This window comes from Nonomuraea sp. NPDC050328, assembly GCF_044459405.1.
Lineage (GTDB): Bacteria > Actinomycetota > Actinomycetes > Streptosporangiales > Streptosporangiaceae > Nonomuraea.
Genome location: NZ_JBITIW010000009.1, coordinates 332,796 through 387,380 on the forward strand (window position 1 = coordinate 332,796; position 54,585 = coordinate 387,380).

A 54,585-nucleotide genomic window follows, 5' to 3' on the forward strand; every position below is an offset into this window, starting at 1 on the left:
AGTACACCGGGATGCGGTTCGCCCTGTTCATGCTCGCGGAGTATGTCGGGATCGTGGTGCTGTCGTTCCTGACCACCGTGCTGTTCCTCGGCGGCTGGCAGGGGCCGTTGCTTCCGGGGTGGATCTGGACGTTGCTCAAGATCGGGGCGTTGTCCTTCGTCGTCATCTGGCTGCGGGTCAGTTACCCGCGGCTTCGTGAGGACCAGTTGCAGAAGCTCGCCTGGGCGGGGCTGGTGCCTTTGGCGTTGATGCAGCTCGCGCTCACCGGGGTGGTCAAGGTCCTGCTCTGAGGAACTTCCCGCCTCGTCCGGCCGTCGGACAGAGTGGGGTGAGGGTGATGCGGGCTGTTCGTCCTATCGCCGGCGCGGTCAAGAACGGGGCGCGCCCGAAGACCGTCCTCGAGGCGGACGGGGCTTGGCTCGTGGTGGACGTGCCGGGGGAGCGGTTACGCCTCCGGCCCGCGGCCCTGGCCCTCTACTCCTGCCCGCTCCCGGACGACAAGGCCGCCGCCGCCAGGCCCGGCCCCGTCGCCTCCACAAGCGGCACGACCGCCCCCGGTTCGCCCGGTCACTTCGTTTCCACAGGTGGTCGTCTGGTCATGCCGGGGAGCCATGGTTCCGGCTCCCGTGACCCCGACCGCATCCTGGGTCTCGTCGCCCTCGACCCCGACGGCCTGGTCATGCTCGACCTGCCCGGCGAATGGCTCCCCCGCCAGATCGCCGAACTGGCCACCGCCCTCGGCATCCCGCTGACCGTGCAGATCACCGCCCCCGCCGCTGCGGTACGGCTGGCCGCCCGGGCCCCCGGCTGGCGCCGCCTCCACGGACGCCGCGTCCTGCGCCTGGGCCGCTGGACCAAACCCGTCCTGACCACCGTCGCCTTCACCGGCCTGCTGGTCATGGCCTACCTGGTCACCGCCGGCGGCTGGTTAGCCTGGCGCGGCCTGTCCGGCCTGGGCCGCATGCTCCTCGACCTCCTGGACTCCAAGCTGGCCATCGCCGCCTTCGCCCCGCTCGCGCTCCTGGCCCGCCCCATCCGCGCCCGCTTCCACCGCCGCCGCCTCGCCCGTGGCACCCGCCTGGGCCCCCTCGGCGGGCCGTACCTCCGGATGATCGGCACCACGCTCGAACTCGAGTACCCCAAGACCAGCATCCCCATGGCCGGCGCCGCCACCCTGGTCCACTACCGCTACGAAGAACTGGCCGGCCTGCTCATCCTGAACCGCACCGGCGCCCCCCTCCACCACCTGCCCGGACCCTTGACCCCGGACGCCGTCCACCGCTTCGCCACCCGCAACTCCCTGGACGCCCGCTTCCTGCGCTTCACCCGCGCCGAATACCTGTCCGCCGTCCACACCACCCGCCGAGCCACCCCTTAACCCCGGGCCTGGAAGGGAGTCCCACGCGCGCTCACTGGGCCACCCCTCAGCCCCGGGCTTGGCGATGAGTCCATGCCGCCCGCCGAGCCGCCCCTTAGGCCGGCGGTCAGTCGAGGCCGCTCACCAGGGCCGCCCCTTGGCCCTTAACCTGGCGGCCAGTCCATGCCGCCCCTTTACCCTGAGCCCCCGCGGTCAGTCCACGATGGCCAGCATGACGTCCGAGGCGCTGGGCCGGTTCTCCGGCGTCTTGTCCAGGCAGGCCCCCGCCACCCGCCGCAACGAGGACGGCAACGGCGACAAATCGGGGTGAACCGTAAGCACCCGGTTGAAAACCGCCGGCACACTGTCCTCCCCAAAGGCCGGACGCCCCGTCGCGGCGAACAACATCGTCACCGCCCAGCTGAAGACATCCGAAGGCGGCCCCACCTTCTCCCCGGACAACTGCTCGGGCGACATGTACGGCGGCGTCCCCACCATCCGCCCAGCGGTCATCGTCACCTGATCCAGCGCCCGGGCAATGCCGAAGTCGATCACCCGAGGGCCGTCGGCCCCGATCAGGATGTTGCTCGGCTTGAAGTCCCTGTGGACGATCCCCGCCTTGTGGATAGCGGCCAACGCCCCCGCTGTGGACAACGCCAGCCGCGTAAGGCTGTCCGCATCCCGCGGCCCCTGCCGACGCACGAGCTGCTCAAGCGACGGCCCTTCCACATACTCACTGACGATGTACGCGTGCGGCCCGTTGATGTTCACGTCCAGCACGCGGGCTGTGGAAAACGTCGCCACCCGCCGAGCCGCCTCCACCTCCCGGACGAACCGCTCCCGCGCAGTCTCATTGCCCAACTCGTGCAGCACCTTCACGGCCACCTTGGTCCCGTTCGGCGCGACCGCGAGATACACCGCCCCCTGCCCACCACGCCCGAGCGACTCAAGCACCTTGTAATGCCCCACGAAGTGCGGAAGCCCAGCCTGGCTCTGCGACGACGACGCCTGCCGCCCAGGATGCTCGGCCGCACCGCGACCGGGCTGTCCACCACCCCCCGGCTGTCCTGCCCGAGGCCCCGGAAGCGGCCCCCCGAACGGCGAATTCGGCCCCGAAGCGGGAGATCCAGGCCCTTGAGGCCCCGAGCCGTGCCCTACATGACCCGGGCCGTGCCCAACCGGCCCCGAACCGTGCCCAAGGTGCCCCGCGCCATGCCCCGAACCGGCCGGCCCGTGCCCACCGCCGTGCCCCGAACCGGCCAGACCGTGCCCCGAACCGTGCCTCGTAGTAGGCGACCCCGGCCCCGAGTTCGCCGTCCCGTGCCCCGCCCCCTGATAAGGCCCCCCAGAACTCCCCGGCTCCCCGTGCTGCGGCCCGAAGTGCGCCGAGTACCTCCCAGCCTGCCGCCCCTGTCCACCTTGCTGCTGCCCATACGGCCCTTTGGGCCCTTGGTGATGCCCCTGAACCGGCCCCCGCTGATGAGCAGGATGAGTGGCCATGCCATGAATGTCATCCCGCCGCCGAGCATTGGCCATCAACGGCACCAAGATCCCGGTATGCACCAGCCCGCCGAACCAAGCCCCCACCAACGCGATCGTCACCAATGTGGAAGCCGGCTCAGGCACCATCTCAAAATCGTCATACTGCGCCGTCACCACCACGAACAACCCCACGCAGAACAGGTAGAACGCCGCGGCGACCGCCTGAAAGGCACTCCTCATCCAGAACGCGGCGAAACCGATCGCGAACGGCGTCCCCAGACCGCAGGTGACCAGGGGGATGAGGGCCCACACCACGGTGGCGACCCACGTTCCAGCACTCGGACGGCTGTACGGCATGCGGAGAGACTATCGGGCCGCACTTCGCAAATCGGGCTGTGGAGCCAACCTGTGGATAACTCCGATTCGCCTGTGGACGGTTGTGGAAATCGTGTGGCGCATTCACCTCTGACGCCGAGTGCGTCATGATGTTCAATCATGGCGCGGATACCGGGAGTCGGACTGGCAAAGGGGCTGTCCATCACCCTTCGCCACATGCTGCGCAGGTCGGTCACGCAGCAGTACCCGGAGGTGCACCCCGATCTTCCTCCTCGCAGCCGGGGCGTCATCGCCCTTGTCGAGGAGAACTGCACCTCCTGCATGCTCTGCGCCCGCGAATGCCCCGACTGGTGCATCTACATCGACTCCCACAAGGAGACCCTCCCCGCCCCCGAAGGCGGCCGCCCGCGTCAGCGCAACGTCCTCGACCGCTTCGCCATCGACTTCTCGCTGTGCATGTACTGCGGCATCTGCATCGAGGTCTGTCCCTTCGACGCGCTGTTCTGGTCCCCGGAGTTCGAGTACGCCGAAGGCGACATCCGCAACCTTCTCCACGAGAAGTCCCGCCTGGCCGCCTGGACCCAGTCCGTCCCGCCACCTCCGGCCCACGACCCCGGCGCCGAGCCCCCCAAGGAACTGACCACCACCCCCCGAGCCGCTCGTCCCACCCGAACCACCCCCGCCGCGGGGCCCGCAGCCACCAGAACCGCCCCGGCAACCGAGCGAGGCCCCTCCGCCAGACGTACGTCGGCCGTACGCGCTGAGGGCGAGTCCTCCGTCCCTGCTGAGCCCGGGTCCACCGCCCGTGCTGAGGGTGAGACATCTGCTCCGGGGGAGGGCGGGTCCGCTATGCCTGCTGAGCCCGGGACCGTCGCTGAAGGCGGGCCAGCGGCTCGGGCAAACGAGGGCGCGACCGCTGCTCCCTCGACGGATCAGCCTGCCGTACCGCCCGCGACGGACAGCCCGGCCGCACCCACCCCAGCCACGCCTCCCGCCACTGATCCCACCTCCTCGGCCTCGACTGCGCCGGGCTCGACCACACCGAGCTCTGCGCGCCGCCCAACCGCGAACGTCCGCGCGATCCGCCCGCCCGGCTCCCTTCCTCCGCGTCCCCAGCCCTCCACCCAGCCCCGGACCCCGGCCTCCGAGTCACCGAAGTCCCAGGCCGAGCCGGAGTCCCAGGGCGAGCCGGAGTCCCAGGGCGAGCCGGAGTCCCAGCGCGGCCTGGAGTCCCAGGGTGAGCCGAAGTCCCACACCGCCGGCCCGGAGCGCCCTAGCACGCCCACCCAGCCGGCCCCCGCGGAAGGGCCCGCCCACCCGGCGGCCCAGCCAGAGTCCGCCAACGAGCCCGCTCACCCCACCCAACCCGAGGCAGCGGACACGGACACAACCTCGTCATCCACAGGCGACCCCTCCGACGAGAAGTTGTCCACAGGTTCCCCCACCCCGCCCCCGCAGGCCGAATCCGAGGAGCAGACTTCTCCCGCGGAGCGACGCAGGCGAAAGATGGCCGACCCAAGGTCCATCCGTCCGCCGGGCACGCTCAAGCCTGCCGACCCACGGGAGCCCGAGGAGGAGTAGTCGTGACCGACCCGGTGCCACCCTTCTTTCCGCCAACCGGCCAAGAGGTGGTCCTCTTGCTGCTCGGCGTGGTCGCCGTAGGGTCGGCGCTGCTCGTCGTCACGACCCGCCAGCTCGTCCACGCCGCCCTGTGGCTGGTGGTCTCCTTCGGCGCCCTGGCCGGCTGCTACCTGGTCCTCACCGCCGAGTTCGTGGCCTGGGTCCAGGTCCTCATCTACGTCGGCGCGGTCATCGTCCTGCTGCTGTTCGGGATCATGCTGACCCGCGCCCCCATCGGCCGCTCGGCCGACCTCGACAGCGGCAACAAAAAGCTCGCCTTCGTCGTCGCCCTGGCCACCGCCGGAGTCCTGGTCACGGTCGTCATCGACGGCTTCCGTACGGCCCACACCCCGCTCGCCCCAGGCGCAGGCGCCGCCAAGGAACTCGGCACCAGCGTCTTCCGCACCTGGGTCCTGCCCTTCGAAGCCCTGTCGGTGCTCCTCCTGGCCGCCCTGATCGGCGCCATCGTCCTGTCCCGAACCGACATCCGGGGCACCGACCCCATACCAGTACGGCAAGCCCCCAGCCCGACGCCAGGCCCTCAAAACTCCAGTCCGGCCGCGGGCCTGCAGGTCTCCGACCCAACCCCAGGACGCCAGGCCCTCAGCCCGACCTCAGGCGACCAGGCACCCGCCCCGAGCCCAGGCCACCAACCTCCCGGCAACGGCCAAGCCGTACAGCAAGCTCCGGAGCAAGGCGACCCACCAACCAGTCCGCCCTCCGAAGCAGCACCCCCCACGGGCGAAAGCGGGGACAAGTAGTGCACATCGTCTACCCGGCGGTCATCTCCGCGCTGCTCTTCTCCATAGGCGTGTACGGCGTGCTCGCCCGCCGCAACACCATCCTCGTGCTGATGTCGGTCGAGTTGATGCTCAACGCCGTCAACATCAACCTGGTCGCGTTCGACGTCTGGCTCGGCGACAAGCTGCACGGCGGCCAGGTGCTCACCCTGTTCGTGATCGTCATCGCCGCCGCCGAACTGGGCCTTGGCTTGGCGATCGTCCTCGCGCTGTTCAGGAACCGCGCGACCGTCGACATCGACCGCCTCCGCGATCTGGCCGAACCCCCGCCCGCTGACCCTTCGCCTGCCGACCCCGCGACAACCGCCGCCGCAGCCGCGAGCCTCACCGCCTCAGAACGGTCACCGGGCGCCCAGCCAATTCCGACGGCCGACACCGGCAACGGCGCCACCGCCCAACCCGACCCACACGCCGCCGGACAGCGGGGAGCTGGCCGATGACCCCATCCGTCCTGCTCCCGCTGACGATCGCGCTGCCGTTCCTGGCCTCCGCAGCCGGCCTGCTCCTGACCCGCCTCTCCCTGACCCGACGCCCGACCGTCACTCACACGCCCTCAGCCGCCCACAACCGGGCAGCCGTCACCAGGCCGGGCACCCACCCGACCCCGGCCTCCGGAACCGGCACCAGCCCAGATTCCCCCTCCGGCTCCGGCAGCCACCCAGCCAACCACTCCGGCTCCGGCAGCCGCCCAGCCTTCGCTCGCCGCGCCAACAACCGCACAGCACACCGCCGAGCCGCCGCCATCGCCATCACAGCCACAGCCGCATCCGCAGTGCTGGCCGCCTGGTTGGCCTGGCAACAGGGCCTGACCTTCTTCGCCCAACTCGAAGGCGGAACCGCCCAATCCCCGGTCCTGACCGCCGACTACGGCACGATCGAGACCGGCGGAATCCCCATCTCCCTGACCCTCCAGGCAGACGCCCTCTCCACAGTGCTGGGCATCCTCGTCACCGTGGTCGCGCTGGCCGTCCAGATCTACTCCGTCGGCTACCTGAAGGACGACGCCCGCTACCCCTCCTACAGCGCGTTCGTCAGCCTGTTCACCAGCGCGATGCTCCTGGTCGTCTTCTCCGGCGACCTCCTGGTGCTGTACGTCGGCTGGGAGATCATGGGCATCTGCTCCTACCTCCTGGTCGGCCACTGGTGGGAGGACCGCGGCAACTCCCGCGCCGCGATCAAGGCGTTCCTGGTCACGCGCCTCGGCGACGTCGGCTTCCTGTTCGGCATCTTCGTCCTCGGCACCGCGACCGGCAGCTTCAAGATCGCCGACGTCCTCGCCAAGGTCCCCGAACTGTCCACCGGCACCGCGATCGCCGCCACCCTGCTCCTGCTCGCCGGTGTCGCAGGCAAGAGCGCCCAGGTGCCGCTGCACACCTGGCTGCCCGACGCGATGGCGGGTCCGACTCCGATCAGCGCGCTGATCCACGCGGCCACCATGGTCGCCGCGGGCATCTTCGTCGTCGCCCGCCTCTTCCCGGTCTTCCTCGCCGCCCCGCCGACTCTCGACGTGCTTGCCGTACTGGCCGCCCTCGGCATGCTCGGCGCCGCCCTGGCCGCGCTCGCCCAGGACGACCTCAAACGAGTCCTCGCCTACTCCACGATCAGCCAGCTCGCCTTCATGGCCGCCGCCCTGGCCGCCGGATCGTCCACCACCGCGATCTTCCACCTGATCACCCACGGCGCCTTCAAGGCGTTGCTGTTCCTCTGCGCCGGAGTGGTCATCCACCACGTGGGCTCCAACCTGATGAGCGAGATGGGCGGCCTCCGCAAGGAACTGCCGGTCACCTTCGTCACGATGACCGTGGGCTTCGCCGCCCTGATGGGCCTGCCGCCCACCAGCGGTTTCTTCAGCAAGGACAGCGTCCTGCACACCATCGAGCAGTCCCTGTCCGGCGGTGTGCTGACCGACGCCGCCGCTTGGCTGCTGTACGGCTGCGCGCTGGCGACGCTGATCGTCACCGGCGCCTACGCCACCCGAGCCTGGCTGCGTACCTTCCTCGGCCCGCCCCGGCTGGTCGAACTCGCCGAACCGCCCCCCGGCACCGCACACGTCATCGACGTCCGCGAGGCGCCGCTGTCGATGTTGTTGCCTGTCATGCTGCTCGCCGTCCCGGCGATGTTGCTCGGCCTGCCCGCGATGGGCCACCTCGACCTGGCCATCGCGGCCATCAGCGTGGTTCTGGCCCTGCTGGGCGGTGCCTCGATCTTCGCCGTCTGGCGTATCGACCCGGTCTCCGACCCCGCCCGCGTCCTCGGCCCGTTTCGCGCCCCCTGTGAGCAGGCTTTCTACCTGGACACCCTCTACTCCGTCCTCTTCGTGCGCCCGGTCCTCGCCCTGTCGAGGCTGGTCGTCCGGACCGACGACCACGTGGTCGACGGCGCCGTCCGCGAATCCGGCCGTACCGCCCAGGGCGCCTCTGGCCTGCTCCGCCTCGCCCAGAACGGCAACGTCCAGCTCTATGTCAGCGGCGTCCTTGCCGGGGTGCTGTTGATCGCGGTGGGAGCGGTGATGCTCACATGACCCCGCACCGCGCTTTGGTACGGCAACGCCACCCCTCTGTACGGCGAAGCCTCCGCGCTCCCTTTCCTTTTCCTTCCGATGTGCGCGGACCGGTTGCGGCATGGATGGGCGGCTCAGCCTGGTCTGGCCCCGACCGGGGGCACGGATGCCGCGGTCACTGCGGTCGCCGGGGTGAGGGCGGTCATCACGGGCAGAGCGGGCACCGCGAGAGCAGCAGTCGTGGCGGGAAGCCCGGAAAGAGTGGTCGTGGCGGGAAAAGGGTGGTGAGGCGATGAGCTGGCTGCTGGTGTCGCTCGTGGCGGTGCCGCTCGTCGGCGCGGCCGGACTGCTACTGCCGAACCGCTCCCGCCAACGGGACTGGCTACGTCCCTACGGGTTGGCCGTGTCGGGAGTGGTCCTGGCCCTGGCGGTCGTCCTGGCGGTGCGGTTCGACTACAACCGCTCCGGCACCCCCCAGTTCGAGACCGACTGGGCCTGGGTCCCAAGCCTCGGCCTGCGCTTCCACCTGGGCGTGGACGGCATCTCCCTGCCGCTGATCGTGCTGACCGCCCTGCTGACGTTCCTCTGCTTCGGCTACCTGTCCTGGAGCGGCGGCCGGAGCCCGGGCCAACTACTGCGCCCGGAGTCGGGACGCCCCCGAGCCCTGGTCTTCACCCTCCTGGTTCTCGAAGTCGGCATGATCGGCACCTTCCTGGCGTTCGACCTGCTGCTCTTCTTCCTCTTCTTCGAGATCGTCCTGATCCCGATGTACTTCCTGATCGCCATCTGGGGCGGCCCGGCCCGGCGCGCGGCGGCGATCAAGTTCATTCTGTACACCCTGCTCGGCTCGGTCGTCCTCCTTCTCGGCCTGCTGCTCATCTGGGCACAGACCGGGACGTTCGACATCATCGCCCTGACCGCCGCTCACGGCATGGGCCTGGCCCGAGGCGTCCAGACCGTGGCGTTCATCGCCATCGGGGTGGGATTCGCGGTGAAGACGCCGATGTGGCCGCTGCACACCTGGCTGCCGGACGCCCACACCGAAGCGCCCACTGTCGGCTCGGTGCTGCTCGCCGGAGTCCTGCTCAAGATGGGCACGTACGGCTTCGTCCGCATCGCCATCCCGATCCTTCCCGAGGGCGCGCTGGTGGTCGCGCCCTGGCTGGGGGCGTTCGCGGCGATCGGCATCGTCTACGGAGCCCTCGCGTGTCTGGCCCAGCGCGACCTCAAGCGCCTGATCGCCTACTCGTCCGTCGGTCACATGGGCTTCGTCCTGCTGGGACTGTCCACGCTGACCACGGTCGGCATCAACGCCGCCCTCTTCGCGAACATCGCGCACGGGCTGATCACCGGGCTGCTCTTCTTCCTCGCCGGCGCCATCAAGACGCGGTACGGCACAGCGGACATGCCCTCGCTGGGCGGTGGCCTCCTGAGCACGCTGCCGCATCTCGGAGCCGTGCTCACCTTCGCCTGCATCGCCTCGCTCGGCCTGCCCGGGCTGGCCGGGTTCTGGGGCGAGATGCTGGCGTTGCTGGCTGCCTTTGAACCGGCTACCGGGTTGCCGCGCGGGTTGTTTCTGGTGTTCATGGTGGTGGGTGGGCTCGGGGCGTTGCTGACGGCGGCGTACTTCCTGGTCATGCTCTCGCGCGTCACCCACGGCGTGGCACGTGGCCTCCGGTCGCCCGGGCCTGGATATCCCGACGAGCTACCTGTCGCCGTCGTCCCTGGCGCGGCTTCGCCGTACCGGCAGCCGGCGTTGGCGGAGGGGGAGCGGGCCTGGTCGGGGGGCGAGGCGTCGGCTTCGAGCAAGCGGGCTTGGACGGGCGACGACCCGTGGGTGGCCGAGGAGAAGGCACTGGCCGGGGCGGGAGCTTGGGAGGAGGACCCGGACTGGGCCGAGGAGCAGGAGCGCGCGGAACGCCTCGAACGAGAGGCCGCCGCTCGGGAGTTCCGCACCGGTGAGCGGCCGTGGGGCGGGGCTCAGACAGGCGCAGGGGCGGACACGGGCGTAGATGCGGGAGCGGGGACGAGCTCGGGCGCAGGCCTCGGCCCAGGCGCCGGGCGCGAGGCTGAGGCCGGTACCGCTGCCGGAGCTGGAACCGAAGCCGGGGCCGCTGGTGCCTGGGCTGGGGGTCAGGCGGGGAGCGGGGCTGAGGTCGGGGCGGCTGGCGGGGCTGGGACTGATCCGGTGGGCGGTGCTGTGGGTGAGACGGCGGGTGGCGCTGGGGGTGTGGCAGCCGAAGGTGCTGGGGATGTGGCGGCGAGCGGGGCTGCGGGCAAGGTCGGGGCTGTGGGTGGGGCTGGTCGGGGGAAGGAGTGGGTGGGGGCGCTCAAGGACATCCAGCCGTACGAGCTGGCCGCGTGGAGTCCGCTGATCGTGCTGACCTTGGTGTTCGGTCTGTGGCCAAAGGCGTTGTTGTCGGTGACGACGCCTGCCGTACAAGCTCTCCTTGGAGTGGCCGGGTGAAGCCATGATCCAGTCGATCGACTATTTCGCCATCGCGCCGCCGGTGGTTCTGGCGCTGGTGGCCGGGCTGGTGCTGGTGCTCGACGCCTTCCTTCCGGCGAGCCGGTGGGTGCGGGCGCTGCTGGCCGGGGTCACGCTGGCGGGGATTCTGGGTGCGGCGGGCTTCGTGCTCGCGCAGGCGTTCTCGGGCGGGAAGCCGCTGTCGACGTTCTGCGTACCGAAGGACCTGGCTGCGTCGCAGAAGATCGCGGTGGCGAGTGCCGGTCCGGCTCCGTGCTCGTTCGTGGTCGATCAGTTTACGTTGATCTTCGCTGGGCTGGTGCTGGCGGCAGGTCTTGTGGTCGTCCTGCTGTCGATGACGGAGCTCGCTGAGGGACGGATCCCGGTCGGTGAGTGGTACTTCCTGCTGCTCTGCGCGCTGGTGGGCGCGGTCACGCTTCCGGCGTCCCGCGACCTGATCATGCTCCTGGTCGCCCTCGAGCTCGTCTCCCTGCCGGTCTTCGCCCTCACCGCGCTGCGCCGCTACGACGGGCGCGCCTCCGAAGCCGCGATCAAGCTCTTCCTCGTCTCCATCGTGTCGACTGCGGTGATGTTGTTCGGGATCTCCCTGCTGTACGGCATGAGCGGAACCGTCTACCTCACGCAGCTCGCCGCGGTCTTCGCCACCGGGCGGGATGCGCCGGTGATCACGGTTGGGGTGGTGCTCGTCGTGGCGGGCTTCGCGTTCAAGATCGCGGCAGTGCCGTTCCACGCGTGGGCCGCGGACGTCTATGAAGGGGCGCCGATCCCGGTGGCGGCGTTGCTGTCGGTGGTGTCCAAGGCTTCGGGGTTCGCCGGGTTGATCCTGGTCATGCTGACCGCGCTGAGCGCGCATGCCGCGACCTGGGCGCCGATCGTGGCGATCGTGTCCGCGCTCACCATGACCGTGGGCAACCTGCTCGCCATGCGGCAACGTTCGGCGGTGCGGTTGCTGGCGTGGTCGTCGGTGGCGCAGTCGGGGTACATCCTGGCGCCGCTTGCCGTACAGGAGGCTGGGGCGGTCAACGCGGCGGTGGCGTATCTGGTGATTTATGCGGCCATGAACCTGGGGGCCTTTGCGGTTGTCATGCTGGTCTCGCGTTATGCGGCCGGCAATTCGCTGGAGGACTATCGGGGGCTGGTGTTCCGGAGTCCGGTGGCGGCGTTGACCTTGGCGTTCAGCCTGATCTGTCTGGCGGGGTTGCCGCCTGGGCTGGCGGGGTTGTTCGCGAAGGTGGTGGTGTTCCGGGAGATCGTGCAGGGCGGGCTGGGGTGGCTTGCCGTCGTTATGGCGATCAACACGGTGATCGGGCTGTATTACTACGTGGTTTGGGCGGCGAAGCTGTTCACCCCGGCGGCGGGTGAGGCTTTGGCTGGTGGCCGGCTTGGTGCGGGCCGGTTTGGTGGGGGCTTGGCGGCTACCTGGGTGGCTGCGGGGTTGGCGGTTGTGGTGGCGGTGGCTTTTTCGGTTGCGCCGCAGCTTGTCTTGGACGCGGTGGTGGTTTCGGCTTCCGGGTGAGCTTTGGGTGGGTTGGCCTTGTGGGTTTCCGGAGACCGTGGCTCTGAGGCTTGGCGGGGCGGATTTGAGGGCTGCCGTGGTGGGCCCGGCTATCCGTCGTGGGTGGCGGGCAAGTGAAAGGGTGCGGCAGCGGGGGTGCGGGCCACTCCAGGGTCCGGGGCCGCATGAGGGGCATGGACTACATGAGGGTGGCGGGCCGCATAGGGGTGCGGGGGCGTGAGGGGTGCGGGGGCGGGCTTGGTGGGTGGTTGGTGGAGGAAGGGGGAGTAATCGGGTGAACGCGCTCTGCGGTCGGGTGGGGGTGGGCGGGGAACGCTGACCAGGGGTTGGTCGTTGGAGTGGAGGAAGGCAGGCTCCTTGCGGGCGGGACCGCGGGCCCGGCCAAGATCAGCGGAGGGTACCTTGCACCACAACGGTCTGCGCACGGCGGTCCTGCTGGGGACCATGTCCGCGCTGACTCTTGCGGTGGGGGCGTGGCTCGGCGGCAGTGTCGGACTGCAGATCGCGTTCGTGCTGGCGTTGGTCGGGAACGGGGTCGCGTACTTCTTCTCGGATCGGATCGCGCTGTCGGCGCTGCGGGCTCGGCCGGTGAGTGAGGTTGAGCAGCCGACGTTGTACCGGATCGTCAGGGAGCTCTCGACCGAGGCGCGGCGGCCGATGCCGCGGTTGTACATCTCGCCTACCGCTCAGCCCAATGCTTTTGCCACCGGGCGGAATCCGCGGAGTGCGGTGGTTTGTGTGACGTACGGGCTGACGCAGTTGCTGGATGAGCGGGAGCTGCGTGGGGTGGTCGCACATGAGTTGTCCCATGTGTATAACCGGGACATCTTGCTGTCGTCGGTGGCTGGGGCGTTGGCGACGATGATCACTTGGGCCAGCTATGTCGCGGTGTTCTTCGGTGGGTCTGATGACGATGAGGGGCCTGGGTTTCTCGGGGCGTTGTTGATGATGGTCCTGGGGCCGGTGGCGGCGACGATGATCCAGATGGCTATTGCTCGGTCGCGGGAGTTTCATGCTGATGAGTCGGCGGCTCGGTTGACGGGGGAGCCGTTGGCGTTGGCTTCGGCGTTGCGGAAGATCGAGATGGGGGCTCGGCGGGTGCCGTTGCCGGAGAACAGCCGGTTGACTTCGGCTTCGCATTTGATGATCGCTAACCCGTTCAGTGGGTCGGGGGTTGGGCGGTTGTTCTCGACCCATCCGTCTACGGCGGAGCGGGTGGCTCGGTTGGAGCGGATGGCTGGGTATCGGCGCTGAGGTTGGCCGCTGTGTGTCGGTCTGTGCGGTGTCGGCTGCACCGCTCAACCGGCGATCCGCACCGCACAACCGCCCGGCGCCGCACCGCCTGGCCGTACCTCCTAGCCGCCCACCCGTCCGGTGCCACACCATCCGGCCGTACCGCCTAGCCGTACCGCCTAGCCGTACCGCCTAGCCGTACCGCCTAGCCGTACCGCCTAGCCGCACCGGCTGGTCGCGCCGCCCAGTTGGCGAGCCGTACCGCCTAGCGGCCCACCGTCCGGCGCTGCGCCATCCGGCTGCATCGCTCGGCCGCATCGCTCGGCTGCATCGCTCGGCCGCATCGCTCGGCCGCATCGCTCGGCCGCACCGACCGGCCCGCCCCCGCCGTACCGGCTGGTCGCGTCGTTCGGCCGTGCCTTTCAGTCCACCTCCATGGTCCGGTTACTCGCCGGCGAGGTGGATGTCCCAGGTGTGGGGGCTGATGGTGAAAGTGTCGAGCGTGCGGAGTTTGCCGGTGGTGGGGTTGAGGGAGCGGGTGACGTAGGAGCCGGGCTGCTTCAGGGTGAGCAGGGTGAGGTGGCCGGAGGGGGTCCAATCCAGACGGCGGGCTTCCTGGCCTCGGGGGAGGGTGAAGCGGAGCGGGCGGCGGTGCTCCATGGCGGTGCGGGCGGCGTAGAAGCGGACGAAGTGGGTGCGGCCCTCGCGGGAGACGCCGGCGATGATGTCGCCGGTGGTACGGAGGGCGCTCCAGCCGACGACGGTGACGCCGCCCGAAGGGGGCGGGGTGCCGGGACGCCAGGCGGCGGTTTCTTCCATGTCGAGGATGACCCGTAGGAGGGAGCCGTCCGGGGTGAAGCCCTGGACCTTGGCGTAGTCGGGCAGGGACCAGGTGGCGCCGGTGGCGGTCTCGATGACCGTGGTGGGCTGGGTGCCGAGGTCGGGGTCGACGACGAGGTAGCGGCCCTTGGGGGAGACGAGCAGGTCGAGGTGCGTCATCGACGGGCGCTTGCCTGCCGTACCAGGGATGAGGCGGACGGCCCGGGCGTTGAGGTCGCGTACGGCCAGGCGGTGGGTGGATTTGTGGAAGTAGGCGGCGAACTGTCCGTAGGGGTCGACGGCGATGGGGGCTCGGAGGCGGAGTTCGCGGCCGTTCTCGTCGAGGGCACGGACCTGGGCGTCGGGGAGGGGGAGGATGCCGCCGCCGCGTAGCCACAGGCGCCAGGGGGAGCAGATGTAGCGCTGGGGGCGTCCGCCGCAGCTGGTCAGGCCGGCGTATCGGACGGTCAGGCGGGGTTCGACGGCAGAGTCGGCCGGTTCGCGCGCCTGGGTGGGGATGAGGGGTGTGCCGACTGCCAGCAGGAGGGCGAGTGCGGGCTTGAGCATGGTTGCAGCGTAGTCAAGGCCGGTAGGCGGCGAGCGGCGGTGTGGCGAGCAGGCGGTCGTGGAAGGGGCGGCGGTCGAGGGCGGCGAGGGCGGCTTCGAGGAGGTCGGCCAAGGGGATGGGGAGTTCGGCGTCGAGGTCGCGCATGGCCAGGGCGGTGGCCTGCCATTCGGCCTCGATGAGCGGCAGCGCGGCCCGGCAGCGGTCGGTGAGGTGGACGATGCGCTGCCGGGCGTCGGTGGGGCCGGGGTGGAGGTCGAGGTAGCCGGCACGGCGCATCTGCGAGACGGTCTGGCTGGCGGCGGAGTGGGTGACCGAGGCGGCGGCGGCGAGGTCGCGGATGGTCATCGGGCCGGAGGTGACCAAGGCGCGGACGATGGGCGAGTAGCGGGGGCGGTAGTCGGGGAGTCCGAGGTCGGCGTAGATCTGGGCGATCGCGCCGTCGGTGCGTTCGTAGAGGGTGCGCATGAGGGTGCCGAAACTCGGGGCCATGGAGATATATTAGCGCTTATGTATTCTGCCGTTGAGCCCTACGACCAGGGCATGCTGGAGGTCGGGGACGGGAACCGGGTGTACTGGGAGGTCAGCGGCAACCCGGACGGGAAGCCGGCGCTGATCGTGCACGGCGGGCCGGGAGGGGCGGCGTCGCCGAGCTGGCGCCGCTACCACGATCCCTCGGCGTACAAGATCGTGCTTTTCCACCAGCGCGGCTGCGGGAAGAGCACGCCGGACGCGGGGGAGCTCGGGACGGATCTGTCGGTCAACACCACGCAGCACCTGATCGCGGACATGGAACTGCTGCGCGAGCACCTCGGGATCGAGCGGTGGCAGCTCGTGGGGGCGTCGTGGGGCTCGACGTTGTCGCTGGCCTACGCCGAGCAGTACCCGGAGCGGGTGAGCGAGGTGATCCTGTTCGCGGTCACCGCGGGGCGGCGGCGGGAGATCGAGTGGATCACGCGGGACGTGGGGCGGATCTTCCCGCGGGAGTGGGAGCGGTTCCGCGACTTCGTGCCGGAGGGGGAGCGGGAGGGGAACCTGGCGGCGGCGTACGCGCGGTTGCTGGCGGATCCGGCGGTTCGGGAGCAGGCGGCGGTGGAGTGGTGTGCGTGGGAGGACACGCACGTCAGCCTCGACCCCCGGTTCGAGCCGAGCTCGCAGTTTCGGGACCCCGGGTTTCGGATGACCTTCGCGCGGCTGGTAACCCATTACTGGGGGAACGACTGTTTCCTGGAGGAGGAGGGGGTGCTGGTGCGGGAGGTCGGGCGGCTGGCGGGGGTGCCCGGGGTGCTCATCCATGGGCGGTATGACGTCAGCGGGCCGTTGGAGACGGCGTGGGAGCTGCACCGGGGGTGGCCGGGGAGCGAGCTGCACGTGGAGGACGAGGGGCATGGCGGGGCCGGAATGATCGAACTGGTGGTGGCGGCGACCGACAAATTCCGCTGAGTCGGCGATTGGTGGCGGCCACCGACAAATTCCGCTGAACCGGCGAGTGGTGGCGGCCACCGATAAATCCGGTAAAGACCGATAGCCGCCACCCGAAGCGACTAGTCGCCCGGCAGCCACCAAGTCCACAGCCCCCGCTTGAACTTGAACGAGTCCTGCCGCACCGCCGCCCCCGTGTCCGGGTTGACCCGCCGCTGGACGGCCGCCACCGGCGTGCCCTCCGCGTCGGTGCGGGAGGTCCACAGGGTGAGCCCGTCCCCCGACTCCCAGGTGATCCGGTTCGGGTACTCCGCCTCCGGCGGGTAGCTGAGCTTGACCGCGTCGGACACGGTGTCGGTCGACAGGTCGTAGGTCCGCAGCCGCGCCCGGCTGGTGGTCTCGGGCCCGGTGATGACCACCGCGACGGTCTTGCCGTCGTCGTTGAGCGCGACGGGCGCGTTGTTGCTGACGACCTGCGGCACGACCCGGCTCTCGACCTCCTGGCCGTCGGCGTCGTAGACCGCGAACTCGGTGGTGTTGTCCGCGGTGATCCGGGAGGTCAGCACGTAGGCGCCGTCCGGGCTGAAGCCCTGCATGACCTCGGCCCCGTTGATCCGGGTGACCTTGCTGGAGGTCAGGTCCACGACCACGGACTTGAGCTTGGACGCGGCGTCGAAGTAGTCGATGAACAGCTTGTCCCCGCTGTTGGAGAAGGCGAGGTCGAGGTCGTTCATGCCGAGGCCCTTGGGCAGCTTGGCCGTCGCGCCGGGCAGCGTCCGCACGCTCCCGCCGGCCAGGTCGCGCACGACGAGCTTGTTGTCGCTCTCGCGGAAGTAACCGACGCTCGACCCGTCTCCGCTGATCGCGATCGGCGCGCTGGCCTCCTTGTCGGTCTTGCCGTCGGCGCCGCGCGGGTGGACCACGGCGTCCTTGAGGGCGACGTGCTTGCCGTTGCGCAGGGTGAGGGTCCAGTCCCCGCACGGGACGGTGTAGTCCTTCTTGGGGCAGCCGTCCAGCCAGGCGTACCGGGCCGGGGAAGCCGCCGTCCGCGCCTCAGCGGGCGCGGCGATCATGATGGAGGAGGCCGCCGCCGCGAGGGCCAGCGCCGCGTACCCGCGTGAGTTGATCATGTCTTGTCCTTCCGTGTCCTCTGGATAGATGCGCTGCCGAGGCCAAAGGTTGCGTCACGGTATGGACAATCGGATCATGCGTCGGTTAAGCAAGGCGGAACGGCTGTTGTGGCGGGCTTTCCCCTCCGGGGCCTGGGTCGAGTTCGAGCCGCGTCAGGCGCGGCCCCGCCGTACCGAAGAGGCCGGGCGGAACGCGCCGGCCGACGGCGGGTCGTGGGGGCCGGAGCGCACGGTACGCGCGGAGGTCCTGGCGTCGCTGCTGCTCGGCGCCCGGGAGGCCGAGGCCGGCGCGGTCGCGGCGGTCCGGCTGCGCGGCGCCCGCATCACCGGCACGCTGGACCTGCGCGGCGGCGACCTGAAGCACGAGGTGGAGCTGAACCGCTGCCACCTGGACGATGTGGTGATCATGACCGGCTCGACCAGCCGGACGGTCCGGCTGATCGACTGCCACCTGCCCGGCCTCACCGCCGGCGGATTGCGGGTGACCGGCCACCTGAGCCTGTCCGGCTCGCACGTGACCGGTGCGGTACGGCTGTCGCGAGCCCAGTTCGAGGGCGGGTTGTGGCTGGCCGGCACCAAGATCGACGGCGATGGCGAGTGGGCGCTCTACGCCCCGACCGTGGTGGTCGATTCCGGGATGTTGCTGACGAACGCCGACCTGACCGGCGGCACCCGCCTGGTCGGCGCCCGGCTCAACGGCGGCCTGCTGATGGACGGCGCCACGCTCCGCAATCCCGGCAAGGACGCCCTGATCGGCGACAACCTGGTCGTGGATGACGTGATGCGGCTCGGCGAGGGCTTCACCGCCTACGGCTGCGTGCGCGTGCGCGGCGCGCGGTTCAACGGCAGCCTGCTCGTCGCCGGGACGCTGATCAGCCCGGACACCGAGTTCGCCCTGCACGCCGGGCACATCGAGGCGCGCGAGGTCTGGCTCGGCGCGCAGGCGAGCGTGGACGGCGTGGTGACCTTCGTGCACTCCACCGTCGGCGCGCTGCACGACGACCTGTGGCCCGACAAGCTCCGCCTCAACGGCCTGATCTACGAGCGCCTGCGCGGCAGCGGCGTCGCCCGACGCGTCGAGTGGGTCGCGCGAGACCCCGACGGCTTCCGCCCGCAGCCCTACGAGCAACTGGCCGCGTGGTACCTGCGCGACGGCAACGGGGCCCTGGCCCGCCGCACCCAGCTCGCGAAGCTGCGCGCGCTGCGCCGCCACCGCGGCGGCCGCGGCCTGCGCCTGTTCTCGCTGCTCCTGGACCTCACCGTGGGGTACGGCTACCGCCCCTGGATCGCCGCGTGGTGGTTCGCCGGCCTGCTCGCGCTGGGCGCGACGGTCTTCGGGCTCAACCCGCCCAGGCCGATCAAGCCCGAGGAGAGCCCGGAGTTCGAGCCGTTCGCCTACGCCTTCGACCTGCTGCTGCCGGTGTCGGTGTTCGGGCAGCGCGACCTGTTCGACCCGGCAGGGTGGACGCAGGGACTGGCCTACGGGATGATCATCATGGGCTGGGTGCTTGCCACGGCTTTGATCGCCGGTGCCACCCGTGTACTCCGCCCGGGGTGACCCTTTACCCGGCGTCGGGTACCTGACCAGGCATGTCCCGGATTCTGGCAGGAACACTGGCCCTGGTGCTCCTGCTGCCCGCGGCATGCGCCTCGGACGACGAGGGCGGCGTCCCGCGGATCAACTTCTACAACTCGCCCCAGCAGAACATCAAGGCGATCGCCGACCGCTGCACCAAGCTGGCCGACGGCCGCTACCGGATCGTCCTCAACACCCTGCCGCGTGACGCCGACGGCCAGCGCGAGCAGCTCGTGCGCCGGCTGGCCGCCGGTGACGACGGCCTCGACGTGCTCGGGGCGGACGTCACCTGGACCGCCGAACTTGCGGAGGCCGGCTGGATCCGGGAGTGGACGGGCGAGAACGCGGCCAAGGCGCGGGCGGGCACGCTCCAGATGCCGCTGGACACGGCGATCTGGGACGGCAAGCTGTACGCCGCGCCGTACACGACCAACGTGCAACTCCTGTGGTACCGCTCCGACCTGGTGCCCGAGCCGCCGAAGACGTGGCAGGGGATCATGGACGAGGCCGCGCGCCTGGCCAAGGAGGGCAAGCCGCACTACGGCGAGGTGACCGGCGCGCAGTACGAGGGCCTGGTCGTCTGGTTCAACAGCATGGTCGCCTCCGAGGGCGGCAGCATCCTGGACCGGAGCGGGACGAAGGTGGAACTCGGGCCGCCCGCGCTGGCCGCGCTGCGCCTGATGCGGCAGTACGCGACGTCCAAGGCGGCCGACCCGTCGCTGTCGAACACGCACGAGGACGAGGCACGCCTGGCGGTCGAGGCGGGACGCGCCGCGTTCGAGGTGAACTGGCCGTTCGTCTACGCCTCGATGGCCGAGAACAAGCCCGACATGCTGCCGAACTTCCGGTGGGCGCCCTATCCGGGGGCCAACGGGCCGGGCCGCTCGCCGCTGGGCGGGGCGAACTTCGCGATCAGCTCCTACTCGAAGCACCCCGAGCTGGCCTTCGAGGCCGCGCTGTGCCTGCGGGACGCCGAGAGCCAGAAGATCGCCGCGACCAAGGACGGCCTGCCGCCGACCCTGGAAGCCGTCTACCAGGACCCGGCGATGCGCGAGCCGTACCCGATGAAGGACGCCATCCTCCAGGCGCTCAAGACGGCCGCGCCGCGGCCGAAGACGCCGACCTACCAGAACGTCTCGACGGTGATCTCGGCGGTGCTGTCGCCGCCGGGGGCGATCAACCCGGACGCCACGATGACGCGCCTGAAGGAGCAGATCCAGGACGCGCTGGAGAGCAAGGGAGTGCTGCCGTGAGCGAGGGAGAGCTCTCTTGGCCTTGAGCGAGGGCAAGCGGGACGAACGGCGGCTGGGCCTGTGGCTGAGCGCCCCCGCGGCACTGATCATGATCGCGGTGACCGGCTGGCCGATCATCTACTCCTTCATCCTGTCGCTGCAACGCGCCGACCTGCGCTTCCCTGACCAGCAGAAGTGGATCGGGCTGGAGAACTACGGCACGGTCCTGTCCAGCCCCTACTGGTGGAACGCGTTCTGGGTGACGCTGCTGATCACCGTGATCAGCGTGGCGCTGGAGCTGGTGCTGGGCATGGCGCTGGCCATCGCGATGTACCGTACGCTGGTCGGCCGCGGCCTGATCCGCACCGTGGTGCTGATCCCGTACGGCATCGTCACCGTCGCGGCGGCCTACGGCTGGAAGTACGCGTGGACGCCGGGCACCGGCTGGCTGGCCAACCTGCTCCCGGACGGTACGGCGCCGCTGACCGAGCAGTGGCCGGCGCTGGCGATCGTCATCGTCGCCGAGGTGTGGAAGACGACGCCCTTCATGGCGCTGCTGCTCATGGCCGGCCTCGCGGTGGTCCCCGAGGAACTGCTGCGCGCGGCGTCGATGGACGGCGCGACCACCTGGCAGCGCTTCACCCAGGTGACGCTGCCGCTGATGAAGCCGGCCATCCTGGTCGCGCTGCTGTTCAGGACGCTGGACGCGTTCCGCATCTTCGACAACATCTACGTGCTGACCAACGGCGCGAACAACACGAGCTCGGTGTCGATCATCGCGTATCACAACCTGATCGGCGGCCTGAACCTCGGCATCGGCTCGACGATGTCCGTGCTGATCCTCATCACCGTGGCGATCATCGCGTTCCTCTTCATCCGGATATTCGGCGCTTCGGCCCCGGGGAGTGACAGCCGATGAAGCTCAAGTGGGGCGTCGCCGATGTGTTCATCGTGCTGTACGCGCTGATCCCGGTGCTGTGGGTGGTCTCGCTGAGCTTCAAGGACCCCTCGACGATCACCGACGGCTCCTTCATCCCGCAGAAGTGGACGCTCGCCAACTACACCGGCATCTTCCAGAACGACGACTTCACCCGCGGCCTGGTCAACTCGATCGGCATCGGGCTGATCTCGACCTTCATCGCGATCGTCTTCGGCACGATGGCCGCCTACGCCATCGCCCGGCTGACCTTCCCGGGCAAGAAGCTGCTGGTCGGCTTCTCGCTGCTGATCGCGATGTTCCCGCAGATCTCGCTGGTCACCCCGCTGTTCCAGATCGAGCGCTCGCTGGGGCTGTTCAACACCTGGCCCGGCCTGATCCTGCCGTACATCACCTTCGCGCTGCCGCTGACGATCTACACGCTGGCCGCGTTCTTCCGCGAGATCCCCTGGGAGCTGGAGAAGGCCGCCAAGATGGACGGCGCGACGCCGTTCCAGGCGTTCTGGCAGGTCATCGTGCCGCTGGCGGCGCCGGGCATGGTCACCACGGCGATCCTGGCCTTCATCATGTGCTGGAACGACTTCCTCTTCGCCATCTCGCTGACCTCCTCCAACGCCGCGCGCACCGCGCCGGCGACCATCTCGTTCTTCACCGGCAGCTCCCAGTTCGAGGACCCGACCGGGTCCATCGCCGCGGCGGCCGTGATCATCACGATCCCCATCGTGATCTTCGTCTTGTTCTTCCAGCGCCGGATCGTGGCCGGGCTGACCTCGGGAGCCGTGAAGGGATGACGCGTGGCTGAGATCGTGCTCAACGGGGTGACCAAGCGGTATCCCGACGGCGCCCTGGCCGTCGACCACATCGACCTGCACATCGCCGACCGCGAGTTCATCATCCTGGTCGGGCCGTCCGGCTGCGGGAAGTCGACGACGCTCAACATGATCGCCGGGCTGGAGGACATCACCGAGGGCGAGCTGCTCATCGACGGCAAGCGGGTCAACGACCGGGCGCCGCGCGAGCGCGACATCGCGATGGTGTTCCAGTCGTACGCGCTCTACCCGCACATGACGGTCCGCGAGAACATCGCCTTCCCGCTCAAGCTGGCCAAGGTGGACAAGGCCGAGGCCGACCGCCGGGTCGAGCACGCGGCCGAGATGCTCGACCTGCAGCCCTACCTCGACAAGAAGCCCGGCAACCTGTCGGGCGGCCAGCGCCAGCGGGTGGCCATGGGCCGGGCGATCGTCCGCAGCCCCAAGGCCTTCCTCATGGACGAGCCGCTGTCCAACCTCGACGCCAAGCTGCGCGTGCAGATGCGCACCACGATCTCGCGGCTGCAGAAGAACCTCGGCACCACCACGGTCTACGTCACCCACGACCAGACCGAGGCCATGACCCTCGGCGACCGCATCGTCCTGATGCGCAAGGGCGTGGTGCAGCAGGTCGGCGCGCCGCAGGAGCTCTACGACCACCCGCGCAACCTCTTCGTCGCCGGCTTCATCGGCTCGCCGGCCATGAACTTCCTGCCCGCCCAGGTCACCACCGAAGGGCTCAAGACGATCGCCGGCACCTTCCCGGTCAGCGGTCGGATGCGCCGAGCGATGACCGAGCACGACGTGCCCAGCGAGGTCATCCTGGGCATCCGCCCCGAGGCGCTCGGCGAGGCGCCGATCGAGGGCGGCGGGCAGATCACCGAGGTCGTGGACATCGTCGAGTCCACCGGGGCGGAGAAGTACGCCTTCTTCTCGCTGCCCGAGGGCGGCGTCGCCTCCGAACACCTGCGGGACACCTCGGCCTTCGACGCCGACGGCCACCCGCAGCTCGTCGCGCGGCTCAGCCCGCAGACCGAGGTGCACGAGGGGCAGCGGACGACGCTCTGGTTCGACTGCGAGGCCATCCACCTGTTCGACCCGGTCAGCGGGGCCAACCTCACCGAACTCTGAGCTTTCGACCGTGCCCGGTGCTCCTGCCGGGCCCTTTCGCGGAAGGTCCCTCTCATGAGCGGCCACGAATCACTCGACGGCAAGATCGTCGTCGTCAGCGGCGGCGCCCGCGGCTTGGGCGCGGCCTTCGCCGAACGCATCGTCGCCAGCGGCGGCCAGGTGGTCATCGGCGACCTGCTCGACGACGACGGCGAGGCCACCGCCGCCCGGCTCGGCCCGTCCGCCCGCTACGTCCACCTCGACGTCACCAAGCCGGCCGAGTGGGCGCGGGCGATCGAGCTCGCCGAGTCGGTGTACGGCAGGCTGACCGGCCTGGTCAACAACGCCGGCATCTCCACCGGGCAGTTCGTGGAGCGCGAGCCGCTCGACCACTTCGAGCTGGTGCTCAGGATCAACCTGGTCGGGACCTTCAACGGCCTTCAGGCCGCCATCGCGCCCATGCGCGCCGCCGGCGGCGGGTCGATCGTCAACATCTCCTCGGCCGCCGGGCTCATGGGCCTCGCGCTCACCGCCGGGTACGGCGCGTCCAAGTGGGGCGTGCGCGGCCTGTCCAAGGTCGCCGCGATCGAGCTCGGAACCGACCGGATCCGCGTCAACTCCGTCCATCCCGGGATGACCTACACCCCGATGACCGCCGCCACCGGGATCCGCGCGGGCGAGGGCAACTACCCGAACACGCCGATGGGCCGGGTGGGTGAGGCCGAGGAGATCGCCGGGGCGGTCTGCTTCCTGCTCTCCGACGCGGCCTCCTACGTCACCGGCGCCGAGATCGCCGTCGACGGCGGCTGGACCGCCGGACCGACGGTGCGGTACGTCATGGGGGAGTAGGCCGTCAGGACGTGATGCGCACTCGTGTCTTTCCGCAGGTCTCGCACTGCTGGGTGACTACTCGGCCGATCCGTTCGATGATCACCCACCGGTGACGCAGGTGGAAACGGCGCACGCTGTCGGAGTACCCGCTGGGGTCGATCAATACGCTAGGTCGCCCTCTGATCACGTGCGGCCAGCGTCCGCAGCCGCCGCTCCGACTCCGACCCCGGCTCGGCGGCGAACAGGTCCATGCCCTGCAACTCCGGGTCCCCGGGCAGCGTGACGATCTCCGCCGACAGCCGCAGCTCGCCCACCACCGGGTGGTCGAGCACGTAGTCGCGATGCGTCGCCGCCGCCACCGCGTGCTCCTCCCACAGCCGCGCGAACTCCGGGCTCTCGGCCGCCAGCCCTCGGATGTGCTGCCGGATCTGCCGGTACTTCGGGTACCGCGCGGCCAGCAGCCGCAGTTGCGCCACGTGCTCGCGCGCCAGCCACTCCCACCGCTCGCCGTGCAGCCGCCGGATCCCCGGGTCGGTGAAGATCAGGTGCGCGATCGTCCGCCGCTCCTCCGGGATCGCCCCGAAGTCCCCGAACACCGCCGCGGCCAGCGTGTTCCAGGCCAACACGTTCGCGTGCCGGCCCAGCACGAACGCCGGGGTCAGCACCATCGAGTCGAGCAACCGCCGCAGCCCCGGCCTCACCGGCCCCTGCGTCACGTCCTGGCACCGGTGCGCCGGCCGTACCAGCGCGTGCAGGTAGCTCCGCTCGTCCGTGCTCAGCCGCAGCGCGTCGGCGATCGCGTCCAGCACCTCGGCCGACACGTGCCGCCCGCGCCCCTGCTCCAGCCGCGTGTAGTGCGCCACGCTCACCCCGGCCAGCAGCGCCAGCTCCTCCCGTCGCAACCCGCGCACCCGCCGCGTGCCGTTGCTCCCGTACGGCAGGCCCTCCGGGCGGACCCGCGCGCGCCTGGACTTCAGGAACTCGCTCAGTTCGAGATCACGGTCCATGTGCTCAATTCTTGCCTACTCACTTTCCGGACCTGGTTGTCGCGCCTGCCTCTGAACCAGGCTCGCGCTCATGAGACTGTTCCTGCTCGGGCTCGGCGCCCTGATCACCGCCATCGACTTCACCATCGTCTACGTCGCCCTGCCGCAGATCGCGCGCGATGTCGGCTTCTCCGCGACCGGCCTGCAGTGGGTTGTCACCGCCTATGCCGTCCCCTTCGGCGGGCTGCTCCTGCTCGGCGGCCGTCTTGCCGACCTGGTGGGCCGCCGCCGGATGTTCGTCGCGGGCATGATCCTGTACGGCGTGGCGTCGACGTTGGGCGGCTTGAGCGGTTCGCCGGGGTGGTTGATCCTTGCGCGTGTCCTCCAGGGGGTCGGTGGGGCGCTCCTCATGCCCGCCACCCTCTCGCTGGTGGCCACCCTGTTCGACGAGGGGCCGGCCCGGAACCGGGCCATGACCGTCTGGGCCGTCTGCGGTGCCGGCGGCCTCAGCCTCGGCGCTTTGCTGGGCGGCGTGCTTACGGGGTACTTCGGCTGGTCCGCCGTCTTCTTCGTCAACGTCCCGATAGCCGCGGCCGGCGCTCTCCTAGCCCTCACCGTCCTCCCCGCAAGTGCCCCACCCCTCCCTGCCGCCGCGTCGCCTCTCCCCGGGAGTGCCCCGTCCCTCCCCGGCGACCGTCGCTTCGACCTCCCCGGTGCTTTGCTGGGCACCCTGGGCGTCACCGGCCTCATCCTGGCCCTCACCCAGGGACCCGTCTGGGGCTGGCCCACCTCGGCCCTGCTCGCCGCAGCCTCCCTCGCCGCCCTGGGCGCCTTCCTCCTGATCGAGTCCCGCACCCGCAACCCGCTCATGCCGCTCCGCCTCTGGTCCAACCCTCACACCCGCACCGCGGCTCTGGCCATCCTCGTGTACGGCATGACATTGCAGAGCGTCCCCTACTTCCTGACCCTCTACTTCCAGGACGTCCTCGGCTACGCCGCCCTCCAGTCCGGCCTGGCCTTCCTCGGCCCGACCCTCGGCATCACCGCCGGCAACCTCCTCAGCGAACGCCTCCTCACCAGGCTGGGGCTACGCCGTACCCTCCTGATCTCCCTCGCCACCGGCGTCGCCGGAACCGCCCTCCTAGGCCTCTCCCTCACCCCGGACGGCACCTACCTCACCCTCTTGGCCGGGCTGCTCGGCTTCGGCCTCGGCTCCGGCCTGTCGTTCAACACCCTGTTCATCCTCGCCTCCACCGGCGTCCCCGCCACCGACCAGGGCGCCGCCTCAGGCCTGTCCACCACCGTCCTCCAGGCCGGCAGCGGCACCGGCCTGGCCCTCCTCATCCTCATCTCCGGCACGGACGGCACCCCCGACCTCCGCCTCGCCGTCCTCACCGCCGCCCTCCTGGCTGTGACCGCCCTGATCCTCCCCCTCCGCCGGAAAACACGAAAGGCCGCCGCCCCGAACCTCTGATCGGGACGTACGGCCAAGTGCCCTGGACTCCCCCTCCAGGCGGGGACCAGTCAGCGGTAGTTCGTGAACTGCAGGGCGAGGTCGAGATCCTTGCCCTTGAGCAGGTTGATGATCTCCTGCAGGTCGTCCTTCTTCTTGGAGCTGACCCGGAGCTCGTCCCCCTGGATCTGCGCCTTGACGCCCTTGGGACCCTCGTCCCGGATGATCTTCGAGATCTTCTTGGCGTTCTCCTGGTCGATGCCCTCCTTGAGCGCCACGACCAGGCGGTACTCCTTGCCAGACAGCTTCGGCTCGCCCGCGTCGAGGGTCTTCAGCGACAGGCCGCGCTTGACGACCTTCTCCTTGAACACGTCGAGTGCGGCGTTCGCGCGCTCCTCGCTGTTGGCCTTGATCTCGATGCTCTCCCCGGACCAGTTGATGCTCGCCCCGGTGCCCTTGAAGTCGAAGCGGTGCCCGAGCTCCTTGGCGGCCTGGTTCAGGGCGTTGTCGACCTCCTGCCGGTCGATCTTACTGACCACGTCGAAACTGCTGTCGGCCATCGGTATGGGTGTCCTCTCTTCTTCCCTCTCCGACCTTAGCGCCCTGTGACGCCCGGCCTGCGGGACAAACCGGTGTCACGTGCACGTGGGAAGTCCGCTATGCTTCTACCTGTCGCCGCGAGAGCGGATGGCACGGCAGGTTGCCCGAGTGGCCAATGGGAGCGGACTGTAAATCCGTCGGCTTAGCCTACCCAGGTTCGAACCCTGGACCTGCCACACCAAAGGGAAGGCCCTTGACCGGCTTCAACGCGGGTCAAGGGCCTTCTTCGCGTGTGCGCACACATGTACCACTGCCGCCCCGAAGCAGGCATATGTCGCTGCTCGCGGGATCTGCGGGTGCGTGGTCACGCGGCAAGGCGTAGGCGGGGCGACGCATGAGGCACAGCGAGCGCGGGCTACTCGACGAAGGAGCCGTCCGGTCGCATGATCTCCTCGCGGGTCAGTGGGGCGACTGAGGATCCGGCAGCACGACCGTTTACGGCTACGACCAGGCGAAGGCAGTCATCCGCGGCGGGCAGGACGTAGAAAAGAACTTTGTATTGCTCGCCGTCGGGCCCGACCACGTTCTCCCAATCCTTGTCGCCGTTTTCCTCCATGACAGCCAACTCTGAGTAGTCGGCAATGCGGCGCCGGCGGGCCAGGTACTCTTCGGCGATCTCGGTGGCGACCTGCTGGTTCATGCTCCTATTCTCCGCCGCATCCGAGATCATGATTCGCAGGCCCTTGACCGGCCTCAACGCGGATTGAGGGCCTTCTGGTGGCGACGGGGCGGCCCCTGATCGAGTATGCGGTTTCAGGTCGAGGGGTCGAGGGTGCGGGTGAGGGCGTTGGCCTGGGCTATTCGGCCGTCGGGGGCGTATTCGGCGAACAGGTGGACCTCCACTTTGATCACCTTGTCCTTGCGGGTGTGGGCGGTCATGGTGAAGCGGGCGGCGGCCCTGGGGCCGTCGGTCAGGGTTTCGTGGATCTGGATGTCGAGGTGCTTGGTGGTCTTGCGGGCTGGGGTGGTGTGGTCGATGAGGCGTTGGCGGTCGAGGGTGATGCCGTCGTTGCGGTACTGGAAGGTGGGGGTGTAGTAGCGGTCGATGATCGAGGCGGGGTCGTCTTCGCTGAAGGCCAGTTCGTACGGCAGGCGGGTGAGGTAGGCGTGGAAGTCGGGGGTTTCCATGGCTTCGATGGTGGCGGGGTTGGGCGGGGGGTGCGTCGGCCTGGGGGAGACGGTGGCGTACTGCCGGTGGAGTACGCCTCCGGGGGCCACGCAGGGGAGGGGTACGGTCTGAAGGTGGGTGGGCTGGAGGAAGTGCTGGACGGGGTGGCTGCGGGGCGGATGCCGGAGCCGGGGGCGGGGCCGACGATCCTTGCGCAGCCGTCGGAGCGGGACGCGGGGGTGATGGCGTTCACCGCGCATTCGGTGGTGTTCGTGGATGTGGATCGGGAGTGGATCCGGGCTCAAGTGGATGTGGCTGATCTGTCGGCTGCGTTGAATCCGCCGTTCCTGCGGGAGCTGGAGGTTCGGACGGGGCGGCGGGTGAACAACGTCGATCTGCTGGCGCTGGGTCAGCCGTTGGTGGGGGAGCCGGCGGTGGAGTTGGCCGAGGTGATGGACCGGGGGCATCCGCGGGTACGGCGGGCGTTGCGGCATCGGGACGACGTGCGGGTGTGGACGTGTCCGGGTGGGGTGCTGGCGGTGGGGCGCGGGGTGGCGGGGCGGTGGGAGGTTGCCGTCGAGGTGGCGGAGGAGAGCCGGGGGCGTGGGGTGGGGCGGGCGTTGGCTGAGGCGGCGCGGTATTTGACCCCGGGGCCGGTGTGGGCGCAGATCGCCCCCGGGAACGCGGCCAGTGTGCGGGCGTTTCTGGCGGCGGGGTATGTGCCGGTGGGGGCGGAGGCCTTGCTGGTGCCACCGCATTTGGCCTGACGCACGTCGAAGCCGGTCTAGGGCTGGGAAGGCTCCCGGGCCGGGTGGTGGGGCATCCACTTGTGGTTGATCTCGGCCTGGAGGTCGACGTCGTGGTGGCGGGCGAGCAGCAGCAACTGGCACAACACGTCCGCCAGCTCGGACCGGAAGGCCTGGTCGAGTTCGGCCGGGGTGTGGCCCTTGTCGCGGGCCTGGCCGGTGCGCATGAGGTAGGCCTGGGTGAGCTCGCCGAGTTCCTCGTGCACCTTGAGCAGGAACCACGAGGAGTCCCGGTGGATGCCGTGGCGCTGGGCGTAGTGGCTGGAGATGGCTTCGAGGTCGTCGGTGAGACGGGCCAGGTAGGAGCCGCTCATCGGGCGAGGTCCTCGAAGAGGGTGTCGACCAGGCGGCGGGAGGACTCGGCGATCTCGTCGACGTAGGAGTCGAGCACGGATAAGGCGTCGTCGAGGTTGTGCAGGGTGCGCGGCGGGAGGGACAGGAGTTCGGAGTCCTCGACGGCGGCGGTGCCGGAGACGGTGAAGGAGTCGCCGGTGAAGCCGAGCGTGACGGCGAAGTGCACCTCGCGGCCGTCGGGGAGGGTGAAGACGGTCCCGGCGACGGCGCCACCGGCGGGGAGCAGGTAGGAGAAGGCCTGGTGCCGCACGTAGGGATGGTGCAGTTCAGTGAAGACCGCCACGGTTTGCCCCAGGGCGGCGAGCACCGCGCCCGCCGCCTGGCTGTCGCTGTCCACATCCCGAGGGTAGATCAGCGCCCTGACAAGCCTCTACGCATTGCCCGGTTTCCAAGGACAAGTCCGATAATCGCGAACACGGTCGCGCCGGCTGCGCCGTACAGGATGGAGAGGTTCTGGAAGGAGCCGGCGAACAGGGCGCGCTCGGCGGAGACGATGTGGGCGAGCGGGTTGGCGGCGCCGACGGCGCGGAGCCAGGCGGGTCCGGAGTCGAGGGGCAGGAGCACGCCGGACAGCAGCAGCATCGGGAAGATCAGGAGCTGGCTCACGACGTAGAAGAGCGTGCCGCTCGGCGCGGACTTGATGGCCAGCACGAAGGAGAGCGAGCTCAGCCCGAGCCCGAGCACGACCAGGAGCGCCAGGCCGGCCAGGATGCCGAGCGGGTGCAGCTCGAAGCCCAGCGGTACGGCCAGCACCACGATCAGCACGGCCTGCGCGAGCAGGACCGAAGACTCCTTGAGCGCCCGGCCGGCCAGCAGCGCGGTGCGGTTGAGCGGCGTGACGGTGAGGCGTTCCATCGAGCCGGACATCAGCTCGACCAGCAGGTGGTAGCCGGATCCGAGCGGCCCCATCAGGCACATCATCACGAGGATGCCCGGCACGAACCACTGCCAGTCGCCCCCGCCGGGCAGCAGCGAGCCGAAGATGAACAGGAAGAAGAGCGGCTGGCCCATCTCGAAGAGGAGCGAGACCGGTTCGCGCAGGGACGGGGTGATCTCCCGGGTGAAGACGGTCGCGGTGTCACGCAGGATCATCGAGGGCCCTTCCGGTGAGGGTGAGGAAGACGTCGTCGAGGGTCGGCCGGGCGGTCTCGGCGCTGGTGACCTTGGCGCCGGCGGCGTCGAGGGCGCGCAGGTAGTCGGGCAGGGCCCGGTCGGCGTGCGCGACGCGGACCTGCACGAGGTGGTCGTCGGCGACGGGTTCGGCGGAGATCACCTCGGCGCCCATGCGGTCGGCGACGGTCCGCGCGGCTACGGCGTCGTCGACGGTGATGGTGATGCGGTCGCCGGCGAGCTCGCCCTTGAGCTTGGCCGCCGTGCCGTCGGCGATGATCCGCCCGCCGTCGATGATGATCACCCGTTCGGCCATGGTGTCCGCCTCGGCCAGGTAGTGCGTGGTGAAGAAGAGCGTGGTGCCGAAGTCGGCGCGCAGTCGCAGGATGTGCTGCCAGACCTCGGCGCGGCCGGTGGGGTCGAGGCCGGTGGTGGGTTCGTCGAGGAAGAGCAGGCCGGGCCGGTGGATGAGGCCGAGCGCGATGTCGAGGCGGCGGCGCTGGCCGCCGGACAGGGTGCCGGGCTTGCGGCTGGCGAAGGGCACCAGGTCGAGCAGGTCCATGACCTCCTGGGCGCGGCGGCGGGCGTCGGCGCGGCGCAAGCCGTACGCGAGCCCCTGGGTGACCAGCTCGTCGCCGGCGCGGAAGTTCTCGCCGGCGCTGCTGCCCTGGCCGACGTAGCCGATGCGGGCGCGGACGGCGGCCGGGTCGGTGGCGACGTCGTGCCCCGCGACCACGGCGCTGCCGGACGTGGGCGGGAGCAGGGTGGTGAGCATGCGCAGCGTCGTGGATTTCCCGGCGCCGTTGGGGCCGAGGAAGGCCACCAGCGAGCCGGCCTCGATGTCTAGGTCGATGCCGCGCACGGCGTGGACGGTCTGTTTCTTGATGGTGAAGTCGCGGGCCAGGCGACGGGTGTGGATCAACGTGGCTCCTTCCGGGCATGCCGAAGAAACCCCTGTTCGGGGCGGGTTCGGCGATGAATTCATTCTTGGTGGCTGCCATTTGTTTTGGCAAACGCGAATGTCGCGTTCATATTCGCCTCTGACCTGCGCGAATACGTAAGGGAAAAGGCGCTGAGATGGCCTTTCAAAAAAACCGGAACTTGCGCTGTTTGCGGCGTTCCGTCAGGATCTTCCCCGCAACCCGTGAGGAAGGACGCGCCTGATGAGACGTTTGGTGCTGGTGGCGGCTGGTGTGGCGCTCGGGATCCCGCTGTTCGCGGGCAGCGCCCAGGCTCTGAACGGCGTGCCCGGGGTCGACGTGAGCAACTGGACCGGCGAGGTCGACTGGCCGGCCGTGGCCGCCGGAGGCGGCAAGTTCGCCTTCGTCCAGGCCACCGAGGGCAGCGACTGGACGAGCCCGCACTTCCAGGCCCAGTACGGCGGAGCCGCCGCGGCCGGCCTCATCCGCGGCGCCTACCACTTCGCCATGCCGCACACCTTGGACGGCGGCCAGCAGGCCGAGCATTTCGTGGCGAACGGCGGCAAGTGGACGAACGACGGGCAGACCCTGCCGGGCGTGCTGGACGTGGAGGACAACCCGTACCAGGACAAGAACGGCAAGAACAGCTGCTACGGCCTCTCCGCCAAGGAGATGGTCGCCTGGATCAAGGACTTCACCACCACCTACCGCCGCAAGACCGGCCGGCACGCGATCATCTACACCACGACGAGCTGGTGGCGCACCTGCACGGGCGACTCGACCAAGTTCAAGGCCAACCCGCTGTGGCTGGCGCGCTGGGGCGGCGAGCCGGGTGAGCTGCCGGCGAGCTGGAGCGCCCACACCTTCTGGCAGTCGGCGGACAAGGGGCCGCTGGTCGGCGGCCAGAACAGCTTCAACGGCAGCGAGGAGCAGCTCAAGGAGCTGGTCAACCCGCCGGCCGAGATCACGCTGGGCGGCGGGATCAAGGGGCGGACCAGTTACACGCTGACCGTGTCCAACACCGGGCCGCACGCGATGACCAACATCCGGGTCAGCGGCCGGGCCTTCGGCGGGACGGTGCGGACGGCTCCGGGCTGCAAGTTCAGCGGCACCGCCGTCAAGTGCGTGATCCCGCAGCTCAAGCCGGGGCAGCGGGCGCGGATCCAGGTCGTGCTCAAGGCCAAGGCTCGGGGTGCGGTCGGGATCAAGTTCACCGTGGGCGAGGCGGAGTACACCCTCAAGGCCTGAGCCCCGGCGCAGCGCCCCGCAAAGGGGTGATAAATCGCGGTTGATCAGGACATACTTGGTCCGATCATCATGCTGCGCATCCACGTCCTCGGACCGCTCCAAGTCACCCTAGACGGCCGCCGGATCGACCTCGGCACCTCCCGCCAGCGGGCGGTGCTCGCCCGCCTGGTCGCGGCCGGCGGCGAGGTCGTGTCCACCGACCGTTTCATCGACGACCTGTGGCAGGGCCAGCCGCCGCCCAAGGCGCTGGCCGCGCTGCAGGTCTACATCTCCAACCTGCGCCGCGCCACCGAGCCCGGGCGGGCTCCGCGCACTCCGGCCACGGTGATCGTCAGCACGCCGCCGGGGTACCGCCTCAGCCTGCCGGTCGAGGCGGTCGACGCCTGGCGGGCGCGTCCGCTGATCGAGCAGGCCGCCGCCGTCCTGGAGCAGGGGCGGGCCGAGCAGGCGCTGGTTCTCCTCGACGAGCTGCGCGGGTTGTGGCGGGGGGCCGCCTTCGGCGAGTTCCCGGACGACTGGGCCGCACCCGAGGCGGTACGGCTGGCCGAGCTGCGGCTGCTGGCCTTGGAATACCGGGCGGAGGCCGAGCTGCTCCTGGGCCGGCCCGCCCAGGTCGTGCCCGAGTTGCGGAGCCACGTCAACGCCTATCCGTTGCGGGAGAACGGGGTGCGGTTGCTGGCCCTGGCGCACTACCGCTCCGGCAGCCAGGCCGAGGCGCTGGCGGTGTTGCGCGAGGCGCGGCGGACGCTGGCCGACGAGCTCGGCGTCGACCCCGGGCCTGCCCTCCAGGCGCTCGAACGGGACATCCTCCACCAGGATCCCGGCCTGCAGTCGCCCCCGCTGGTCAGGCCGGAATCGGAGCCGTCCGCGCCGGTGCCGCCTGCCGTACCGAGGCTGGAGCTGGTGGGGCGCGCTCGGGAGCTGGCCGTGCTGCGGGAGGCCCGCGCGGGCGTGGTGTGGCTGGCGGGCGAGCCGGGAGCGGGCAAGAGCACGCTCGCCGAGGCGTTCGCGGCGGAGGCGGCCGCGGCCGGGCGGCGGGTCGCGGTGGGCCGCTGCCCCGAGACGGACGGCGGAGCACCGCCCGCGTGGGCGTGGAGCGAGGTCGTCCGCACCCTGGACCACAACGCACCGCCCGAAGCCGCTCCGGGCGCCCGCTTGGCGCCGCTGCTGCGCGACGGTGAGCCGATCGCCAGCCAGTTCCAGTTAGCTCGCGCCCTCGCCGAGCACCTGGCCGCCCGCACCCCGCTGGTGATCGTCCTGGAGGACGTGCACCGGGCCGACAGCGAGACCCTGTACCTGCTGCGCGCGGTCGCCACCGCCGCGCAGGACCTGCTGATTGTCGCCACCCACCGCCCCTCGGAGGCCACCGACGAGCTGCGCGCCACGCTGGCCGCCCTGGCCTCGGCCAGCCGGCACGTCGAGCTCACCAAGCTGGCCGGCCCCGACGTCGGCCGGCTCCTGGCCAGCGTCTCCGGGCTCACCCTCGACGAGCCCACCGTGCGCACCGTCGCCGAGCGCACCGACGGCAATGCGCTGTACGTCTGCGAGATCGCCCGCCTGCTGGCCACCGACGGCCCGCAGGCGGCCCACGCCCTCCCGCCCGGCGTCCGCGACCTGATCCGGCGGCGCATCTCGCGGCTGCCCGCCACCGCGCAGACCGTGTTGCGCAACGCCGCCACCGTCGGCCGCGAGGCTGAGGTGGACGTGCTGGTCCACATGCACGAGGGCGACGAGGACACCGTGCTCGACGGCCTGGAGGCGGCGGTGCTGACCGGCCTGCTCACCGAGCCCGGCCCGGGCCGGGTGCGTTTCGCGCACGTGCTGGTCAGGGAGACGCTCTACGAAGGTACGGCCCGCATCCGGCGCACCCGGGTGCACGGCCGCGTCCTGGCGGCGCTGGAGGCGGTTCGGCCGGACGACCTGCCGGCTCTGGCGCACCACGCGCTGCAGGCCGCTTCCCCGGACGCGGTGCGCTACGCCGCGGCGGCAGCCGTACAAGCCTCTGGCCTGCACGCCCACCGCGAGGCCGCGGAACTGCGGCGGGCCGCACTGGACCTCGCGACCGACGACCGGACCCGGCTGGAGCTGATGTGCGGCCTGGTCTCCTCGCTCGGGCACGCCGGCGACGGCCTGGGCGCGCTGGCGGTACGGCGGGGCGCGATCGAGCTCGGCAGCCGCATCGGCGACCGCGTCCGCGCGCTGACCTGCTACGACGCCCCGGTGAGCTGGTCGCTGCAGGAGAACCGGGCGCTGGACGTGCCGTTCGTGGCCGCGGTCGAGGCCGAACTGGCGATCACCGCCGACGCCGAGACGCGCTGCCGGCTGCTGGCCGCGCTGGTCTTCGCGGTGGAGGGGCACGACGAGGAGCGGACCGGCGAGGCCTCGCTGGAGGCGGTACGGCTGGCCCGCGAGCTCGACCGGCCCGACCTGCTCTGCCTCGCGCTCAACGCCAGGTACTTCGCCGTCCTGCACCCCGCGGGCCGCGACGAGCTGGCCGCGATCGGCGCGGAGCTGCTGGAGCTGGGCGAGCGGCACCGGCTGGTCGGCTACCTGATGCAGGGCCACCACACGCTCATGCTGGTCGCGCTTGGCCGCAACGACCTGGCCGCCGCGGCCTACCACGCCGGGCAGGGCGTCGCGATGGCCAGCAGCGGCCAGCTCGGCATGGCCCTGGTCGTGCTGGGCTTCTTCACCGCGGCGCGGCACCTGGTCGCGGGCGAGTTCGACGAGGCCGAGCGGCTGTACACCGAGCTGGCGGAGACGCTCGGCGACGGCGGCGGCATCAACGCGGCGGCCATGGGCGTCACCTGCCGGGCGGTCGTCCGGCTCACCCGCGGCGACCTGCACCGCTCCCGTGAGGAGCTGGCGGCCTTCACGGCCCTGCTGCCGCCCGAGACCGGGCTGAACGAGATCTACGCGCTCGTCCTGCTGCGCGACGGCGAGCCCGAGCGGGCCAGGCAGGTGTGGCGGCCGGACGTGGTCTTCGCCCTGGACTACTACTGGCTGGTCATGACCGGCTTGCGGGCGGTGACCGCGATGACCTTCGGCGACCGCGAGGTGGCCGAACGGTGTTACGAGGAGCTGCTGCCCTGGTCCGGGGAGATGGCCGGGCTGCACAGCGGCTCGGTCACCCTCGGCCCGGTGGCCTTCCTGCTCGGCGAGCTGGCCGAGTCGCTCGGCCGCGACGGCCGGGCGCACTTCGAGCAGGCCCTGGCGGTGGCCCGGACCCTGGGCTCGGCCTACTGGAGCGATCAGGCGCTCTCGAAGATCAATCGCTGACGCCGCTCGTGCCCCCGGCGGACCAGCGCGAGCAGGAGCGAGAGCACCGGCCCGGCCGCCTTCCGGAGTGCGGCCAGCTCTTCCGGCAACGCGTACTGGCCGATGCGCGGCAGGTCGAAGCGCAGGTCGGCGCCCTTGCGGACGGCGGCCTCGACCTTCGCCCACTCCTCGCCGGACACGTACGCCTCGATCACCGGGAAGATCGTCTTCTCCTCCTCCGCGATGTGCTCGTCCAGCAGGTCCGCGAGGCGGGCCAGGGCGACCGCCAGCGGCGTCAGGGCGGCCCGGTCGGCGCCGATCCGGGCCGCCGCAGCGGTGATCTCGTCGAGCAGCGGATCGAGCTCCCGGTGGTCGTCGGTGAGGTCGCTCAGATCCACCTCGGCTGACGCGCAGCGGACGAGCACCGGCCAGAGCACCTCGTCCTCCATCGTGTGATGGTGGTGGATGCCCGCGCAGAGCCGGGACACGAAACCAGCCAGCGCGGCCAGCCGGGCGGCGGACGCCCGCTGCCTGCCCTCGGCGAGCTCGGCCGTGACCGTGGCCAGGCGCCTGACGTCGCCGCGCATGGCCCGGTGAGTGATGCGGAATCCGACTAGATCTGGCTTTTTCATGCTCCCAGCCTGCGGAGTGCTGCTTAGGTGGCACTTGGGACCCACTTGGTATGACGTGTAACGCGTGAGCCGTACGGAAAATGAGAGACCCGGGCGCTACTGTGAGCCGCTATGGACAGGCGGTGGGTGGGGCCGGACGGCTTCGAGGTGGCTCCGGCCATCCGGGCCGGGCGGCAGGTGCTCAGGGTGCGGAGGCACGGCTGGCTGATCGCCGACTGCCTCTCCGTCGAGCAGGTGGCTCGATTCGTCGACCTCGCCGACCTGTGCGAGGTGGTCCCGCTGCCCACGCGCAGCCGCTTTCAAGCCGTCGGATAACCACGCGGCGGCTTTCCTCACCTAACGTGACGGCATGAAGCTCCACGTCGTCGCGGCTCTGCTGCTGCTGTCCGCCTGCGCCCCCGGGGTGCGGGTCGAGGGCGAGGCGCCCGTGGCGCCGCGGGGACCCGTCTACGTGCTCGCCTACATGGGCGACGCCCTGCAGCGGCCCACCAGCCTCGCCCTGACCGAGTTCAGCAGCATGACCGGCGTGCGCTGGACCTCCTGGGGCGACGAGCGCGCCACCGGCACCGGCACCCTGCACGGCACCTGGTGCCGCACCGAGGCCGAATGCGCGCGGGGCCTGCCCGCCACGCTCGAGCTCAGCGGCCTGCTCCGGCTCGAACGCACCGGCTACTACAGCCGCTTCACCGTCACCACCACCACCCCGCCGCCCGGCGAGGACCTCACCGACGGCCGCCTGGAGGTGCCGCCCCGATGACCACCAACGTGCTGTTGGTCGAGGACGACGCGGTCATCCGCGAGGCCACCCAGCTCGCGCTGGAGCGGTACGGCATGCGCGTCCGCGCCGCCGCCGACGGGCTCGCCGGCCTCGACCTCTTCCGCGCCCAGGCTCCCGACGTCGCCGTGCTCGACGTGATGCTCCCGCACCTCGACGGTGTCAGCCTCGCCCGGCGCATCCGCGAGGCCGGGCACGTGCCGATCATCATGATCTCGGCGCGGACCGACTCCATCGACGTCATCAACGCTCTCGAAGCCGGCGCCGACGACTACGTCACCAAGCCCTTCGACCTGGCCGTCCTGCATGCGCGCATCCGTGCCGTGCTCCGCCGCCAGGCGCCCGTCGCCGAGCCGTCGGTGGTCGCCTTCGGCGACCTCACCGTCGACACGCTCTCCATGGAGGTACGGCTCGGCGGCGCGCTGGTGGCTTTGACGCCGACCGAGCTCAAGCTGCTGCTGGAGTTCGCCGCCCAGCCCGGTGTCGTGCTCTCGCGGGACACGCTGCTGGCGCACGTCTGGGACTACACCTGGGAGGGCGACACCCGCGTCGTCGACGTGCACGTCCAGCGGTTGCGGGCCAAGATCGGCAACGAGCGGATCGAGACCGTGCGCGGTTTCGGGTACAAGCTGAGGCGTTGATGGGGCTCCGCGGACGTATCGCCCTGGCCTTGGCGGGCACCGCCGTCCTCGTCGCCGCGGCCATCGGGGTGCTCGTGCACGTCCACACCTCCGGCAGCCGGCTCGACGCGGCCCGGACGGAGCTCGACCGGCACCTGGTCACCCTGCTCGAACGGCAGCTCGAAGGCCAGGACGCCGGGCTGCACATCGGCGACCCCGCCCTGCCCCGGGCCCTCGCCGCGGTGCTCGCCGCCCGGCCCGTCCGTGCCACCTACCTGGAGGGGGACCGGCTGTGGGCGGCGGCCCGGGTGGGGGAGTCCGTCTACTCGCTCAGCCGCTCCTACCGGCCCGAGCTGGCCTCCCAGGCGGCCCTCGACCGTGCCCTGGCGGGCTCGGGCCTGCTTGCCACGGTGGCCGCCTCCCTGCTCGGCGTCGCCGTCGCCAACGGCCTGAGCCGCCGCCTCCGCACCGTCGCCCGCACCGCCGCCGCCATCACCGCCGGTGACCTGAGCGCCCGCGTCACGCCCCGACTGGTGGGGGAGGCGGCCGCCAAGGAGAGGGCGCCCGGGCAGGCCCAGGGGACGGCTGCCGGGCAGGACGAGCCGGCGGCAGCAGGGCGAGGCAGGGGGACGGCTGCCAGTCGGGGCGAGGCGGCGGACGCCCGGTGGACCGAGGCGCGCACAGCGGGGCGGCCCGAGGTAGTCGCGGCTGGGCGAGGTGCCGGGTCGGCGGGGCGGGATGAGGTGGCGGCTCTGGGCCGGGCGCTCGACGGGATGGCCGACGCGCTGCAGGCCCGGCTGGAGGCTGAGCGCCGGGTGACCGCCGACATCGCGCACGAACTGCGCACCCCGGTGGCCGGGCTGGTCGCCGCGGCCGAACTGCTCCCACCGGGGCGACCCACCGAGCTGGTGCGCGACCGGGCCGCGGTGCTGCGGCGGCTGGTCGAGGACGTCCTGGAGGTCGCCCGCCTCGACTCCGCCACCGAACGCCCCTCCCTGGAACCCCGCCTGTCCGCCACCCTGGCCCGCCGCGCCCTCACCTCCCTCCACCTGGGAGAGGGCGAGCCCGGCTCCCCACGGGAGACGGCTGAGGCCCCCGATACGGAGCCGAGCGTGCTCCAGGAGGGGGCCGGAGCCGGGGAACGGCCGGAGGTGGCCAGGGGTGCCGAGGCCGGAGTGCGGTTGCGGGACGGTGCGGAGCCGGGGGTGCGGCTGGGGGGTGGGCCGGAGTCTCGGGTGAAGTTGGAGGTGGTGAAAGATGTCGAGGTGGTCACCGATCCCAGGCGGGTCGAACGCATCCTGGCCAACCTCGTAACCAACGCCCTCCACCACGGCGCACCCCCGGTGACCGTCACCGTGGACGGCCCGGTGATCTCGGTCGCCGACCACGGCCCAGGCTTCCCGCCCGCCCTCCTGGACCGCCTCCGCGAGCACGGCCCGCAGCGGTTCGAGAGCGGCGCGACAGCCCGGGGAACGGGTGTCGGCCTGGGCCTGACGATCGCCGCCGGCCAGGCCCGCCTCCTCGGCGCCACGCTCGAGTTCGCCAACACCGGCGAGGGCGCGATCGTCGTCCTCCGGTTGCCGGGTTCGAGTTCGCATCATCGCTGAGGGCCGTGTATGGTTACACCTGTCCGCAGCGCAGACAGCAAAACGGACAGGCCCCTATAGCTCAGTCGGCAGAGCGTCTCCATGGTAAGGAGAAGGTCAACGGTTCGATTCCGTTTGGGGGCTCCACGCCTGACACGGCACGACGCCCGGTCCGAAGTATTCGGAGCCGGGCGTTTCTCGTTGTCCCCCAAGGATCGGCTGAGGCTGCCCACGCCCGGCCCTGAGGCGGGCCGGGCGTCCCCCACATCGGGCGTTCCCCGCGGCAGGCGTCCTGCGGCGGGTGGATGATGCCCCTTCGACGGTAACTCCAGCCATTGCGGATGGCCAGAACCTCCCGTTTGACGTGTCCCTCACGATCGTTGTCACCGGCCGCGGCGGCGATTTCAGGTTGGGCAGGTTCGTGAGGCATACTGGAAGTACCCCATCCGATCAGGTGAAGTACGAAGGTGCTCCCAAGGTCGGGTATCCTCGTCGGGCCGGGTATGTTGTGCCCGGCAAAGGCGGAGTAGCTCAGTCAGGCAGAGCAAACGGCTCATAATCGTTGTGTCGCCGGTTCAAGTCCGGCCTCCGCTACTACCCACTCCCGAGCTTCACGGCTCGGGCATGGGTGTGTCCCAGTCCCGAACGTAGAAAGGCACTCCCACGTGGCTGCCACCGACGTTAGGCCGAAGATCACGCTGGCCTGCCAGGAGTGCAAGCACCGCAACTACATCACGCGGAAGAACCGGCGCAATGACCCGGATCGGCTTGAGCTGAAGAAGTACTGCCCCAACTGCCGCACCCACCGCGCTCACCGCGAGACGCGATAGGCCGGTGCCGCAAGGCATCCCCCGGGCAGGCTTGAGCCGCGCGATGTCGCGGCACTCCTGACTCAACCGGCGTTCTCTGGGGAGAGCGCCGGTTTGCTGTGTTACCCCCGACGCCCTGTCTGGCCTCGCCAGGCGGGGTTTTCGGCTTTCCCCGCGCGTGGTGGGCGTGGGGGTTCGTGGGGATGATCGTGGAGGTCAGCGGGGTTTGTCTCCCGTTCCTGGGGACAGGAGAAGGTCCAGGGCGACAAGACCTAGGGGAGTCGATATGGGCCTGGACGACAAGGTGGACAACAAGGCCGAGGAGCTCGGCGGCAAGGTCAAGGAAGGTGTCGGTCGGGCGACCGGCGACCGGAGCCTTGAGGCCGAGGGGCATGCTGACCAGAGCAAGAGCAAGGTCAAGCAGGCCGGCGAGAAGATCAAGGACGCGGCCAAGAACGTGAAGGACGCGATCACGCCTGACAACAAGGACCGTCGCTAGGCGCACGCGCCACCACACGGTCATACGGCCACTCGGCCACACTGAGAGGGCGGCATCCGGAGAGGGTGCCGCCCTCTCGCCGTCCCGGACCAGCCGAAGGCCCGGGATCCCAAAGCCAACCGCCGCGCTCCCCGGTGGGTGCCAAGATCCCGACGAGGCGGGCGACAACCGAACGTTATTCTGTTAACGTCGCCCCATCAGCTCTGGACGCACGCACAAGGGGCAAGCATGGCCTTGAATCGTGACTTCGTCGGCCGCGAGTTCCCGCCCTCGGCGCCCTACGAGGTCAGCAGGGTGAAGATCCGCGAGTTCGCCGCCGCGATCGGTGACGACAACCCGATCTACCGCGACCGGGAGGCGGCCCAGGCGGCCGGGCATCCCGATGTGGTCGCACCTCCCACCTTCCCCATCGTGTTCAGCCTCTCCGGCGGCGGCGAAGCGCTTGCCAGCCCCGACCTGGGCCTCAACTACGCGATGGTGGTGCACGGGGAGCAGCGGTTCGAGTACACCCGCCCGATCCACCCGGGCGACCTGCTGGTCACCACCGCGAAGATCACCGACATTCGCAGCGCCGGACGCAACGAGCTGCTGACTATCCGCAGCGAGATCACCACGGTCGACGGCGAGCACGTGTGCACGACCTACAACACCATCGTCGAGCGGGGCGGAGCGGGCTGATGGCGGCGACGATCAAGTACGACGAGGTCGAGGTCGGGCAGGAGATCCCGGCGGCGGAGTACAAGGCGCGGCGGGTGAACCTGGTCATGTACGCCGGGGCGTCCGGCGACCTGAACCCGATCCACTGGAACGAGCGGTTCGCCAAGCAGGTCGGGCTTCCGGATGTGATCGCGCACGGGATGTACACGATGGCCCAGGCCGGGCGGTTCGTCACCGACTGGGCGGGCGATCCGGCGGCGGTGGTGGACTACGGTGTGCGCTTCTCGGCGATGGTGGTGGTCCCGGATGACGACGAGGGCGCGACGATCTCGGTCAGCGGGGTGGTCGAGGAGAAGCTGGAGGGCAACCGGGTGGTCGTGGGACTGACCGCCAAGTCCGGCGACGCCAAGGTGCTGTCCCGGGCCCGGGCGGTGGTCCAACTCGCCTGACCCCGAGCCCACCTCCGGCGGCCGGGCGAGCCCGACCAGGGCTCACCTCCCGGGCAAGGCGAACCCGGCCCCGGGCTGACCTCCGGGGACTGGGCAGATTGTGGGGATTCGCTGGGGGTATGCGGGGGGACATGAGCGAAGCCCCTCGACATGTCAGCGAGCTCGCCGAGCGGCGGGCCAAGGCCAGAGCGGAGCGCGACTACGCCTCGGCGGACGCGCTCCGTGCCGAGATCGAGTCGGCCGGATGGGTCGTCCACGACACCGCGGACGGGTTCGCGCTGAGCGAGCGGCCCGCGTACGAGGTGTGGCCGAGCGTGCGGTCGATCCCGGTCTCGGCCATGACCGAGGACGAGCCCGCCGGCCACCTGCCTCCGCCTGCCGTACGGACCACCGGCACGGGCCGGGACACCGAGGGCGGCTCGTCCCGCACGGCCACCGGGTCCCGTCCCGACGTCGGCGCGGGCGCCGCCACTCCCGAGCACGACGGCGACCCCGCCCTCCGAGGTCGCTCGGACGGGGCGCCAGCACGGCAAGGGGCCGAGGAGCGGCCGGCCGAGGACCTCGGGTTCGCCGGCGGGCCGCCGGCCAAGGTGCCGGACGACGACCTGCTGCACGCCCAGCGCCTGTGGGACGGCTCGATCGCGGCGAACCGCCTGGACGACGCCGGTGTCGCGATGACGCGGCGCCGGACCGAGGTGGCCGAGGTGACGGTGTCGGTCGGGCTGGTCGTGGACGGCTGGCCGGACGACCTCCGCACCTGCGTCGAATCGATCATCGAGCACACCACCGCCCGCGTCCTCCTGCTCGACCTGGGCAACGTGGACGGAGCCGGCGACGCGGCCCAGGAGCTGGCCGAGCGCCACCCCGGCCGCATCACCGTCTGGCACGTCGCCGAGCAGCCGCACTGGCGAGGCGGGACCGCGGAATGGGGCGCTTGCCGTACCAAACTGTTGTATCTGGATGAAGCCGACGTGCACGTCCTGATGGAGACCTCCACCGTGTTCACCGGGGACGCGATCACGCCGCTGGTGGACGCGTTGAAGTCCGGTGCGGTGGCGGCGGGCTGGAAGGGCGTGGAGCCGTCCGCGGACGGGCACGACTGGCACGAGGCGGGGCCCGGCCCGGTGCGCGCGTTGCTGGGCTACCTGATGGCGGTACGGCGGAGCGCGGCGCTGACCGCCTTCCCGGACGGCGCCCGCTACTACCGCAACGCCGATCTGGAGTTCTCCCTGGCGCTGCCCGGCGAGCTGGTGGTGCCGGACGAACTGCTCCCGGTGGTCCAGGGCACGCACCGGGCCTACCACGAGGTCGATCCCGGCTACCGCGACCGGGAGTCGCGCCGGACCTACGACCGGGTCCTGCGCCTGTTGCGCACCACCTAGCGCTCGGCAGTACAGCTCATCAATCCGGCACCGTAGGCTGGGCGCATGATTCTGGCGCCCTACACGACCCTCGGCCTGGGCGGCCCCGCCCGCGACTTCGTCGAGGCCCGGACGGCCGAGGAACTGGTCTCGCTCGTCGCCGAGGCGGACGGCACCAAGACGCCGCTGCTGATCCTGGGCGGCGGCAGCAACCTGGTGGTCGCCGACGAGGGATTCGACGGCCGGGTGGTCCGGGTGGCGAGTCGCGGGGTGGGCGTCGAGCGCGACGGTGACCAGGTGCTGGTCACCGTCGAGGCGGGCGAGGAGTGGGACCCGCTGGTGGCGCGGGCGGTCGCCGAGGGCTGGTCGGGCATCGAGTGCCTGTCCGGCATCCCCGGCCTGGTGGGCTCCACGCCGATCCAGAACGTCGGAGCCTACGGGCAGGCGGTGGCCGAGACGATCAGGTCGGTCCGCGTCTACGACCGGCGCACCTGTCAGGTGCTCGACCTGGGCGCGCGGCAGTGCGGGTTCGCCTACCGCGACAGCGTGTTCAAGCAGGATCTCGGCCGGCACGTCGTGCTCGCGGTGACCTACGCGCTCGACCTCGCCGACCGGTCGGGGCCGGTGGCCTACGAGGAGCTCGCGCGCCGGCTGGAGGTGCCGCTGGGCGAGCGGGTGCCGCTCGCCGCCGCCCGCGAGGCCGTCCTCGGGCTGCGCCGGGGCAAGGGCATGGTGCTCGACGCCGGCGACCCCGACACCCGCAGCGCCGGCTCCTTCTTCATGAACCCGATCCTCCCGGCCGGTGAGCTGGAGCCGCGCGCCCCTGGGCACCCGCGCTGGGAGCTGCCCGGCGGCCTGGAGAAGGTGCCCGCCGCGTGGCTGATCGAGCAGGCCGGGTTCGCCAAGGGCTACAGCCGCGGCCCGGTCCGCATCTCCACCAAGCACACCCTCGCCCTCACCAACCCCGGCGGCGGCAGCACCGCCGATCTGCTCGCCCTCGCCCGCGAGGTGCGCGACGGGGTGGCGGAGAAGTTCGGGGTCACGCTGGTCAACGAGCCGGTCATGGTGGGGTGCGCGCTATGATGGGGTCGAATACCGAAGGGGAGTAGTCCTCAACAGTGCGATCGACACACTGGCCTCACGGCCCGGTCGCACGGCCTTCACGGGCGGACGAGACCTTCGGCCTGGTAATGACGACGTCAGTCGCTGCCGGGCCGAAGTCATGCCCGAAACTCCCCGGGTGCCTGCTTCCGGCTCGGCCGCGCGGAAGAGGACCCATTGTTGGAAGCGTTCTGGATCAGCCTGGTGGTCATCTTCGTCGCCGAACTCGGCGACAAGAGCCAGCTCATGGCGCTGACCTTCGCCACCCGCTTCAAGGCCTGGCCGGTGATCATCGGCATCACCATCGCCACCACCGCGGTCCACCTGGCCAGCGTCGCGCTCGGCGGCCTGCTCGGGAACGCGTTGCCCACCAAGGCGATCAACATCGCGGCGGCCGTCGCCTTCTTCGGCTTCGCGCTGTGGACGTTGCGCGGCGACGAGCTGACCGACGAGGAAGCCCAGAAGGCCGGCAAGACCACGCGTAACGCGATCATCGCCGTGACGGTCGCGTTCTTCCTCAGCGAGCTGGGGGACAAGACGATGCTGGCGACGATCACGCTGGCGACGCAGCACGACTGGGTCGGCACGTGGATCGGCTCGACGGTCGGCATGGTCGCCGCCGACGCCCTGGCCATCCTGGTCGGCCGGCTGCTGGGCAAGCACCTGCCGGAGAAGGTCATCCGGTACGGCGCCGCCGCCGGGTTCGTGCTGTTCGGCGGGGTGATGCTCTACCAGGCCCTCGCGTAAAGGGTGCTAGGAGCCGGTGAGTCGCCAGGTGGCGGCGCGGCTGGTCCCCTCGGTCACGATCGCCCCCAGCGCGTAGATCTCGTCCCCCGCCCTGACCAGGTCCATCACCTGCGCGATGGGGCGGCCCGCCTTCCCGACCGGCAGCGGCTGGCCGGTCCACCGGCCGTCGCCGAAGTGCCACATCTTGCCGTCGGTCGCCACCCACACCCCGCCGCGCCCGTCCTCGACGGCGTCCTGGAACGTGTCGGAGAACCCCTCCCGGTGGAAGGGCCCCCACGTGCAGGTCCACCGGCCGCCGGCCTCGCGCAGCGCGACCAGCCGGCCGGCCGCGGTGTCCTCGGCGTCCACGGAGTCGTGGGTGCCGAAGGCGGCGGACCCGAAGACCCAGGTCTCGTCCGGGCCGGGCACGGCCACAGCCTGGGGGTAGAAGGCGCCGCCCTGGTTGTCGTGGATGGCGCCACGCTTGTCGATCTTCAGCTCGAACCACACCTGCTGCGGCACGCCGTCCCGGATCCGCACCGCCCGCGAGCCCTGGTACGGCAGCGCCCACACCTCGCCGCCCGAGGCGGCCAGCCGGTACGGCGTGCGCAGCGGCTGCTCGGTGCCGACCTCGGGCCCCTGGTCCTCGGGGAGGCGCAGGTGCGTCCAGCGGGCGCCGTCCCAGTGCACGGCGGCGTCGGCGTAGGACACCCAGCCGCCGTCGCCGCCGGACAGCGAGGGCTGGTTGTCGACCTTCGGCGCGGCGATGGACAGCGCGCGCCAGCCGCCGCCGTCGTGCACCGCGACCTGCCAGGCGTCGGCCGCCGGCGTGGCCACCCACACCTGGCCGCCGGGCGTGGCGGTGAGCTGGTGCACCGTGGTCATGCCCGGCGGCAGCCCCACGTCGGACCAGTCGCCGCCGGTCAACCGGACGGGGGTGCCCTGCTGCCAGTCCTTGTCGTGCACGGCCCACAGCTCGCCGCCCGGTCCCGGGGTGCCGCCGCGCAGGGCGCCGGGCCTTTCCGGCAGGTCGAGCAGCTTCCAGGTCGCGGCGGTGGTGGTGACGCGGAACTGGTCGGCGGGCCTGGGCGGCTCGGGGCAGTCGGCGTTGGTGACGCGCACCGGCGGCGTGCTGGGGGCGGCGAGCGTCGCGGCGGCGGCGGCGGTGGGGCTTGCCGTACTGCTCGGGGACGGTTTCGGCGGCGCGGCCGGTTGCTGGGCGCAGGCGGCGCAGGCCAGCGCCAGGGACAGGACCGTGGCCACGCTCGCTCGCCGCATGCCCGCCATCCTGGCCCAAACCGGCCGAGGGGCGCGACTCCCGGGTCGTGCCGGTCTCCTGCTTCCGGCCGCCGGCCTCCTCCGGCAGGCGTAGTGCGGGCCGGGCGGAACGGGGGGCGATCCCCGATGCTGTCCGCGGGCGGGGTGTTCGAGGGTGCTGTCATGAGGATTCCAGCCGCTCTGGCGGCCCTGACCTGTACCGCCGCCGTCCTGGCGCCCCTGCCCGCCCGAGCGGCCGAGCCGGCCTGCCTGCCGGTGCCGGGGGCGGTGTGCGGGTCCATCCGGGTGCCCCTGATCCGTAGCCGCCCTGACCTGGGCAGCACCACGGTCGGCTACGCGCTCGTCCGGCGCAAGAACACCTCCCGGCCCGCCGCCGGGACGATCGCCTTCAACCCGGGCGGGCCGGGCGGCTCGACCGTGAACATGGCCGCGCAGTACACCGAGCTGTACGCCGACCTCCTGAACGACCACGACTTCCTGCTGGTCGATCCGCGCGGGGTCAACCGGTCGGGCGCCCTCGACTGCGGGATCACCGGGTTCCCCGCGACGACCTCGGCGATGATCCGCGACGCCGAGCGGTGCGGGCGGGCGCTCGGCGAGCGGTCGCGCGGCTACACCTCGGCCGAGACCGCCGACGACCTCGACGCGGTCCGGGCGAAGCTCGGCCTCGACAAGCTGGTGCTCAAGGGCGAGTCGTACGGGACGAACCTGATGACCGTCTACGCCCAGCGGCATCCGACGCGGGTGCAGTCGGCGGTCCTGTCGAGTGCCTACCCGCTCGACCGCGACACCTGGTTCGCCTCCAACGCCCGCGCGCTGCGGCGCTCGGTCCGGCTGCTGTGCGAGCCGGGCGGCTGCGACAGCCGCCGGGTCCTGGCCGACCTGGGCCGGCTGGCCGCCCGGCTGCGGGTCCGGCCGATCGAGTACCGCGTGGACGGCGAGCGATGGGTCGTCGACGACGTCGTCCTCGCCGGCCTGGTCTACGTGTCGGCCGCGAACATCCCCTCCCTGCTCGGACAGGTGCCGCGGATGGTCGCCGAGGCGCTTCGCGGGGACCCCGCCAAGCTCGTGGCGCTGGCCCGCCAGGCCAAGCGGCCGAGCGGCAACGGCGAGGAGCCCTTCAACCACGGCCTGAGCCACGCGGTGCCGTGCAACGACTACCGCTGGGCCTGGGACTTCTCGGCCTCCTTCGCGGACAGGGAGCGGCAGTTCGAGCGCGCCCGCGCCAAGCTGCCCGCCAAGGACTTCCGGCCGTTCGGCGTGCGCACCTGGACCACCGCGCTGCGCAGCGGCAACTGCCTGCGCTGGCCCGACACCAATCCGCCGCGCCCGCGGCTGGGCGGGCCCCTCCCGGTGGTCCCGGTGCTGGTCACCTCCGGTGTGATGGACACCAACACCACCCTCGAACAGGGCCGCCAGGCCGCCGCGCAGTACCCTCGATCCACCTTCGTCGCCGTCCCCCACCTGGGCCACCTGCCCGAACGGGAGCCGAGCGGCTGCGTGGTGCGGATGCACACCCACTTCATCCGCACCGGGACGCCGGGCGACCTGTCGTGCCTGGACCGGATCCCCGCGGTTCCGGTGTCCTGACCTCCGGGGTGCAACCTTTCGCCCGTCCGGCCGCGTTGGGAACGGGCGAAGGGAGATCACTGTGGATCACGAGGGGTTTCGCGAGTTCGTGCTCGCCCGGCAGCAGGCGCTGATGCGCACAGCCTGCCTGCTCGTGGGCGATCCGCATCTCGCCGAGGACCTGCTGCAAAGCGTGCTGATCAACGTGGCAGGGAAGTGGGATCGGCTGGCCAGGACGGGCAACCCCGAGGCCTACACGCGCAAGGCCCTGGTGAACCAGTACATCTCCTGGCGTCGCCGGTTACGTCCCGAACTGCCGAGCGCGCATCCGCCGGACGTGGGCGGCTACGCCCACGACGAGGAGACGCTCGACCGGATAGTGCTGCGGCAGGCCCTGGCCAAACTCACCCGCAAGCAGCGGGCGGTGCTCGTCCTGCGGTTCTGGGAGGACCTCACCGAGGCCCAGACCGCCGAGGCGCTCGGCTGCTCGGTCGGGAACGTCAAGAGCCAGACCCATCACGCGCTGGCCCGCCTGCGCGTGCTCGCACCCGAGCTGGTGCGAACCCCATCCTTGGCCGACCTAGCCACGCGGAGGTGACACGATGACCAGGCTGCGCAGGGCGCTGGAGGGCATCGCCCAGGAAACACCGTTGGTCGACAACCTCGCCGAGGGCGCCCTCCGGGGCTACCGGCGGCGCCGCCGTACCCGCCGGATCGTGGCCTCAGCGTTCACCGCGGCGGTGGTGGTCGCGGGCGGCGTGTTGACGGCGGGCGCGTTGCGGCCGGCGGCTCCGGTCGAGGTGGGCTCGGCCGGGGTGCAGGAGCTTCCCGACCTGCCCGAGGGAGCGGTGGGCCCGGCCGGCCGGGCCTACCTCGTCCCCTGCGACTACGACCGCGAGAGCAAGGAGCTGGACTGCTCCAGCTCCGAGTGGCGGCTGGTCACCCGGTCCGGGAAGACCTACCGGCTGCCGCGCGCCACCGCGCACGCGGATGGCGACCGCGTCCCGGTCGCGATCAGCCGGGACGGGCGGTTCCTGGCCTTCTACGACGCCACGGCCGGCGCGCACGTCGTGCGGGACCTGGTCAGCGGGCCGGAGGTGGTCTCCCGGGTGCGCGTCGAGCCGTCGAAGGTCGGGCCGGGATCCATGCTCGTGCTCTCCGACGACGGGCGGCACCTGTTCTTCGACCCCCGCGAGGGGAGCGCGGCGCCGGGGCTGCTCGTCGACGTGGCGGGCGGGAAGAGCGAGCCGGTGTCCGGGGTCTACGAGGCGGTCAGCATCAAGGACGGGATGCTGCAGCTCGTCCGGTACATCAAGACCGACCACTGGCTGCGGCCGGTGTCCGGCAAGAGCGGGCGGCCGGTGCTGTTCGACGGGGCCTACATCATGTTCTCCGAACCGGCTCCTGACGGGGCGAGGGTGGTGGCCGTGGAGCACGCGACCATGGCCAAGCGGGTGCTCAGCGTGCTCGACGCGAAGAAGGGGAAGGTACTGCGCCGATTGACTCTCGACGGGCTGCCGAAGCAGGGCGGGCTGGCCGGGACCGGGTTGTGGCTCAGCGACTCGGAGGTCACCGTCTTCTTCGACGCCGGGAAGGGCGGGGTCCGGGCCTACGCGGTCGACGTCCGGAGCGGGCGGCTGCGGCTGCTGGAGAAGTACACCGGCGCGGCGGAGCTGGTGGCCCTGCCCGGGCAGGCGGCCGGGGACGGCAGCTTCTGACGCCTGCCCAGGCGTGGGCTCAGTCGGCGGGGGTCGGTTCCGGGCGGTCGTAGAGGGCGACGGCCCAGCCGCCCGGCGCCTCGCCCACCTCGGCCGACAGCCGGTCGCGGACCTCGGGCCGCAGCAGCGAGCGGGCCTGGGCCGGCTCGTCGCACCCGCCCGGCCCTCCGCCGACCGGCGGGCAGCCCGTGACGGTCTCCGCCACCTTCCGAACCGGCGCGTCGGCCGGATAGACCCAGACCCGGATGGTCTGCGGCCCTTCCAGCCAGCCGGTGGGCGCCGAGCGCCGGTCGTGGTGCCCGCCCGCGCCCTTCCCGCAGCGTCCGGCCGTACCGCCGGGCTCACCGCCCTTGAGCTGCATCTCGGTGACCACCCACGCCTGCGGATCGGCGCAGAACACCCGGAAGGCCGTGGAGAAGCTCACCGGGGTGAAGGTCACCGCCCGGCCGGCGCCCGTCGTCGCGAACCGCTCGGAGTGCAGCAGCGGGAGGCGGAACCGCTCCGCCCCCAGCACCACCGTGTAGCTGTCGGGCACCTTCGGCCCGGGATCGACCCGGGTCGGGCCGGGGGCCTGGGCGACCGTCGTCCCGTCCGGCTCGGGCGGCCCGCCCGGCAGGCCGGTCGTCAGTCCCACGGCGACGACCGCGGCGGCCAGCGCCGCCCCGGCCGCCACCACCCTCCTGGTACGGCGAAGCCGCCGCCCCCGGCGCACGATCGCCGCCAGGTTCGCGGCCGGTTCGCCCCGGGTCTCCACCTGCTCGGCCAGCAGGTCGCGCAGGTCGCTTTCGGTGTGCCTCATCGGTGGACCCTCTCCACGTTCATGAGCTGAATGTCCGGATCGACGCGGAGGCGGCCGAGCGCCCGGCTGAGCTGGCGCTTCACCGCCCCCGCCGAGCAGCCGAGGATCTCGGCCACCTGGACGAGCGTGCGCCCCTCGAAGTAGTGCAGGACGATCACCGCGCGCTGGCGTGGGGAGAGCGCGGCGATCGCGCTCCGCAGCGAGGCCCGGTCGGCCAGTTCGGCGGCCGGGTCGCGGGGATCGGCCACCTCGGGCAGGTGCTCGGCCGGGACCTCGCCGCGCCAGCGCCGCCGCCACCAGGACGCGTGCGTGTTCACGATGATCCGGTAGACGTAGGGGTCGGGGTTGCCCTCGATCCGCCGCCAGGCCACCCATGCCTTGGCCAGGGCGGTTTGTACCAGGTCTTCGGCCGTGGCCCACTCCCGGGTGAGGAGATAGGCCATGCGGCACAGCCGGGAATGGCGTTGTGCCACATAGTCGGCGAACCCTTCTTCCATCCGTCAACTCCGTCGTTCAGGGCTGATTGCCTCCGGAGAGGACTACCGCCCGGAGGGCGTGGATGGTTGACACCGAAGGTCGCGCACTTTCCCGGAGACCGGAGCCGGGACGGCTAGGACAGCAGGGAGAGCCGGTGCGCGGCGGCGGCGGCCTCGCCGCGGCTGCCGACGCCGAGCTTGGCCAGGATGTTGGACACGTGCACGCTGACCGTCTTGGCGGAGATGAACAGCTCCGCGGCGATGTCGCGGTTGCTGCGGCCCAGGGCGACCAGGCGCAGGACCTCGACCTCGCGGGGGGTCAGCAGCTCGGGGGTGTCGTGCTCCTCCAGGGCCGCGCCGACGCGCCGGGCGAGGGCCTCGATCTCGGTGAGCAGCGGCGTGGCGCGCAGGGTCACCGCGAGCGGGTGGGCGGTGCGCAGCCGGGTGGCGGCGCCGTCGCGGTCACCGGCGTGCGCGGCGACGCCGGCGGCGTACAGCAGGGCCTTGGCCTGCGGGTGCGGCCGGCCGAGCCGGGACCAGGCGGCGGCCGCGGCGTCGAAGTCGCCGGAGAAGGTGAGCTGGTAGGCCCCGGCCACCGGGCCGGACACCCGCAGCGTCTGGGCGAGCTCGCGGGCGCGGGCGAGCACGGCGGCGGCCCGGGCCGGCTCGACGACCGCGGCGGCGTCGCAGACGAGCCGGATCACCGTCAGCAGCCGCCAGCCGAGCATGGCCTTGCTGGAGAGCTTGCTGGCCAGGAACCGTTCGCAGACGGCCAGTGCGGAGGCGGGGTCGCCCTTGAACAGGTGCCAGCCGATGTGCAGCCGGGTGTTGCTGGTGAAGTCCTGGAGGAGGTCCTGCGGGATGTCCTTGAGCGCGCCGAGCTCGGCGAGGATGCCCTCGACGAGGTCGAGCTCGCCGCGCGAGAGCGCGATGTCGGCGCGCACCCGCTTGAGGTGGCGCAGGTCGTGCGCGCTGGGTCCCAGGCTCATGGCGCGGTCGAGGGTCTCGACGGCCTCGTCCCAGCGGCCGAGCGATTCGAGGGCCTCGGCGCGGTTGTTGAGGATGAACGCGCCGCTGTGGCGGAGCCTGCCGTACTTCTTGGCCAGGTCGACGCCCTCGTCGGCGAGGTCGAGCGCCTCGGCGGAGCGGCCGAGGTCGTTGAGGGTGTCGACGGCGTTGGCGATGGCGCGCAGGATGACGCGGCCGTTGTTCTCGGCCTCGCCCAGCCGGCGGGCGCGGATGACGGAGTCGAGGGTGGCGGGGAGGTCGCCGTCCATGGAGGTGCCGAGGGAGAGGTTCATTAGGAAGTCGGCGCGCAGGCAGGAGTCGTCGAGCTCCTCGGCCAGGCGGAGCCCCTCGGTGGCGAGCTGCGTGCCCTCCTCTATCTCGCCGCGGAGCATGAGGTGCTGGCTCATCCGTTCGAGGACCTCGGCGCGGGCCTGGCCGGGCTGCGGGACCAGGCCCAGGGCGTAGCGGAAGTCGCCGGTGACGCCCTGCTTGCCCTTGTGGATCTGCAGGGCGGCCCAGCGGACGGTGAGCTGCGCGACCCGCTCGGGCTCCGCGGTCTCGTCGAGCTGCTTGAGCGCGGCCTTGACGAACTTCATCGCCTTGTCGATCTCGGCGCCGGCCTGGGCGGAGATGGCGGCCTTCTCCAGGACGTGCGTGGAGTCGGTGCCGGTCAGCTCGGCGGCGTCGGGCACCTTGTCCCAGAGCATGAGGACGCGTTCGAGCAGCGGGATGGCCTCGGTGTAGGCGAAGGCCTTGAACGACTTGCGCGCGGCCTCCCACGCCGAGACCAGAGCCTGCTCGTCGTTGCGGGCGCTGTACCAGTGGTGCGCGAGCTCGACGGCGGCGCGGCCCATCGGCACGAGGCGGCGGTTCTTGGAGATCTCCTCGGCGTAGCGGGCGTGCAGCCGCTGGTGCTCGCCGGGCAGGAGCTCGTCGTGCACGGCCTCGCGGATCAGCGCGTGCCGGAAGACGTAGGCCCGGTTGTCGGCGATCTGCAGGACGTTGCCGGCGATGGCCGGGCGCAGGGCGCTCTCCAGCTCGAGGTCGGAGAGCTGGCTGACCCGGGCGAGCAGCGTGTGGCCGACCCGGATCCCGCCGGCGGCGGCCATGCGCAGCACCCGCTGGGTCTCCTCCGGCAGCCGCTCGACCGCGGCGAGGATGAGGTCCTGCATCGACTCCGGGAACGAGCACTCCGAGCCGCCGTCCAGCAGGGCCTCGACGAACAGCGGGATGCCCTCGCTGCGCTCGTAGACCTTCTGGACCCTGGTGTAGGCGGGGACGGCGCCGAGGATGCCGGCCATCTGCTCGGCGACCTCGTCGCGCGACAGGCGGGGCAGGTCGAGCCGGAGCACGCCGTCGACCCGGCCGAGCTCGGCCAGGACCGGCCGGAGCGGGTGCTGGCGGTGCAGGTCGTCGGAGCGGTAGGTCAGCACCATGAGCACCTGCGCCGAGCGCAGGTTGCGGCTGAGGAAGGCGATCAGGTCGCGGCTGGAGCGATCCGCCCAGTGGATGTCCTCGATCACGAGGATGGTCGGGCGCGTCTCGGAGACGCGCTCCAGCAGCGTCAGGAACTGCTCGAACAGCCGGGCGCGGCCGGCGTCGGTCTCGCCGTCGCCGCTGGGCTCCCCGAACTCGGGCAGCAGCCGGGCCAGGTCGCGGCCGGCCCCTTCGGGCAGGAGCGCGGCGACCTGGCCGGTGCTGGTCTCGCGGACGAGCTGGCGGAGCGCGGCGGTGAAGGGGGCGTAGGCGAGGCCCTCGGTGGACAGCTCGACGCACCCGCCGAACAGCACGTGGGCGCCGCCCTGGACGGCGTGCTCGGAGAAGCGCTGCACGAGCCGGGTCTTGCCGACTCCGGCCTCGCCGCCCACCAGTACGGCTGTCGCCGTGCCCTTCCGGGCCTCGTCGTAGGCCTCGGAGAGGATCGAGAGTTCGTCCTGCCGCCCGACGAAGACCGGGCTTACCGAACGTCCCAGCATGTCGTTAAGCATCGCATGCCTTTTGATGAGCTTTCGACGGGTTTACCAGCAAGATCACGGGGGCTTTGAGGCCCGGCCGCGAGGGAGGATGCGGCCGGGCTCTCTTGGCGTGGTCATGACTCGTCGGAGTGGCGCTTGCCGAAGACCGAGCGGCGCTCGGACTTCTGGTCCTTCTGGGCCTCCTTGACCCGGCGGTGCTTCGCGGCGGCCCGCTGAAGCTCGCTGACGTGGGACTTGATGAGCTGGTATTCGAGTTCTGCGTTCATGTCTTAAAGCTTCGCGCTAAGGCCGGGACCCGGGCATCGGGCGGATGTCCTATCTCTTGCCGAACCATCGGCTTAGAACTACCTAGGACACGCCGCACGCAGCCCTAAGGCAGGCCACCATGGGGTGCCGTGAGGCTCCTTATGATCATCTCGTTGCTCGTTCCCCAGCCTTCCGCCCCAGCTCAGGACGGTGGCTGGCGAGTGTCTAGGGCATCGAGCCCGGGTGTGCTGGGCGGCTACCAGGAGGTCGGCGCCAGCCGTACGGACGAGGCCTGGGTGGTCCGCACGGGCCGCCCCCTGCTGCTCTGGAACGGCCGGACGTGGCGCAGCCAGGGCGGCGCCGAGGCGCCCTACCTGGTGCGCGGGCACGGCCCCGAGGAGGTGTGGCGCTTCAACGAGAGCGTCGAGCAGGTGACCGTCTGGCGGTGGAACGGCCGCAGGTGGAGCAGCCTGCCGATCCCCGAGCCGGGCGCGCACGCGACCGCCGCGGTGGTCCCGGCCAAGGGGGAGTGCTGGGCGGCGGGGCTGCGGTTCGGCGCGCAGGGCATGCGGGACGTGGTGTGGCACCACGCCGGCGGCCGGTGGCGTACCGTCGCCGCGCCGGTGCCCCTGACCGACTTCGCCGCCGTCTCCAGCTCCGCGGTGTGGGCGCTGAGCAGCTACGAGGGCGGCCC

Annotated in this window: 53 protein-coding genes, 3 tRNA genes and 2 pseudogenes (2 of these 58 running past the window's edge); 38 read left to right on the forward strand and 20 right to left on the reverse strand. The window is 71.1% G+C overall.

Annotated elements, in window-relative coordinates:
* Together nuoH and ACIBG7_RS31340 are read left to right on the forward strand one after the other, a co-directional pair.
* Positions 1 to 290: the 3' end of an NADH-quinone oxidoreductase subunit NuoH gene (gene nuoH, locus ACIBG7_RS31335; protein ID WP_357920039.1), read on the forward strand. It extends 652 nt beyond the left edge of the window; only the last 290 of its 942 coding nucleotides appear in the window; its start codon lies beyond the left edge, outside the window; its stop codon occupies positions 288 to 290.
* Positions 291 to 337: 47 nt separating this feature from the next.
* A complete protein-coding gene (locus ACIBG7_RS31340) occupies positions 338 to 1,378 on the forward strand; it encodes a hypothetical protein (protein ID WP_397338519.1) in 1,041 nt (346 codons plus the stop codon).
* 192 nt (positions 1,379 to 1,570) lie between these two features.
* Here the strand turns inward: ACIBG7_RS31340 and ACIBG7_RS31345 are convergent, their stop codons facing one another.
* Complete coding sequence (locus ACIBG7_RS31345; protein ID WP_397338520.1) at positions 1,571 to 3,196, reverse strand: serine/threonine-protein kinase; 1,626 nt, start codon at positions 3,194 to 3,196, stop codon at positions 1,571 to 1,573.
* A gap of 300 nt (positions 3,197 to 3,496) precedes the next feature.
* Between ACIBG7_RS31345 and ACIBG7_RS31350 the strand changes: the two are divergent.
* Positions 3,497 to 3,649: pseudogene (locus tag ACIBG7_RS31350) on the forward strand (4Fe-4S ferredoxin); the annotation flags it as partial.
* Here ACIBG7_RS31350 and ACIBG7_RS31355 read toward each other — a convergent pair.
* Both ACIBG7_RS31355 and ACIBG7_RS31360 read right to left on the reverse strand, forming a co-directional pair.
* A complete protein-coding gene (locus ACIBG7_RS31355) occupies positions 3,586 to 3,714 on the reverse strand; it encodes a hypothetical protein (RefSeq protein ID WP_397338595.1) in 129 nt (42 codons plus the stop codon). The pseudogene ACIBG7_RS31350 and the gene ACIBG7_RS31355 sit on opposite strands and share 64 nt — an antisense overlap.
* Before the next feature lie 393 nt (positions 3,715 to 4,107).
* Positions 4,108 to 4,455, reverse strand: a complete 348-nt coding sequence (locus tag ACIBG7_RS31360) for a hypothetical protein (RefSeq protein WP_397338596.1) — start codon at positions 4,453 to 4,455, stop codon at positions 4,108 to 4,110.
* 357 nt (positions 4,456 to 4,812) lie between these two features.
* Between ACIBG7_RS31360 and ACIBG7_RS31365 the strand changes: the two genes are divergently transcribed.
* The 6 genes and pseudogenes from ACIBG7_RS31365 to htpX all read left to right on the forward strand — a co-directional run bounded on the left by ACIBG7_RS31365 (position 4,813) and on the right by htpX (position 13,353).
* Positions 4,813 to 5,556 carry an NADH-quinone oxidoreductase subunit J gene (locus ACIBG7_RS31365; RefSeq protein ID WP_397338521.1) on the forward strand — a complete coding sequence of 248 codons (744 nt, stop codon included), beginning with the start codon at positions 4,813 to 4,815 and terminating at the stop codon, positions 5,554 to 5,556.
* A pseudogene (gene nuoK, locus ACIBG7_RS31370) lies at positions 5,556 to 5,840 on the forward strand (NADH-quinone oxidoreductase subunit NuoK); the annotation flags it as partial. The gene ACIBG7_RS31365 and the pseudogene nuoK, both read left to right, overlap by 1 nt.
* 191 nt (positions 5,841 to 6,031) lie before the next feature.
* Positions 6,032 to 8,116 carry an NADH-quinone oxidoreductase subunit L gene (locus tag ACIBG7_RS31375; RefSeq protein ID WP_397338522.1) on the forward strand — a complete coding sequence of 695 codons (2,085 nt, stop codon included), beginning with the start codon at positions 6,032 to 6,034 and terminating at the stop codon, positions 8,114 to 8,116.
* Between the two features lie 271 nt (positions 8,117 to 8,387).
* Positions 8,388 to 10,562 (forward strand): NADH-quinone oxidoreductase subunit M, encoded by a 2,175-nt coding sequence (locus ACIBG7_RS31380; protein WP_397338523.1) that lies wholly within the window; start codon positions 8,388 to 8,390, stop codon positions 10,560 to 10,562.
* Between the two features lie 4 nt (positions 10,563 to 10,566).
* A complete protein-coding gene (locus ACIBG7_RS31385) occupies positions 10,567 to 12,099 on the forward strand; it encodes an NADH-quinone oxidoreductase subunit N (RefSeq protein ID WP_397338525.1) in 1,533 nt (510 codons plus the stop codon).
* 402 nt (positions 12,100 to 12,501) lie between these two features.
* Positions 12,502 to 13,353, forward strand: a complete 852-nt coding sequence (gene htpX / locus ACIBG7_RS31390) for a zinc metalloprotease HtpX (protein WP_357920062.1) — start codon at positions 12,502 to 12,504, stop codon at positions 13,351 to 13,353.
* Positions 13,354 to 13,776: 423 nt separating this feature from the next.
* Here the strand turns inward: htpX and ACIBG7_RS31395 are convergent, their stop codons facing one another.
* A complete protein-coding gene (locus ACIBG7_RS31395; RefSeq protein WP_397338527.1) occupies positions 13,777 to 14,718 on the reverse strand; it encodes a hypothetical protein in 942 nt (313 codons plus the stop codon).
* 13 nt (positions 14,719 to 14,731) lie between these two features.
* Complete coding sequence (locus ACIBG7_RS31400) at positions 14,732 to 15,208, reverse strand: MarR family transcriptional regulator (protein WP_357920068.1); 477 nt, start codon at positions 15,206 to 15,208, stop codon at positions 14,732 to 14,734.
* 18 nt (positions 15,209 to 15,226) lie between these two features.
* Here ACIBG7_RS31400 and pip point away from each other — a divergent pair, with 18 nt between their 5' ends.
* A complete protein-coding gene (gene pip / locus ACIBG7_RS31405; protein WP_357920071.1) occupies positions 15,227 to 16,159 on the forward strand; it encodes a prolyl aminopeptidase in 933 nt (310 codons plus the stop codon).
* Between the two features lie 101 nt (positions 16,160 to 16,260).
* On the opposite strand, the gene ACIBG7_RS31410 is transcribed toward pip, so the two are convergent.
* The gene (locus ACIBG7_RS31410) at positions 16,261 to 17,268 is read right to left on the reverse strand and encodes a hypothetical protein (RefSeq protein WP_397338528.1); all 1,008 of its coding nucleotides are present in this window, start codon (positions 17,266 to 17,268) and stop codon (positions 16,261 to 16,263) included.
* A gap of 76 nt (positions 17,269 to 17,344) precedes the next feature.
* On the opposite strand from ACIBG7_RS31410, the gene ACIBG7_RS31415 reads away from it, so the two are divergent.
* From ACIBG7_RS31415 to ACIBG7_RS31440, 6 genes are read left to right on the forward strand one after another with little or no spacing between them, the layout of a single operon-like run.
* Complete coding sequence (locus ACIBG7_RS31415) at positions 17,345 to 18,826, forward strand: hypothetical protein (RefSeq protein WP_397338529.1); 1,482 nt, start codon at positions 17,345 to 17,347, stop codon at positions 18,824 to 18,826.
* A 32-nt stretch (positions 18,827 to 18,858) separates the two neighbouring features.
* Positions 18,859 to 20,097 (forward strand): ABC transporter substrate-binding protein, encoded by a 1,239-nt coding sequence (locus ACIBG7_RS31420; RefSeq protein WP_397338530.1) that lies wholly within the window; start codon positions 18,859 to 18,861, stop codon positions 20,095 to 20,097.
* A gap of 16 nt (positions 20,098 to 20,113) precedes the next feature.
* A complete protein-coding gene (locus ACIBG7_RS31425; protein WP_357920083.1) occupies positions 20,114 to 20,995 on the forward strand; it encodes a sugar ABC transporter permease in 882 nt (293 codons plus the stop codon).
* Positions 20,992 to 21,804: a carbohydrate ABC transporter permease gene (locus tag ACIBG7_RS31430; RefSeq protein WP_357920086.1), complete on the forward strand. Its 813-nt coding sequence runs from the start codon at positions 20,992 to 20,994 to the stop codon at positions 21,802 to 21,804. The genes ACIBG7_RS31425 and ACIBG7_RS31430 overlap by 4 nt, the downstream gene beginning before the upstream one ends.
* Before the next feature lie 3 nt (positions 21,805 to 21,807).
* Complete coding sequence (locus tag ACIBG7_RS31435) at positions 21,808 to 22,953, forward strand: sn-glycerol-3-phosphate ABC transporter ATP-binding protein UgpC (protein WP_357920089.1); 1,146 nt, start codon at positions 21,808 to 21,810, stop codon at positions 22,951 to 22,953.
* 54 nt (positions 22,954 to 23,007) lie between these two features.
* Positions 23,008 to 23,781: an SDR family oxidoreductase gene (locus ACIBG7_RS31440; RefSeq protein ID WP_397338531.1), complete on the forward strand. Its 774-nt coding sequence runs from the start codon at positions 23,008 to 23,010 to the stop codon at positions 23,779 to 23,781.
* 149 nt (positions 23,782 to 23,930) lie between these two features.
* Here the strand turns inward: ACIBG7_RS31440 and ACIBG7_RS31445 are convergent, their stop codons facing one another.
* Positions 23,931 to 24,770 carry a helix-turn-helix domain-containing protein gene (locus tag ACIBG7_RS31445; protein WP_397338532.1) on the reverse strand — a complete coding sequence of 280 codons (840 nt, stop codon included), beginning with the start codon at positions 24,768 to 24,770 and terminating at the stop codon, positions 23,931 to 23,933.
* A gap of 70 nt (positions 24,771 to 24,840) precedes the next feature.
* On the opposite strand from ACIBG7_RS31445, the gene ACIBG7_RS31450 reads away from it, so the two are divergent.
* Entirely contained in the window at positions 24,841 to 26,223 is a 1,383-nt protein-coding gene (locus ACIBG7_RS31450) for an MFS transporter (RefSeq protein ID WP_397338533.1), read from the forward strand.
* 50 nt (positions 26,224 to 26,273) lie between these two features.
* Here ACIBG7_RS31450 and ACIBG7_RS31455 read toward each other — a convergent pair whose 3' ends face one another.
* Positions 26,274 to 26,762, reverse strand: a complete 489-nt coding sequence (locus tag ACIBG7_RS31455; protein ID WP_357920100.1) for a YajQ family cyclic di-GMP-binding protein — start codon at positions 26,760 to 26,762, stop codon at positions 26,274 to 26,276.
* Between the two features lie 134 nt (positions 26,763 to 26,896).
* Here ACIBG7_RS31455 and ACIBG7_RS31460 point away from each other — a divergent pair.
* Positions 26,897 to 26,978 (forward strand) — tRNA-Tyr (locus ACIBG7_RS31460).
* 179 nt (positions 26,979 to 27,157) lie between these two features.
* Here ACIBG7_RS31460 and ACIBG7_RS31465 read toward each other — a convergent pair.
* Complete coding sequence (locus ACIBG7_RS31465) at positions 27,158 to 27,442, reverse strand: hypothetical protein (protein WP_397338534.1); 285 nt, start codon at positions 27,440 to 27,442, stop codon at positions 27,158 to 27,160.
* Between the two features lie 113 nt (positions 27,443 to 27,555).
* Positions 27,556 to 27,930: a nuclear transport factor 2 family protein gene (locus tag ACIBG7_RS31470; RefSeq protein WP_397338535.1), complete on the reverse strand. Its 375-nt coding sequence runs from the start codon at positions 27,928 to 27,930 to the stop codon at positions 27,556 to 27,558.
* 114 nt (positions 27,931 to 28,044) lie between these two features.
* Here ACIBG7_RS31470 and ACIBG7_RS31475 point away from each other — a divergent pair, with 114 nt between their 5' ends.
* Entirely contained in the window at positions 28,045 to 28,677 is a 633-nt protein-coding gene (locus ACIBG7_RS31475) for a GNAT family N-acetyltransferase (protein WP_357920108.1), read from the forward strand.
* Positions 28,678 to 28,694: 17 nt separating this feature from the next.
* Here ACIBG7_RS31475 and ACIBG7_RS31480 read toward each other — a convergent pair whose 3' ends face one another.
* The 4 genes from ACIBG7_RS31480 to ACIBG7_RS31495 are packed head-to-tail and all read right to left on the reverse strand — an operon-like array spanning position 28,695 to position 31,102.
* Positions 28,695 to 29,030, reverse strand: a complete 336-nt coding sequence (locus ACIBG7_RS31480) for a pyrophosphatase (protein WP_397338536.1) — start codon at positions 29,028 to 29,030, stop codon at positions 28,695 to 28,697.
* A complete protein-coding gene (locus ACIBG7_RS31485) occupies positions 29,027 to 29,407 on the reverse strand; it encodes a hypothetical protein (protein WP_357920114.1) in 381 nt (126 codons plus the stop codon). The genes ACIBG7_RS31480 and ACIBG7_RS31485 overlap by 4 nt, the downstream gene beginning before the upstream one ends.
* A 14-nt stretch (positions 29,408 to 29,421) precedes the next feature.
* Positions 29,422 to 30,162 carry an ABC transporter permease gene (locus tag ACIBG7_RS31490; protein ID WP_357920117.1) on the reverse strand — a complete coding sequence of 247 codons (741 nt, stop codon included), beginning with the start codon at positions 30,160 to 30,162 and terminating at the stop codon, positions 29,422 to 29,424.
* On the reverse strand, positions 30,149 to 31,102 hold the full coding sequence (locus ACIBG7_RS31495) for an ATP-binding cassette domain-containing protein (RefSeq protein WP_397338537.1): 954 nt from the start codon (positions 31,100 to 31,102) through the stop codon (positions 30,149 to 30,151). The genes ACIBG7_RS31490 and ACIBG7_RS31495 overlap by 14 nt, the downstream gene beginning before the upstream one ends.
* Positions 31,103 to 31,343: 241 nt before the next feature.
* Between ACIBG7_RS31495 and ACIBG7_RS31500 the strand changes: the two genes are divergently transcribed.
* Positions 31,344 to 32,348 (forward strand): GH25 family lysozyme, encoded by a 1,005-nt coding sequence (locus ACIBG7_RS31500; RefSeq protein ID WP_397338538.1) that lies wholly within the window; start codon positions 31,344 to 31,346, stop codon positions 32,346 to 32,348.
* 69 nt (positions 32,349 to 32,417) lie between these two features.
* Positions 32,418 to 35,627, forward strand: coding sequence for a BTAD domain-containing putative transcriptional regulator (locus ACIBG7_RS31505; protein WP_397338539.1), 3,210 nt, complete (start codon positions 32,418 to 32,420; stop codon positions 35,625 to 35,627).
* Here the strand turns inward: ACIBG7_RS31505 and ACIBG7_RS31510 are convergent.
* The gene (locus tag ACIBG7_RS31510) at positions 35,600 to 36,238 is read right to left on the reverse strand and encodes a hemerythrin domain-containing protein (RefSeq protein WP_397338540.1); all 639 of its coding nucleotides are present in this window, start codon (positions 36,236 to 36,238) and stop codon (positions 35,600 to 35,602) included. The genes ACIBG7_RS31505 and ACIBG7_RS31510 overlap by 28 nt on opposite strands.
* Positions 36,239 to 36,349: 111 nt before the next feature.
* On the opposite strand from ACIBG7_RS31510, the gene ACIBG7_RS31515 reads away from it, so the two are divergent.
* The 13 genes from ACIBG7_RS31515 (at position 36,350) to ACIBG7_RS31575 (ending at position 44,842) form a co-directional block, all read left to right on the forward strand.
* Positions 36,350 to 36,553 (forward strand): transposase, encoded by a 204-nt coding sequence (locus tag ACIBG7_RS31515; RefSeq protein WP_357920132.1) that lies wholly within the window; start codon positions 36,350 to 36,352, stop codon positions 36,551 to 36,553.
* Positions 36,554 to 36,587: 34 nt separating this feature from the next.
* Positions 36,588 to 36,995: a hypothetical protein gene (locus ACIBG7_RS31520; RefSeq protein WP_397338541.1), complete on the forward strand. Its 408-nt coding sequence runs from the start codon at positions 36,588 to 36,590 to the stop codon at positions 36,993 to 36,995.
* A complete protein-coding gene (cseB, locus tag ACIBG7_RS31525; RefSeq protein WP_397338542.1) occupies positions 36,992 to 37,654 on the forward strand; it encodes a two-component system response regulator CseB in 663 nt (220 codons plus the stop codon). The genes ACIBG7_RS31520 and cseB overlap by 4 nt, the downstream gene beginning before the upstream one ends.
* On the forward strand, positions 37,654 to 39,240 hold the full coding sequence (locus tag ACIBG7_RS31530) for an ATP-binding protein (RefSeq protein ID WP_397338543.1): 1,587 nt from the start codon (positions 37,654 to 37,656) through the stop codon (positions 39,238 to 39,240). The genes cseB and ACIBG7_RS31530 overlap by 1 nt, the downstream gene beginning before the upstream one ends.
* Positions 39,241 to 39,290: 50 nt before the next feature.
* Positions 39,291 to 39,366: transfer RNA gene (locus ACIBG7_RS31535), tRNA-Thr, on the forward strand.
* A gap of 373 nt (positions 39,367 to 39,739) precedes the next feature.
* A tRNA-Met gene (locus ACIBG7_RS31540) sits at positions 39,740 to 39,813 on the forward strand.
* Between the two features lie 71 nt (positions 39,814 to 39,884).
* Positions 39,885 to 40,049: a 50S ribosomal protein L33 gene (gene rpmG / locus ACIBG7_RS31545; protein ID WP_101786011.1), complete on the forward strand. Its 165-nt coding sequence runs from the start codon at positions 39,885 to 39,887 to the stop codon at positions 40,047 to 40,049.
* A 265-nt stretch (positions 40,050 to 40,314) separates the two neighbouring features.
* Positions 40,315 to 40,527 (forward strand): CsbD family protein, encoded by a 213-nt coding sequence (locus tag ACIBG7_RS31550; protein ID WP_357920143.1) that lies wholly within the window; start codon positions 40,315 to 40,317, stop codon positions 40,525 to 40,527.
* A gap of 228 nt (positions 40,528 to 40,755) precedes the next feature.
* Positions 40,756 to 41,205, forward strand: a complete 450-nt coding sequence (locus tag ACIBG7_RS31555) for a MaoC family dehydratase N-terminal domain-containing protein (protein WP_357920145.1) — start codon at positions 40,756 to 40,758, stop codon at positions 41,203 to 41,205.
* Positions 41,205 to 41,633 (forward strand): MaoC family dehydratase, encoded by a 429-nt coding sequence (locus ACIBG7_RS31560; RefSeq protein ID WP_357920147.1) that lies wholly within the window; start codon positions 41,205 to 41,207, stop codon positions 41,631 to 41,633. The genes ACIBG7_RS31555 and ACIBG7_RS31560 overlap by 1 nt, the downstream gene beginning before the upstream one ends.
* Positions 41,634 to 41,764: 131 nt before the next feature.
* Complete coding sequence (locus ACIBG7_RS31565; protein ID WP_397338544.1) at positions 41,765 to 43,015, forward strand: hypothetical protein; 1,251 nt, start codon at positions 41,765 to 41,767, stop codon at positions 43,013 to 43,015.
* Between the two features lie 45 nt (positions 43,016 to 43,060).
* Positions 43,061 to 44,077, forward strand: coding sequence for a UDP-N-acetylmuramate dehydrogenase (locus ACIBG7_RS31570; protein ID WP_397338545.1), 1,017 nt, complete (start codon positions 43,061 to 43,063; stop codon positions 44,075 to 44,077).
* A 198-nt stretch (positions 44,078 to 44,275) separates the two neighbouring features.
* Entirely contained in the window at positions 44,276 to 44,842 is a 567-nt protein-coding gene (locus tag ACIBG7_RS31575; RefSeq protein ID WP_357920157.1) for a TMEM165/GDT1 family protein, read from the forward strand.
* Positions 44,843 to 44,848: 6 nt separating this feature from the next.
* Here ACIBG7_RS31575 and ACIBG7_RS31580 read toward each other — a convergent pair whose 3' ends face one another.
* A complete protein-coding gene (locus tag ACIBG7_RS31580; RefSeq protein ID WP_397338546.1) occupies positions 44,849 to 46,099 on the reverse strand; it encodes a hypothetical protein in 1,251 nt (416 codons plus the stop codon).
* A gap of 162 nt (positions 46,100 to 46,261) precedes the next feature.
* On the opposite strand from ACIBG7_RS31580, the gene ACIBG7_RS31585 reads away from it, so the two are divergent.
* From ACIBG7_RS31585 to ACIBG7_RS31595, 3 genes are all read left to right on the forward strand, one after another.
* Entirely contained in the window at positions 46,262 to 47,689 is a 1,428-nt protein-coding gene (locus ACIBG7_RS31585) for an alpha/beta fold hydrolase (protein WP_397338547.1), read from the forward strand.
* A 61-nt stretch (positions 47,690 to 47,750) separates the two neighbouring features.
* Positions 47,751 to 48,266: a SigE family RNA polymerase sigma factor gene (locus ACIBG7_RS31590; protein WP_357920166.1), complete on the forward strand. Its 516-nt coding sequence runs from the start codon at positions 47,751 to 47,753 to the stop codon at positions 48,264 to 48,266.
* Positions 48,267 to 48,270: 4 nt separating this feature from the next.
* Positions 48,271 to 49,386, forward strand: a complete 1,116-nt coding sequence (locus ACIBG7_RS31595) for a hypothetical protein (RefSeq protein ID WP_397338548.1) — start codon at positions 48,271 to 48,273, stop codon at positions 49,384 to 49,386.
* Between the two features lie 19 nt (positions 49,387 to 49,405).
* Here ACIBG7_RS31595 and ACIBG7_RS31600 read toward each other — a convergent pair whose 3' ends face one another.
* The 4 genes from ACIBG7_RS31600 to ACIBG7_RS31615 form a co-directional block, all read right to left on the reverse strand.
* Positions 49,406 to 50,185 (reverse strand): hypothetical protein, encoded by a 780-nt coding sequence (locus ACIBG7_RS31600; protein ID WP_397338549.1) that lies wholly within the window; start codon positions 50,183 to 50,185, stop codon positions 49,406 to 49,408.
* Positions 50,182 to 50,682 (reverse strand): SigE family RNA polymerase sigma factor, encoded by a 501-nt coding sequence (locus ACIBG7_RS31605; protein WP_357920175.1) that lies wholly within the window; start codon positions 50,680 to 50,682, stop codon positions 50,182 to 50,184. Before ACIBG7_RS31605 ends, ACIBG7_RS31600 begins: the two co-directional genes overlap by 4 nt.
* Before the next feature lie 113 nt (positions 50,683 to 50,795).
* Positions 50,796 to 53,645, reverse strand: coding sequence for an AAA family ATPase (locus tag ACIBG7_RS31610; protein ID WP_357920178.1), 2,850 nt, complete (start codon positions 53,643 to 53,645; stop codon positions 50,796 to 50,798).
* Positions 53,646 to 53,758: 113 nt separating this feature from the next.
* On the reverse strand, positions 53,759 to 53,911 hold the full coding sequence (locus tag ACIBG7_RS31615; RefSeq protein ID WP_357920181.1) for a hypothetical protein: 153 nt from the start codon (positions 53,909 to 53,911) through the stop codon (positions 53,759 to 53,761).
* 201 nt (positions 53,912 to 54,112) lie between these two features.
* On the opposite strand from ACIBG7_RS31615, the gene ACIBG7_RS31620 reads away from it, so the two are divergent.
* Positions 54,113 to 54,585 carry the 5' portion of a hypothetical protein gene (locus ACIBG7_RS31620; protein ID WP_397338550.1) on the forward strand. 451 nt of this gene lie beyond the right edge of the window, so only the first 473 of its 924 coding nucleotides appear in the window; it begins with the start codon at positions 54,113 to 54,115; its stop codon lies off the right edge, out of view.

What these genes read in the sequence shown, in the direction of transcription:
- ACIBG7_RS31340 (WP_397338519.1), top strand. Translation starts at nt 338, where the DNA reads ATGCGGGCTGTTCGTCCTATCGCCGGCGCGGTCAAGAACGGGGCGCGC.
- ACIBG7_RS31345 (WP_397338520.1), bottom strand. Translation starts at nt 3,196, where the DNA reads ATGCCGTACAGCCGTCCGAGTGCTGGAACGTGGGTCGCCACCGTGGTG.
- ACIBG7_RS31355 (WP_397338595.1), bottom strand. Translation starts at nt 3,714, where the DNA reads ATGTCGCCTTCGGCGTACTCGAACTCCGGGGACCAGAACAGCGCGTCG.
- ACIBG7_RS31375 (WP_397338522.1), top strand. Translation starts at nt 6,032, where the DNA reads ATGACCCCATCCGTCCTGCTCCCGCTGACGATCGCGCTGCCGTTCCTG.
- ACIBG7_RS31380 (WP_397338523.1), top strand. Translation starts at nt 8,388, where the DNA reads ATGAGCTGGCTGCTGGTGTCGCTCGTGGCGGTGCCGCTCGTCGGCGCG.
- ACIBG7_RS31385 (WP_397338525.1), top strand. Translation starts at nt 10,567, where the DNA reads ATGATCCAGTCGATCGACTATTTCGCCATCGCGCCGCCGGTGGTTCTG.
- ACIBG7_RS31395 (WP_397338527.1), bottom strand. Translation starts at nt 14,718, where the DNA reads ATGCTCAAGCCCGCACTCGCCCTCCTGCTGGCAGTCGGCACACCCCTC.
- ACIBG7_RS31400 (WP_357920068.1), bottom strand. Translation starts at nt 15,208, where the DNA reads ATGGCCCCGAGTTTCGGCACCCTCATGCGCACCCTCTACGAACGCACC.
- pip (WP_357920071.1), top strand. Translation starts at nt 15,227, where the DNA reads ATGTATTCTGCCGTTGAGCCCTACGACCAGGGCATGCTGGAGGTCGGG.
- ACIBG7_RS31410 (WP_397338528.1), bottom strand. Translation starts at nt 17,268, where the DNA reads ATGATCAACTCACGCGGGTACGCGGCGCTGGCCCTCGCGGCGGCGGCC.
- ACIBG7_RS31415 (WP_397338529.1), top strand. Translation starts at nt 17,345, where the DNA reads ATGCGTCGGTTAAGCAAGGCGGAACGGCTGTTGTGGCGGGCTTTCCCC.
- ACIBG7_RS31420 (WP_397338530.1), top strand. Translation starts at nt 18,859, where the DNA reads ATGTCCCGGATTCTGGCAGGAACACTGGCCCTGGTGCTCCTGCTGCCC.
- ACIBG7_RS31430 (WP_357920086.1), top strand. Translation starts at nt 20,992, where the DNA reads ATGAAGCTCAAGTGGGGCGTCGCCGATGTGTTCATCGTGCTGTACGCG.
- ACIBG7_RS31440 (WP_397338531.1), top strand. Translation starts at nt 23,008, where the DNA reads ATGAGCGGCCACGAATCACTCGACGGCAAGATCGTCGTCGTCAGCGGC.
- ACIBG7_RS31445 (WP_397338532.1), bottom strand. Translation starts at nt 24,770, where the DNA reads ATGGACCGTGATCTCGAACTGAGCGAGTTCCTGAAGTCCAGGCGCGCG.
- ACIBG7_RS31450 (WP_397338533.1), top strand. Translation starts at nt 24,841, where the DNA reads ATGAGACTGTTCCTGCTCGGGCTCGGCGCCCTGATCACCGCCATCGAC.
- ACIBG7_RS31455 (WP_357920100.1), bottom strand. Translation starts at nt 26,762, where the DNA reads ATGGCCGACAGCAGTTTCGACGTGGTCAGTAAGATCGACCGGCAGGAG.
- ACIBG7_RS31465 (WP_397338534.1), bottom strand. Translation starts at nt 27,442, where the DNA reads ATGAACCAGCAGGTCGCCACCGAGATCGCCGAAGAGTACCTGGCCCGC.
- ACIBG7_RS31470 (WP_397338535.1), bottom strand. Translation starts at nt 27,930, where the DNA reads ATGGAAACCCCCGACTTCCACGCCTACCTCACCCGCCTGCCGTACGAA.
- ACIBG7_RS31480 (WP_397338536.1), bottom strand. Translation starts at nt 29,030, where the DNA reads ATGAGCGGCTCCTACCTGGCCCGTCTCACCGACGACCTCGAAGCCATC.
- ACIBG7_RS31490 (WP_357920117.1), bottom strand. Translation starts at nt 30,162, where the DNA reads ATGATCCTGCGTGACACCGCGACCGTCTTCACCCGGGAGATCACCCCG.
- ACIBG7_RS31500 (WP_397338538.1), top strand. Translation starts at nt 31,344, where the DNA reads ATGAGACGTTTGGTGCTGGTGGCGGCTGGTGTGGCGCTCGGGATCCCG.
- ACIBG7_RS31505 (WP_397338539.1), top strand. Translation starts at nt 32,418, where the DNA reads ATGCTGCGCATCCACGTCCTCGGACCGCTCCAAGTCACCCTAGACGGC.
- ACIBG7_RS31510 (WP_397338540.1), bottom strand. Translation starts at nt 36,238, where the DNA reads ATGAAAAAGCCAGATCTAGTCGGATTCCGCATCACTCACCGGGCCATG.
- ACIBG7_RS31515 (WP_357920132.1), top strand. Translation starts at nt 36,350, where the DNA reads ATGGACAGGCGGTGGGTGGGGCCGGACGGCTTCGAGGTGGCTCCGGCC.
- ACIBG7_RS31520 (WP_397338541.1), top strand. Translation starts at nt 36,588, where the DNA reads ATGAAGCTCCACGTCGTCGCGGCTCTGCTGCTGCTGTCCGCCTGCGCC.
- cseB (WP_397338542.1), top strand. Translation starts at nt 36,992, where the DNA reads ATGACCACCAACGTGCTGTTGGTCGAGGACGACGCGGTCATCCGCGAG.
- ACIBG7_RS31530 (WP_397338543.1), top strand. Translation starts at nt 37,654, where the DNA reads ATGGGGCTCCGCGGACGTATCGCCCTGGCCTTGGCGGGCACCGCCGTC.
- ACIBG7_RS31550 (WP_357920143.1), top strand. Translation starts at nt 40,315, where the DNA reads ATGGGCCTGGACGACAAGGTGGACAACAAGGCCGAGGAGCTCGGCGGC.
- ACIBG7_RS31555 (WP_357920145.1), top strand. Translation starts at nt 40,756, where the DNA reads ATGGCCTTGAATCGTGACTTCGTCGGCCGCGAGTTCCCGCCCTCGGCG.
- ACIBG7_RS31560 (WP_357920147.1), top strand. Translation starts at nt 41,205, where the DNA reads ATGGCGGCGACGATCAAGTACGACGAGGTCGAGGTCGGGCAGGAGATC.
- ACIBG7_RS31565 (WP_397338544.1), top strand. Translation starts at nt 41,765, where the DNA reads ATGAGCGAAGCCCCTCGACATGTCAGCGAGCTCGCCGAGCGGCGGGCC.
- ACIBG7_RS31570 (WP_397338545.1), top strand. Translation starts at nt 43,061, where the DNA reads ATGATTCTGGCGCCCTACACGACCCTCGGCCTGGGCGGCCCCGCCCGC.
- ACIBG7_RS31580 (WP_397338546.1), bottom strand. Translation starts at nt 46,099, where the DNA reads ATGCGGCGAGCGAGCGTGGCCACGGTCCTGTCCCTGGCGCTGGCCTGC.
- ACIBG7_RS31585 (WP_397338547.1), top strand. Translation starts at nt 46,262, where the DNA reads ATGAGGATTCCAGCCGCTCTGGCGGCCCTGACCTGTACCGCCGCCGTC.
- ACIBG7_RS31595 (WP_397338548.1), top strand. Translation starts at nt 48,271, where the DNA reads ATGACCAGGCTGCGCAGGGCGCTGGAGGGCATCGCCCAGGAAACACCG.
- ACIBG7_RS31600 (WP_397338549.1), bottom strand. Translation starts at nt 50,185, where the DNA reads ATGAGGCACACCGAAAGCGACCTGCGCGACCTGCTGGCCGAGCAGGTG.
- ACIBG7_RS31605 (WP_357920175.1), bottom strand. Translation starts at nt 50,682, where the DNA reads ATGGAAGAAGGGTTCGCCGACTATGTGGCACAACGCCATTCCCGGCTG.
- ACIBG7_RS31610 (WP_357920178.1), bottom strand. Translation starts at nt 53,645, where the DNA reads ATGCTGGGACGTTCGGTAAGCCCGGTCTTCGTCGGGCGGCAGGACGAA.
- ACIBG7_RS31615 (WP_357920181.1), bottom strand. Translation starts at nt 53,911, where the DNA reads ATGAACGCAGAACTCGAATACCAGCTCATCAAGTCCCACGTCAGCGAG.